Consider the following 57671-nt stretch of genomic DNA (forward strand, 5'->3'; position numbering starts at 1 on the left):
AAGAAATAATTTATAGACTATAAAAAAATTTAAAACCGTTCCGATGTTAATCGGGACGGTTTTTTTATGACAATTCTTTAACGATGTAGTATTTTTGTAAAATGCTTCAAGTAAACAATGTCACTTTCGGGTATTCTAAAACTAAGGTTTTAAAAGCTATTGACTTTAATGTAAAAGCTGGGGAAAACCTTGCTATCATTGGTGAAAGTGGCTCTGGTAAAAGCACGCTGTTAAAACTTATATATGGCGAGTACGATTTAAAACAAGGACAGATTTTTTGGAAAGATGAAGAAATTCTTGGACCAAAATATAATCTGGTTGTGGGTTACGATTTTATGAAATACGTGACCCAAGAATTCGATTTAATGCCAGTGATTACGGTTGAAGAAAACATAGGAAAACACTTATCGCGCTTTTACCCTGAAGAAAAACGAAAACGCACAGAGGAATTAATAAAAGTTGTAGAACTCGAAGCTTTTGCAAATACCAAAGTAAAATTCTTAAGTGGTGGACAAAAACAACGTGTCGCTATTGCTAGAGCATTAGCAAAAGAACCTGAAATCTTATTATTAGACGAACCGTTTAGTCATATTGATAATTTTCAAAAACAAGGCTTGCGACGTAATGTTTTTAATTACTTAAAAGCAAAAAATATAGCGTGCATTGTTGCGACTCACGACAGAAATGATGTGCTTGGCTTTGCTGATGAAATGATAGTGCTTAATGAGGCTGAAATCATAGCGAAAGACACTCCTCAAAATTTATATAAAAATCCTAAGCAACCTTTAATAGCTTCATTTTTTGGCGAATTTAATGTCATTGAACCTTATGGAATTGTGTATGCAAATCAAATTGAAATTGTAGCACAATCCGATTTAAAAGCTGTTGTTAAAACGTCTTACTTTAATGGAAGTTCTTGGTTGATTGAGGCCGATTATAAGTCTAAATCTATTTATATTGAACATGATTTTGAACTAAAAAAAGATGCCGAAATTTTATTGCAAATTTACAAATAAGTCTTCTCTTTCCGCATAGCTTAAACCATTTGGTAATTCAATAGAGGAAAATTCTAAATGCAATACACGTCGTCTTTTTTGAACCGTAGTTTCAGAAGATGCGTGTAGGAGTAGCGGTTTGAGTAATTGTACTCCTCCTGCGGCTATTTCACTTACAAAAGGAATAGAATTTTCACTAATTAATTTAATTTCTTCAGGTTGTAAATGTTTGTTGTGGGATCCTGGAATTACTTTTAAAGCACCATTTTTAATCGTAGTGTCATCTAAGTGAATTCGCATAGAGAATGTGTTTTTTGAAATTTCTTGTGTTGGTCTAACACTTATTACTCCTTTCTTATTTGTCCAAGCAGAAAACCCATCTGTTTCTATTTTTTCTAAAACATTTATCGGTACATCTTGATGCCAAGTTACGTACCAGTTATCCTTTGGTGATTTATCAAAATAAATAGCCTTGGTTAAAAAAGCATTTTTGTCAATCGATTTAATTAGCTTTTTGAAATTCTTGTTGAACAAAATCTCTTTGAGTTCTGGCATTTTAAGGAGTACCTCGCGCATCCCAAAGGTTTGCTCGTTATGGTTCTTAAAATAAGTATCAAATCGAGTTTTTAATTTTCTGATATCACGCTTTGTAAATACATGATTCAGAATACCAAAGCCTTTATGCTCTAGGCGTTTTGATATGGTTCTTAAGCTTTTCTCATTTATCTCTGTCTCATAAGTATCTACAGCATCGTATAGGCGTTCTTTTATGTTTCGTTTTAAGCGTTCGGGTGCAATAACTTTGATCCCTTCACCTAACCCTAGAATCTCCTTTTCTAATTCAAAATTTAATTGAACATCTAATGAAATGGTTACTCCAAAATGATCTCTGCTTACTTCTTTTTGAGAGTGATGAAAAGGTTTGGTTAATACATATGGTGCCTGCTTGTGATTAACATATAGTAATACATTTTCTGGCTCTAATGTTGGGCTTACAGAAACACCAATAGCATTTTTATAGAAAGTTTCAATATCAAAATTAGAATCTAAAATATAAGGATTATCACTTTTTCTTATAGTAATAATTCTATCTAAAGCCAGATTCATAATCCCTTCATTTTTTTGTCTTTTGCCAATTAAAAACCATCGGTTTCTAAATTCTTTCAGTAAATAGCCATGAAATACAAATGTGCTTTCTTTTCGTGCTTTAAATGATTGATAAGTAATTTCTATGGCTTCTTTTTTTAGTATAAATTGATACAACTGATCTAAGAATTCTATGCCTTTTAAATTGTCGTTCTTTTCAAAATCTATTAACGATTTTTCATGTGTTTTCTGGGTGTAAACATGGTCTTCTAGTTTCTGAACCATACTGCCTAATTCCGAAAAATGAGAAAACCCTTGAAACTGTTTTAAAAACGAAACAGCTTCAGATAGTTTACTTAAATCTTGATTAGAAATTGGGCTGTTAGTAATACTGTACTCAGCATCCTCATATTTATAAAACTTACGATCATAAACTACGATGGGTGCATTATAACCCAGCTTGTCGCTGCGCATCATTTGTAGATCCAATTGAACAGTTCTTTTGCTTACATCAACATCTTTGCCTTCGTATTCGTATAAAGCATCCGAAACCGCTTCAATTAAGTCATTAAGCGTCCATTGTCTAAACTGATTTTGAAGACATTTATCAATGGTTTTATAGCGAATTAATGCGTTTTTATTTACGGCCATTTTAGTTGAAATTTGATACATCATAAAAGTAAAAAATTACTACGCAATTATCGTGCGCAGAAAGAGGAATTCATAAGAATGAAGACAGATTGAAAAAAATATTTGCATTTCTCAAAAAAAATATAATACTTCGTATTATGGTGCTCAATTTTAAGCCATTTGAAAAATAAATTTTGTAAAGTCGAAAAAAAAGCTAAATATTTGCAACGCAATAAATTAATATTCTGGCCGCTGAGCGAAGTCGAAGTGAGCTAAATTGCAACCAAAATCAAATTAATAATTAGAAACTATGAGTTTATTTATAACATATCAAAACGATCCAAAAGGAATTCTGCCTTTTGTGATGCTTCGTGATTATCGTTAGATAAACTTTTCAAATTTATAAATGAGAAATCCGAAGCCAGTTAAATACTGTTTCGGATTTTTTGTTTTCCACTATTAGCGATTCTGCTAAACACATTTCCACAAACAGTAATTATAAAACGAACATTATGTCATTCTGAGCACAGCGAAGAATCTCATGTATAGTTCAAACGAAATTATTAATAATTAAAAAAGATCCTGAATCAAGTTCAGGACAACTAAAACCATGGATACGAATTTGTTAAACAATTACGTGCTTAAAGCCATAGATGCTTATCCATACGAACTAGAAGAAACTGTAGAAAATCTAAACTACGCCTTATCCTACGAAGCAGACAATGCTTATGCCTTGTATTTAATGGGACGTTTACAAGCCGAACAATTTGGTGATTACGAAAAAGCCAAGCACTATTATGCAGAGGCTTTGGCAAGCAAACTCGATTTTCACAAAGTGTATGCGCACTACATTTTAGTTTTAATATGGAATGAAGATTACGACGAAGCTCAAAAATTAATTGACTTTGCCTTTACCATAAAAGGATTAAATAAAGGAGAAGTTTATTTATTTCAAGGACAACTTTTCGAAATTCTTCAAAAATATAAGAAAGCATTAAAAACTCTAAAGCTCGCAAAAAAGCACGTTTACAATAACAGTCTTATAAGTTTCATCGATTCTGAAATTAAAAGGATTAAAAACAAAATGGAACCAAAAAAGACTAAAAAAACAAAGTGCAAGAAAAAGAAGAAGAAATAAGAATTCATCATTCCTAATAAAATAGAAATCAAAAAATATAAAAAACATGAATAAACAAATTATAATTATAGATCTCGAAGCAACCTGTTGGAACGGAAAAGTTCCAGCAGGTCAAGTCAATGAAATCATAGAAATCGGCATCTGTGTTTTAGATACATCTACAGGATTAATATCTAAAAACGAAGGTATATTAATTAAACCTACACGTTCAGAAGTCAGTCCTTTTTGTACGGAACTAACAACAATTACACAAGAATTGTTGGACTCAGAAGGTATCACTTTTAAAGACGCTTGTACAAAATTAAGAGAAGACTATGATGCACATCAATACACTTGGGCCAGTTATGGTGCTTACGATCTAAACATGATGAAAAAACAGTGTAAGATTGGAGGAGTAGATTACCCTTTGTCCCAAAACCATATCAATGTGAAAACACTGTTTTCAGAAGTTAAAGGTTTAAACCGAAAAGTTGGAATGAATGGTGCATTAGACATCTTAGAAATATCACTAGAAGGCACGCATCATAGAGGAATTGATGATGCTAATAACATTGCAAAAATTCTAAATTGGTGTTTAAATCAAAATAAATAATTCTGACAAAATTGAATTTAAAACAAAAAATAAATCACTACGCAAAAACATTGCGCAATAGTATAGAATATTTGCATTGTAATTAAAAAGAAGTCTTTTTGGAATCAGACTTTAAAAGTAGCGCTCTGCTAGAAAAAGGAGTCTAGCAGAGCTTAATAAAAGTTCTTTGAAATATTAAACCGGAAGCATTGAGCAATTGGTTGGCTCGCCAGACTGTAAATCTGGTCTATTATAGCTTGTAGGTTCGAGTCCTACTGCTTCCACATCAAGCAAGTCTTGTTAAGTGTTTCGGTATAGCACTATTGTATAAATCCTTACCAATTGGTATGAGGTTTTTATATTCAACTTGACTTGAAGGCTTCGGGTTATTTGCCAAAAGAATAACCACCATCTATGTACACAGGTTCGAATCCTGTCTTCTCTAACGGGAAGTAGCTAAGTTCGGTTAAGCAGTAGATCAATGTGTAGGTTCGAATCCTACCAAGACCAAAAGGTCTTGTGGCGAAACTGGCAGACGCGCAACATTTTAGATGTTGTATTTGAAATGGACTCATAATCCATATTCCCGAAGAAGGTCACTTTTAAAAATCGACCACCAAGTGCGTCACACTTTAAATGGCAAAAACAAAGTGAACTAAAACGAGTAATAGCAACTTGTTGTTAGCGCAGTCTAGAAAACACCTTGACATACAAATTGTATTGTAGGTCGCTTTAGGTATTCTTTTAAAGATTCATTTTTCAATTATAGTTTCGGCAATCGTCGTTTCAATATTGATAAATCATCTGCAGAACAATTCTAAAAACATTTAAAATCTATTGTATTTCCGTAGTTAGAAAGATGGTTTTCTTTCGCTTTGTTTTAATTGAATAGTCATTCCGGAAAATGGAATTCTATTATAAATGTATAACCGTTCTGAAGTAAAAAAAAGAAAACTAAAGGACAAAAAATTAGAAATCATGTATAGAGAAAGAATTCATGCAGGTACAGTAGGTTTGGTGTTTAAAAATGGTAATTACACGCGTGTTATTACGGAAGGAAAACATTGGATAAAATTTAGCGAGCAAGTCTTAAGATGCGATTTGTAACAAGCTTTCAGTGCCCCAAAAGCATTAGAAATCTTGCTTAAAGATGAGGTCTTAGCAGCAATGTTAACTCTAATTGATGTAAAGGATAACGAGATTGTTTTGGTTTACGAAAACAAAAACTTTAAGCGTATCTTAACTGCTGGTCGTTATACATTTTGGAATAGCTTAATTGACTACAAATTTGTCACTGCCGATTTAAGTAAAATCGAAATAACAGAAGACATCAGTAAAGCCTTGTATAGCAATATGCAATTGCGTCAATACATTAGAACTTTTGAAGTTGCCGCTTTTGAAAAAGCCATTATGATTGTTAATGATACGTTTGTTAAAATTTTAGAGCATGGGACTTACCATTTCTGGAAAAACGAGCAAACCATTAAAATCGCAAAAGCCGATATGCGTCAGTTGCAATTAGAGGTTGCTGGTCAAGAATTATTGACCAAAGACAAAGCGACCGTTCGTATTAACTTTTATGCACAATACCAAGTTACAGATATTGAAACTGCGTTAATGCATAACAAAGATTACGAAAAGCAATTGTACACAATTTTGCAATTGGTATTAAGAGCATTTGTGGGTGCTTACACTTTAGACGAATTGTTAGAGCAAAAGGAAACGATTGCCGAAGCGGTTTTGAAAAATGTAACAACACAAGGTCAAAAATTGGGTGTTATTGTATTGCATGCAGGTATTAGAGATGTCATTTTACCAGGTGATATGAAAGATATTATGAACCAAGTTTTGATTGCTCATAAAAAAGCGCAAGCTAACGTAGTAACCAGACGAGAAGAAACAGCTTCTACACGTAGTTTGTTAAATACCGCGAAATTAATGGAAGACAACAGCATGTTGTTCAAATTAAAAGAGATGGAATATATTGAGAAAATTGCTGATAAAATTGGCGAAATCACAGTTGCTGGTAACGGTAATGTGATTGAACAATTAAAGGATATTTTCTCTGTGAATAAGTAAATTCTATAATCCTGCAAGGTTTCAAAAACCTTGTAGGTATTATAAGTAGCCAAACCTACAAGGACAAAAAAAAGACCTTGCAGGATAAATAAAATTCTAGTACGCAAAACTATTGCGTAGCACACTATAATATTTGTAGTGTTATTAAGATGTCATTCTGAGCAAAGCGAAGAATTTCACAAAAGAAAGAAAACATGAAAACTAAAATAACAGGTCACGATTTAAAAGCCTTAGGTTTTACACAAGGGAAATGGATGAAAGAAGCCATCACTTATATTAATGGCAACAAATTAGAAGGAGAAGAAATGAAAACGTATTTAGAGCAATTTAAATCACCAGACCCTATAGGGTTACATACAACTGCCGTTGACTTTTCAATTAATATTAAAGCAGAAAACGAAGAAGAAAAATACAACGTTGATAAAGTTATTAATTCCATGCAAACCTTAATGAAAACACCAACATTGGTTGGTGGTGCCATTATGCCAGATGCATGTCCCGCTGGTCCAGACGGAACAATCCCAGTAGGTGGTGTTGCAGTAGCAAAAAATGCCATTCACCCAGGAATGCATAGTGCAGATATTTGTTGTTCTGTAATGCTTACAGATTTTGGTAAAGCAGACCCAAAAGACATTTTAGATGCTGCACATGCCAATACTCATTTTGGTCCTGGTGGACGCGATAGAGATTCACAATTCAGATTTCCAAAAGCACTATTAGAGGCTTTTGAGTCTAACTATTTTTTAAAGGATGGCAACATGTTGCAGATTGCACGATCGCACTTAGGAACTCAAGGAGATGGTAATCATTTTTTATTCGTTGGAACCTCTAAAAAAACAGGAAACACAATGATGGTAACCCATCATGGCTCTAGAGGGCCAGGTGCACGTTTGTACACTAAAGGTATGAAAATCGCCGAACGTTTTAGAAAAGAGTTGTCGCCAGATACTAAGAAACAAAATGCATGGATTCCTTTTGAAACTGAAGAAGGACAATCATATTGGGACGCTCTTCAAATTATAAGAGCTTGGACAAAAACCAATCACGAAGTATTGCATAATTCAGTAGCGGAAACTTTAGAACTAGAGATTGAAAACCGCTACTGGAACGAGCATAACTTTGTCTTTAAGCATGGTAATTTGTTTTACCATGCAAAAGGTGCAACACCTATGGATGCGAAGTTTATGCCAGATATTACAGGGCCAAGATTGATTCCTTTAAACATGAGCGAACCTGTTTTAATTGTTGAAGGCAATACCACAAAAACTAATTTAGGTTTTGCGCCACATGGTGCAGGTAGAAACGTGAGTAGAACACAACATAGAAAAAGTAAAACCGGTTCTACAATGCAAATCTTTAAAGAGGAAACGCTTGGATTAGATATCCGATTTTTCTCAAAGGAAATTGATATTACCGAGTTGCCTTCTGCTTATAAAAACGCGAAAGCGGTCAGACAGCAAATGGATGAATTTAATCTAGGTGAAGTCATTGACGAAGTGATGCCTTATGGTTGTATTATGGCTGGAGATTGGCAAAAGAATGCACCTTGGAAGGTAAGACGTGAGAAGAAAAAACAAAATAGAAAATAAACCGTAGAAAGGGATAAAAGTGGGCTGACTTTGGTGGGGCTTCTTTTTAAAATCTAGATAATTTATATTTATAACATGAAATCTAAAATACTCAAAAAACTATCAGAAATAGAGAAAGATAATAACATAGAAATCCTATTTGCTGTAGAATCTGGAAGTAGAGCTTGGGGTTTTGAGTCGCCAGATTCTGATTATGATATACGTTTTGTTTATAAACATAAGAAAGAATGGTATTTAAACCTTTGGGAACAAAAAGATACTATTGAATTTATGACAGAAGATGATTTAGATGGTTCGGGTTGGGAACTGAAAAAAGCATTAAAGCTCTTATCAAAATCTAACGCTTCTTTCTTAGGATGGTTATTTTCACCTATTGTATATCGTGCAAATGAAAATTTTCTAACCGAAATAAAAACTTTAGCTGAAAACAACTTTAATCCTGTTTCAGGGTTTTATCATTACCATAGTATGAGCAAGGGTTTTGAAGAAACTCTAGAGACAGATGAAATGACTCTTAAAAGCTTCTTCTATGCAATAAGAACTGCTTTGTGTGCTAATTGGATTTATAAAAAAGGAACTGTTCCTCCAGTATTATTTACTGAATTGTATCTAATTATTGATGAAAAATATCACGCTATTTTAAATAATTTAATTCATTTAAAAAGCAAAGATATTGAGATGAGTACAGAACCCGTTAGTGACACTTTAATTAAATTAGTTAGAGATATTGTTTCAGAAAATAACAGCATAAAAAATGAATTAGTAAATAAGAAATCTAATCCTGAAGAGTTTAATGCATTCTTCTTAAAAACAATAAAATGACAATTGAAAACTTAAAAAAATCAGGATCAATAATCTTTGAAAGTATCAGTGGCAGTAGAGCGTATGGCTTAGATTCTGCCACTTCTGATACTGATATAAGAGGTGTATTTATTTTACCTAAAGAACAATTCTATTCTTTGAATTATATAGGACAAGTAAATAACGAAACTAATGATATCGCTTATTACGAGTTAAATAAATTTTTGGAATTACTTTCAAAAAACAACCCAAATATTATGGAGTTGTTGAATGTTCCTGAAGAATGTATACTTTATAAACATCCAATATTTGATTTAATCAAAAAAGAGGATTTTTTATCAAAACTTTGTAAAAACACGTTTGCTAATTATGCATTTACGCAAATTAAAAAAGCTAGAGGGTTAAACAAGAAAATTGTAAATCCTGTTGAAAAGGAAAGAAAATCTGTCGAAGACTTTTGTTATGTTAGAGATGAAAAACAATCTGTTCTTTTTAAAGATTTTATAACTAGTAAGAAACTGAATTCTGACCATTGTGGACTTGTAAAACTTTCTCACATGAAGGATTGCTATAATTTATTCTATAATGAAGATTCAAATTATCATGGAATAGCTCGGACAAATACCAATGAAGTTTGCTTAAGCTCTGTTCCTAAATCAGAAAAACCAATTGCCATTTTATATTTTAATATTGATGGTTATTCAACGTATTGCAAAAAGTATAAAGAATATTGGGATTGGGTAGAGAAAAGAAACGAAGAGCGATATAAAAGTAATATTTCGCACAGTAAAAATTACGATGCAAAAAACATGATGCATACATTTCGTTTATTACATATGGCCAAAGAAATTGGTTTACATAATGAAATTAATGTTAGGCGCTCTGATAGAGATTATTTGTTATCAATAAAGAATGCTGAATTTGAATATGATCATTTAGTAAATAAAGCCGAAGAAATGAAAGCTGAACTTGATATGATTTACGTTAACTCTGACCTTATTGAAACACCAAACCTAAATGTGGTTAATGAACTGTTGTATAAAATTCGAAATGATTTTTATGATAATTAGTGTCTCTTTAAAAGTAAATATTTAAAAATAACTGTTACCTGATTAGTCGTGAAAATTATTAGTAAAAGCAATTAATTATCTGTAAATAAAAGGATTATGTAAAACAATAAGTTGCGATTTACGTAGTAACAGAAAATGAAAAAGGATGAACAGTTGTTCATCCTTTTTGCCCCAAATCTACCATAAACTTAACCTACTTATGTTATGGTGAGTCAAATATAAGTGGACAATATTGTAAGTAATGCATTTTTTGGATAAACGACCTATATATTAGTCTAAGCGTGGAAAGTGCAATATTTATAAGATAATAACTGTATAAATACACATTACATATAATTATAGGTCTTATAGTATTATTTCAATAAAGTGCATAAAAAAAGGTGAACGAAGTTCACCTTTTTTTGCCCCAAATCTACCATGAACTTAACCTACTTATGTTATGGTGATACCAATGTATATTTAATTTGTTAAAAAGAATCAATAATCCGACGAAATACATTTTAATCCGGTAAACCACTCATTTTCTCGGGTTAATGGCTCTTTTAAACGAATATTTAGTACGCACGTCTATTATTGCCTTCGTAAAAATTTATAAAAGCTCTATTTACAACTCTATTCCCTCCGGGTGTAGGGTAATCTCCTGTAAAGTACCAATCCCCTAAGTTTTTAGGGCATGCTTTGTGCAGGTTTTCAACTGGTTGGAAAATAATTTTAACTTCTGCTTTTATATCTTCACCTCCTAATAATTCTGAAATCTTATCAGAAATTTGTTCATCTGTAAAATTATCATAGATCTCTTTTACATAATTTACAATATTCTTATCCTTCATTTGGACTTGCGCTACACATTTCTTATAAATCTCTTCTACAATATGATATTGGTTATTATCTTTCAATAATTCTAAAGCAGCTTTAAAAGCAATAAGTGTTTCAAGGTTGGCCATATCTATACCATAACAATCAATATAGCGTATTTGAGGGGCAGAAGAAACCACAACTATTTTCTTTGGATTTAATCGGTCCATCATTTTAATGATACTCTTTTTAAGTGTTGTTCCTCTAACAATACTATCATCAATGATTACTAAGTTGTCTGTTGGCTTTATAACACCATAAGTAACATCATAGACGTGTGCCACCAAATCATCTCTACTACTATCTTCAGTAATAAAGGTTCTTAATTTCACATCTTTAATGGCTATTTTTTCAATTCTTGGGCGTTCCGATAGAATTTCCGTTACCTTTTCTGAAGATAATTTTCCACCTCCATTTAGAATAGATTCTGTTTTCTTTTTATTAAGATGATCTTCAACGGTTTCAATCATACCATAAAATGAAGTTTCTGCCGTATTAGGGATATATGAAAATACACTATTTTGGGTATCATTATTAATTGCTTCAAGTACTTTAGGCATTAATAAGCGACCAAGCATTTTACGTTCTTGGTAAATTTCAGCATCACTCCCACGAGAAAAATAAACACGTTCAAAAGAACAAGCTTTACGTTCTAAAGGTTCTAATATTTTCTTAATTTTTGTTTCTCCAGATTTTTTAGTGATGATGGCGTGTCCTGGTTCCAATTCCTTTACTGATTCAAAAGGGACATTAAACACGGTTTGAATTACAGGACGTTCTGATGCGACCACTACAATCTCATCATCTTTATAATAGTATGCCGGTCTAATTCCAGATGGATCTCTTAATACAAAAGAATCTCCATGACCCAATAAACCTGCCATAGCGTAACCACCATCCCAATTTTTGGCAGCATGCTTTAATATTTTACCTACTTTTAAGCGTTCTGCTATTAAAGGTGAACATTCACTTTTATTATAACCTTCTTTTTTAAGGTCTTTATAAATTTTTGAAACGGCATCATCTAAAAAATGACCAATTTTTTCCATTACAGTAATGGTGTCTGCTTTTTCTTTTGGATGCTGACCGATCTCAATAAGATTATCGAAAAGTTCATTAACATTAGTCATGTTAAAGTTACCAGCGACAATAAGGTTACGGTGCATCCAATTGTTTTGTCTTAAAAACGGATGAACACTTTCTACACTATTTTTACCAAATGTACCGTATCTAACATGGCCTAATAATACTTCACCTATGTACGGAATGTGCTTTTTCTGCAATTCAACATCATCTTGGTACTCTGGGTTTTTGGTGAGCTCATCGTTAATACGTTCATTAATCTGAGCAAAAATATCCTGTATCGGTTGTTGCGCAATAGATCGTACACGACTGATGTAACGTTCGCCTGGTTTTACGTCTAATTTAATACTTGCAAAACCAGCTCCGTCTTGTCCACGGTTGTGCTGTTTTTCCATCATTAAATACATTTTATTAACACCATAAAAAGCACTTCCATACTTTTCTTTATAGTATTCTAATGGTTTTAAAAGTCTAATAAGTGCAATTCCACACTCATGTTTTAACGCATCACTCATGATTAATTTTTTCCGCTATTTATTTTATATATTGAAATAAAAAACGCGCTCAATTTCTGAGCGCGTTAGTTTATGTTAATTCGATATCAAATTGAGTCAGACTCTTAAATTGGTCTAGACGTTTATAAATTTCTTTATCGGTTAGATTTTGCATGCGTTCCGTGCCAAATTTTTCGACACAGAAGGAGGCTAGAGTTGAGCCGTAGATGACTGCTGTTTTCATATTCTCAAAAGAGAAATCTCCCGTTTTAGCTAAATAACCAGCAAAACCACCAGCAAAGGTATCGCCAGCACCTGTTGGATCAAATACTTCTTCTAATGGTAGGGCAGGAGCATAGAATACATTGCCATTATGAAACAATAACGCTCCGTGTTCTCCTTTTTTAATTACTACATATTTTGGACCCATTTCATGAATCTTTCTTGCAGCAACTACTAAAGAGTATTCACCAGATAATTGTCTTGCTTCTTCGTCGTTAATAGTAATAACATCTACATTTTTAATTACAGACAGTAAATCATCTAAAGCAATGTCCATCCAGAAATTCATGGTGTCTAAAATGGCTAATTTTGGTTTTTTAGACATCTGGTCTAAAACACCTTGTTGTACAGCGGGATGTAAATTACCCAACATCACAACGTCTGCATCTTTATAGTTTTCTGGTACCACCGGATTAAAGTGTTCTAATACATTTAGCTCAGTAACTAACGTGTCGCGAGAGTTCATGTCATTATGGTATTTTCCACTCCAAAAGAAGGTTTTACCTTCTTTTACGATTTCTATACCTTCAATATCAACGTTTCTATTTTTTAAAAGATCTAAATATTCCTGAGGAAAATCACCACCAACAACAGAAACTGCTGCTGAATCTACGTTAAAATTTGAGGCTGATAAACCTATATAGGTTGCTGCACCTCCTAAGATTTTATCGGTTTTACCAAAAGGTGTCTCAATGGCGTCAAAGGCTACAGTGCCAACAATTACTAATTTACTCATAAAAGTAGTTTGATTTAAAGTGCAAATTTACGTAAAATATATTCCTTGTGAAACATCAATTAATGCAATGGAAAATAGATTTATTTCCTACCGAAATCCGCAGGAATTTCTCCCCAAGCCTTAGTTTCCCATTTTACTATAGTTGTAGAATATTCATTAGTCTTAAGCCATTCTACAGCACGATCGACCAAGTCGAAAACCGGTTTGTTTTTGGCGCTACGTTTTAGTTTAGAATTACACGTTTTTTTACGTACCCAACTCATAGCCGTTCTAGAATCCGTATACATTATGCGGTCGCTATTATGTTGTTTTAGAAATGCTAAGCCATGAACTAAAGCTAAGAATTCGCCAATATTATTAGTGCCTTGTTCAAAAGGGCCCTGAATGAATAATTGTTTTTTTGTCTTAGTATCGACTCCTCTATATTCCATAACACCGGGGTTTCCGCTTGATGCAGCATCTACTGATATGGAATTGTAATTAGGTTGTCCTATTTTTTTGAGCTCAGCTTCGGAAAGTCCACTCGAAAACGATTTGTTCTTTCCTATATAGTCAAAGTAATTCCCTTCTAATGCTTTTTCGGCTTCATCACGTGTAGGGAACGATTTGTATTGTGCACCTTGGTAATCTTTAATTTGGGCTTTACAGGCATTCCAAGTATTAAAGACTCCTTTTTTATGGCCTTGCCAAACGGTATAATATTTTTTTTTCTTTTTACTCATGTTCACTTCACGTAAAAACGGGAATCTCTTTGTGTCATTCTAATGAAATGAAGCATCTAGAAAAGATGCTTCGTCTAGCTCAGCATGACATCTATTTATTTAATATTTTCTCAACCACCTTTGGAAAATGCTCCATCTCCAACAAATGAATCTTTCCTGCGACATCTTCGGCACAATCTGTAGGTGAAACACTACATTTTGATTGAAAAATGATGGCTCCTTCGTCATAATTTTCATTTACATAATGAATAGTAATCCCAGTTTCAGTTTCTTTATTGTCAATAACAGCTTGGTGCACATTCATACCATACATCCCTTTTCCTCCATACTTAGGTAAAAGTGCGGGATGAATATTAATGACCTTATTATTGTATTCTTTTAATATGAATTCAGGAAACTTCCAAAGAAAACCTGCTAATACAATAAGGTCTGGTTGCGATGCTTTTAAAATATTTAAGACATCTTCAGACTTAGAAAAGGCAATTCTATTAAAAGATAAGGCGCTAACATTCAATTTTTTGCAGCGATCTAATACTTTGGCATGAGGATTGTTAGTTAGTACTTGAATAACAGACGCATTATCGCTGTTGTGAAAAAACTTAATTAAATTTTCAGCATTAGAGCCACTTCCGGACGCAAAAATTACAACACGTTTCATTTACAGGTATATTTCTTCAAATTATTCGAACAAAAAAAAGAATAATAATTAACAATTAAGGCAAATCCAAAATACTTTATCTTTATTTTTACTAAATTACAAACACATTTTAACGGTAAAGATGAATATTCAAATAAAGTTTTTTATTTTTGCCATCTAATTAAAACTTAAAATTAAAAAATTATGTCAGACATTGCATCACGAGTAAAAGCGATTATCGTAGATAAATTAGGTGTTGATGAAAACGAAGTTGTAACTGAAGCAAGCTTCACAAACGATTTAGGAGCGGATTCATTAGATACTGTAGAATTAATAATGGAATTCGAAAAAGAATTCGATATTCAAATACCAGACGATCAAGCTGAGAACATAGCAACAGTTGGTCAAGCGGTTTCTTATATAGAAGCAGCAAAATAATAACTCAATTTTTATGGAATTAAAGCGAGTCGTAGTAACGGGTTTAGGTGCACTTACGCCAATAGGAAATACCAAAGATGAATATTGGGAAGCTCTTATCAGTGGAAAAAGCGGGGCCGCTCCAGTAACACATTTTGATCCTGAAAAGTTCAAGACGAAGTTCGCTTGTGAAATAAAAAACTTTGAAGTTACTGACTTTATTGATAGAAAATTAGCAAAGCGAATGGATAAATTTTCGCAGTATGCAATGGTGGCTTCTGATGAAGCAATTGTAGACTCGAAACTAGATTTAGACGCGGTAAACAAATTGAGAGTTGGAGTCATTTGGGGAGCTGGTATTGGTGGTTTAGAAACATTTCAAGAGGAAGTGTTAAACTTTGCTGCTGGTGACGGAACACCTCGATTTAACCCTTTCTTCATTCCGAAAATGATTGCTGATATAGCACCAGGAAACATATCTATAAAATATGGTTTTATGGGTCCTAACTATACCACAGTATCTGCTTGCGCTTCTTCTGCAAATTCAATGATCGATGCCTTAAACACAATTCGTTTAGGGACTTGTGACGTGATTATTACAGGAGGAAGTGAAGCTGCAGTTACTATTGCTGGTATGGGTGGATTTAATGCTATGCACGCTATGAGTACTCGTAACGATGATCCACAAACAGCTTCTAGACCATTTGATGCTAACCGCGACGGTTTTGTATTAGGTGAAGGTGCTGGTGCGATTATCTTAGAAGAGTATGAGCATGCTAAAGCAAGAGGAGCTAAAATCTACGCAGAAGTTGTAGGTGGTGGTTTATCTTCAGACGCATATCATATGACAGCTCCACATCCAGATGGTATTGGTGTTGTTGCGGTAATGAAAAATTGTTTAGAAAATGCTGGTTTAAATCCTGAAGATGTAGATCATATTAATACGCACGGAACTTCAACACCTTTAGGTGATGTTGCCGAGTTAAAAGCTATATCTGAAGTATTTGGCAGTCATGCTAAAAACATTAATATTAATTCAACAAAATCGATGACAGGTCACTTGTTAGGTGCTGCTGGCGCTATTGAGTCTATTGCCTCAATATTAGCTATGGAGTATGGTATTGTACCACCAACAATCAACCATGAAACGGTTGACGAAAACATCGATCCTGAATTAAATTTAACGCTTAATAAAGCTCAGAAACGAGATATTAAAGTCGCAATGAGTAATACATTTGGATTTGGCGGACACAACGCTTGTGTATTATTTAAAAAACTAGATTAAATCCTGAATGAGCTTCATTCGTAACATATTAAATTCCCGTTCTCAAGAAGACGGGAATTTTTTTTTAAAAATTAAAGAGATTCTTGGGTTTAAACCTAAAACCAAATCGCTCTATATCACTGCATTTACGCATCGTTCTATGAATTTAAAGGACGATAAAGGTAACGCCATTAATTATGAGCGTTTAGAATTTGTTGGTGATGCCATATTGGGATCCGTAATTGCAGCTTACTTATTCGAAAAAGTGCCTCATGGTGATGAAGGGTATCTTACCAAGATGCGTTCTAAAGTGGTGAGCAGAGAACATCTTAATAAATTAGGAGAAGAATTAGGGCTGATAAATCTTGTAGAAAGTAGAATTCCGACGTCTAATTTCGGAAATAATATTCACGGTAATCTTTTTGAAGCGATAGTTGGTGCAATCTATTTGGATAAAGGCTATAGCTTTTGTGAAAAGTTCATTTATAAGCGTGTCATTAATCCACATGTAGATATTGAGTCTTTGGAAGGAAAAGTTATTAGTTATAAAAGCTTACTAATAGAATGGTGCCAAAAAGAGAAAAACACTTTTGACTACGAAGTGTATGAAGACACAGGTAAGGATGAGTTAAAGCACTTTTCTGTAAAACTTACCATAAATAATAAAGTGGTGTCTAAAGCAAGAGCAACATCTAAGAAAAAAGCAGAAGAGAAAGCATCGAAACGTGCGTTTTTTGCGCTTCAAAATCAAATCACGAAGCTTCCTTAAGACTTATTTTTCAATAGAATTAAATCAATTCAACTATAACGTTTTCGTAAATTTTAAGAGCTAATCTTAGCATAATCTTAATAAACTTAAGCGATTAATATACTATATTTACCGTTCAAAGTTATAATAGTATGGCTTTACACAAACTTCAAGTAGATGATTTCTATGATGACTCCTTTAAATTAATTGCGATTCATTGTAGGTTAGAAGATTATCGATTGGCTTATTTGCTCAACAAGCATTTAGAGCTTAAGTTAGAACGTAAGGATACAGATATAGACTTTAAATATTTAGAATCCTCATACAGTATTTTTGAATGGGATAATGAAACGGAATATGTGCTATGGAATTTAATTTCTAACGTATGTAAAAAAGAAGAGGATAGTTTGAGTAGTACAGGAACGTTATTTGGCGATACTGAAAAAGTACTTAAAACATTTCATTTAATTTCCGAGTATAAAAAAGTAGATTACTTCATTAAGATTTCTGACGAGATACAGAATGTAGATGAAGATCTGATTTTAAATAAGTTAAAAGCCATTCCGCAAATTATAACGAGTTATACGGTAGATCCGTTAAAAATAAAGTCGAAAGACCATTTAATATTTTGAATTGATGTCAATAAACAAGAAAACAAAAATAGTAGCCACCTTAGGTCCTGCAACGAGCACTAAAGAAGTATTAAAAGCAATGCTAGATGAAGGCTGTAATGTCTTTAGAATTAATTTCTCTCACGCTGATTATAAAGACGTTGAAGAACGTATAAAAATGATTAGAGAACTCAATGAAGAGTATGGATATAACGCTTCAATTTTAGGAGATCTTCAAGGCCCTAAATTACGAGTTGGAACCATGAAAGGTGAAGTGATTGTAAACGAAGGTGACGAAATTATTTTTGCAACTGGCGAACGTTTTGAAGGAACTAAAGAACGCGTTTATATGACGTATGATAAGTTTCCACAAGATGCAAAACCTGGTGAACGTATTTTATTGGATGATGGAAAATTAATTTTTGAAGTTGTTTCTACAGATCAAGTTTCTGAAGTAAAAGCAAGAGTTATACAAGGAGGACCTTTAAAATCTAAGAAAGGAGTTAACCTTCCAAATACTAATATCTCACAACCTGCTTTAACAGAAAAAGATATTGAAGATGCTATTTTCGCGATTGGACAAAAAGTAGATTGGATCGCTTTATCCTTTGTACGTCATGCAGAAGATTTAATGGAATTAGAACAGTTGATTTCTCAACATAGTGATCATAAAATTCCAATTATAGCTAAGATTGAAAAGCCTGAAGCTGTTGAGAATATCGATAAAATTGTTGCGTATTGTGATGGTTTAATGGTAGCTCGTGGTGATTTAGGTGTTGAAATTCCTGCTGAAGAAGTACCATTAATTCAAAAACAATTAGTGCTTAGAGCTAAACGTGCTAGAATTCCGGTAATTATTGCAACTCAGATGATGGAAACTATGATTACTAGTTTAACACCAACGCGTGCTGAGGTTAATGATGTAGCCAATTCTGTAATGGATGGTGCAGATGCTGTAATGTTATCTGGTGAAACATCAGTTGGACAGTATCCTGTGCAAGTTATTCGTCAAATGGCAAATATTATACGTAGTGTAGAAGATTCACCACTTATTGAAGTACCACAATCTCCTCCTCATATTCGTACGAAGCGTTATATAACTAAAGCAATTTGTTATCACGCGGCTAATATGGCAAATGAGATTAGTGCAAAAGCGATTTCTACATTAACAAATAGTGGTTATACAGCTTTTCAGATTTCTGCGTGGAGACCATCTGCTCATATTTTAGTGTTTACTTCAAACAGACGGATCTTAACACAACTTAGTTTACTTTGGGGTGTTACAGCATTTTACTATGATAAATTTGTAAGTACAGACGAAACGATTGAAGATGTAAATGCAATTGCTTGTAAAAAAGGATATTTAGAAGTTGGTGACATGCTAATTAGTTTAGCAGCAATGCCAATACAAGATAAAGGAATGGTAAATACGTTACGAGTTTCTGAAATTGAAAGTTGTAGTTTTTAGAGACTAGCCCTTAATAATTAAGATAAAAGAAATGCAGTATTGTTGTTAAACGATACTGCATTTTTTACGTTGATAATGTATGGTATAAGGTCAAATCCTATGGCATAGCATCTTGCATAAAATTAAAAGCTAAATTTTAATTGAACACTAACGGATTTTTTTTCTTGATCTGACGGTTTGGTTTTCTTTGGTTTTTCGGTATTTAAATTAGATAAAGAGATGCCTAATAGTCTAACGGAATTATTCAACTTGTTTTGATAAAGTAAATCTTTGGCGGTTTCTAATATAATAGATTTATCACTGACATAATAGGGTAAAGTTTTACTTCGTGTTTGTAGAGTAAAGTCACTATATTTTATTTTTAAAGTGATGGTTTTACCCGAGACTTTACTTTTAGCAAGTCGTTTAGCGACCTCTTCTGATATATGCTCTAATTTTTCTAACATAAAAATTTCCGAGGATAGGTTTTTGTTAAACGTACGCTCTGCGGCTAATGATTTTCTAATCCTGTTGGGTTTAACCTCACTGAAATGAATGCCTCGCACAACATCATAATAATAGCGTCCAGATTTACCAAAGTTTTTATCTAAATACTCTAAAGATTTTGCTTTTAAATCTTTACCAGTAAAAATACCTTTTTGATACATTTTTTCGGCAGTAACTTTACCTACACCATAGAATTTTCTGATGTCTAAATCTTCTAAAAATTGAAAGACATCTTCTGGGTTTACGGTTTTCTGTCCGTTGGGTTTATTGTAGTCGCTAGCGACTTTAGCAATAAATTTATTTATAGAGATACCTGCGGAAGCCGTTAAGCCTACTTCGTCGAAAATCCGCTGTCTAATCTCTTCTGCGATTAATGATGCGCTAGGAAACCCTAATTTGTTTTCTGTGACGTCTAAATACGCTTCGTCGAGAGACAGAGGCTCTACTAAATCAGTATACTCTAAAAAAATCTTACGAATGCGTTTCGAAATTTCAGTATAACGTTCAAAATCTGTTTTTACAAAAATCAATTCTGGACATAGCTTTATAGCTAACCTGCCAGACATAGCACTTTTTACTCCAAATTTTCGTGCTTCATAACTCGCAGCACTTACAACACCTCGTGTTCCACCACCCCCAACAGCAATGGGTTTACCTTTAAGTTCGGGATTATCCATTTGCGCTACAGAGGCATAAAATGCATCCATATCTATATGAATTATCTTTCTTATTGGTAAATCGTGAATCATACTGTAAATTTAGACATTAAATGCCTTTTAAATTGTAATTATTAAGACTTGTGATGATTGAAATAGAACGAAAATTTTTGGTGAATTCTGATGCTTTTAAAACAGAAGCGTATACTTCCTACACTATAAAACAAGGTTTTTTAAATAGTAATAAAGCCCGAACCGTGAGAGTGAGATTAAAAGATGACAAAGGGTACTTAACCGTTAAAGGAAAATCTACAGCGAACGGTTTATCGCGTTTTGAGTGGGAGAAAGAAATTTCTCAATCAGATGTAGAAGCTTTATTACCACTTTGTGAACCAGGAATTATTGATAAAACACGATACGAAGTTAAATCTAAGGATCATATTTTTGAAGTTGATGAGTTTTACGGTGATAATGAAGGTTTAGTTATTGCAGAGGTGGAATTAAGATCTGAATCAGAGAACTTTGAAAAGCCAAATTGGTTAGGTAAAGAAGTGACAGGTGATATCAAATATTACAATTCACAATTGAGTAAAAAACCTTATAAAAAATGGTAAAAAAAGCCTATTCGTTTTAAAGAATAGGCTTTATAATTTTTATGTAGACTAAGATTTATTCTGTAGCAGATGTTCCACTAACAATAATAAATTCTGATCGTCTGTTTTCTGCATGTTGTTCTTTAGTACAACCCGCTGAACAATCTACTTTAGGTTCAGTTTCACCTTTACCCATTCCAGAAATACGAGATTCGTCGATACCTTTAGAAATCACGTACTGAACTGTAGTTTTTGCTCTACGCTCAGAAAGTGCTTTATTATAAGCATCTGGACCTCTGTTATCGGTATGAGATGTCGCAGTAATAACCAAGTTTGGATATTTCGTCATAATTTGAACCAATTTATCTAATTCAAAAGCAGCTTGAGCTGTGATGTTCGACTGGTCAAATTCAAAGAAAATTGGCGCTAAATCAATGGTCTCAGCTGCAATTAACTTCTCAATAGGATCTAAAGAAATTTGAACATTGTTTTCTTCTTCGTTAGAACCTTTTACTTGTACTTTTTTGCTGTCAAAGCCATCCATAACAACTTCAAGTTCTGAATCTTCATCACATTCTACAATAAATTCAGCAACACCTTCGTCATTAGTTGTTTTTGAAACGACTTTATTTCCGTCTGCATCAAATAATGAAACTGATGCACCACTAATAGGTTCACGTGTTTTATCATCTATTACAGTTGCACTAATTAGTACATCACAAAGTGGTTGTAATTTCTTAAAGGTATATACATCGTCGCTACCTTTTCCACCAGCTCTGTTAGAAGATACAAATCCTTCATCATTCTCTTCATCAATAGAAAACGCAAAATCATCTGAATTACTGTTAATAGGTATACCTACATTACGCACAGGCGCTAACTTACCATCAATTACTTTAGTATAAAACACATCTAATCCACCAAGTCCTAAATGGCCATTTGAAGAAAAGTAAGGGGTGTTGTTGCTACTAATATATGGGAACATTTCCTGGCCTTCAGTATTTACTTTTTGACCTAAGTTTTCTGGGTCGCCAACAGTACCATCATCGTTTATTGCTGCTTTGTAAATATCAAAGTCACCAAAACCACCTGGCATATTTGAAGCGAAGTATATTGTTTTACCATCGGCACTTACTGCAGGGTTTTTAACTGAGTAGTTTTCGCTATTAATAGCTAATGCTTCTACAGTATCCCAGTCCTTGCCTAATTTGGTCGCTTTAAATAAATAAAGTTGACTAAATTTTGTACTGCTTAAAGAATCCTTTTGAAAATCTTTTTCGTAATAACTTTCTCTAGAGAAATACATCGTTTTACCATCTGGAGAAAACGATACTAAACCTTCGTGGAATCTTGTGTTTATTTTGTTATTAGCTAACTCAGCTTCTTGGTACGTGTCATCTGTGTTCTTAGTAATTGTATAAATATCTAAAAATGGTTGATCGTTCCATCCGTAAGTTTTACGGCTATCATTACGACCCGATGTGATGTATAATTTACCATCGTTGATAATACCACCAAAATCTGATTGCTCTGAGTTAAAATCTGCATTCTGAACATTAAACTTTTTACCTTGTTCTAAAATTTTAGGAAGGTAATCTGGATTTTTTCTAAACGCAGCAGCACGATGATCAGAAGGACGCAATGAAGCAAATTTGTCCATTTGCACATTAGATGCTTCGTACTTTCCATTAGCTTTTAACATTTGTGAGTACTTATATACCATTTCTGGCTTATCAGATGTTTCTAGTGCTTTAGCATACCAACGCTCAGCAGCTTCTGTATTAAAAATGTTATAGTAACTCTCTGCAAGTTGTGCGTAAACATAAGCATCAGCTTCACCATTATCTACGAGCTTATTGTAGCTTTCTATAGCTTTAACAAATTCGTATTGTGCGAATTGTTTATCTGCTTTTTTAGTGTCTTTATTCTGAGCAGTTAGGCAAAAGCTACTCATCAATGTAATTAATAATAATGTTTTATAGTTTTTCATAATTGATTTAGCTTAACTGATTAAAAGTATCTAGGTGAACGAGAAACACGTTTCGAAAAATTAAGATCAAACAATAGCATGATCTCGTGAGATGCTGGTGCATACGCTTTAATATCTGAAGATATAGCATCATACGCATAACCAATCCTTACAGATGGTGATAACGCAAAATTAACTAAACCAGAAAAAGAATCGTCTAATCTATATGACGCTCCAATTTCAAATTTCTTATAGAATCTTGCATTTACATTAACATCAAATGATGTTGGTGCATCAAATGCAGACTTCACCATAAATGATGGCTTCAACTCCGTATTTGGTGACAAATCGAACACGTAACCACCAGTTAAGAAATAGTGTTGTGTTTCAGATCCTATTTTATAACCATCAGCGTCTAAATGCACTGATGATAATAAATTTGGTACAGATAAGGATAGATAATATTTATTAGTGTAATAAAAGAAACCTGCTCCGACATTAGGTGTTGTAGTATTAATGTCTTGTGCAAAAAATGGATCTGTATTATCCACCACGTTTACACCAGAGTTTAACCCTATATCATGAAACGTAGCTCCCGCTTTTACACCAAATGCTAATCGATGTTCACCACCTAATTGTAATGTGTACGATAGGTCGATATAAGCATTGGTTTCCTTAACAGGACCAATTTGATCTGAAATAAGAGACAGACCTAACCCAAGGTTATTGCCAATAGGTGCATGACCGAAAAATGTTCCTGTTTCTGGTCCACCGTCAATCTTAGTCCATTGATTTCTGTATAATAGTCCAAAAGAAAGATTTTCTTTTGAGCCTGCATAGGCAGGATTAACTAAATTCATATTATACATGTACTGCGTGTACTGAGGGTCTTGTTGCCCATGCATCTGCAACTGAAATGCTAAAAGCAAAACCGCTATAATAGAGAGTTTTTTCATTATAATAAGTTGATTCTGTTAGTTAAGTTATTCTTTTAATTGATTTATCTGTTAATATATACCCAAGCACTTTTTGATTTTGCACCACCTTCGTACACAACAGTATAGAAATAAGTACCTACTGGTAACTCATCACCATCATTAGTTTGTCCAACCCATTCATCCGTATAATTATTTTTTGAATATACGAGGGTTCCGTTTCTGTTGAATATTTCGAGTTTAGTAACATCAAAACTACTTAAGTCAAAACTATCATTCTGGCCAGGTGATACTCCTGGAGAAATACCTTCAGGGAAAATACAAGACTCTGCCTCTTCAACAGTTGCTGTTATTGTATTAGAACATCCAGTACTATTAAAGGTTATTGTTGCTGAATATTCACCTGCAAGAAGTACAGAACTTAAGGTTGTTCCACTTCCACTTATTGGATTACCATCTAAAGACCAAGTGACTGAAACATCAGCATCAGTAAAGTTAGAAGGGGCTACACCAATTGTAATTGGAACTGTTGCAGCTGGACAAACTATATAATTATATTGAAGATCAAAATTAGCTAATGGCACGATGTTAACTTCTAATGCAAAAGAAGTGGTTTGGTAACAGCCCGTTACTGTATTCTCAGCTCTTACATAAACAGTTTCTCCAGAACTAGAATATGGACTAGTTAATGCTTCTGATCCAGCTTCTGCTAATTCTAAAGAGGTATGGTAAGAAATAACGATATCAGCTTCCGTTGTAACATCAGTATTTATTGAAACTAAATCAAATTCTGTTTCACCATCTACTGTACCATCTAAATCATCACAAACTACAAAATCATCTGGTTGATTTATAACTGGTCTAGGGTTAACTATTAACTCTACTTGAGATAACTCACGACATCCTATGAATCCGTTCGTTGCAGCATCAGCATCTTCTATTCTCATAATTAGGATTTCACCAGTTGAGTCAAAAGGAGAAGTTACAGGGTTTATAGCTTGGTTAGCATCATCTGTATTCAAATAATAACTTACCGTAAATCCTTCAAGACCAAGGGACGTAGTGAAAGCGTCTAAATCAAATGCCTCCGTTCCGTCGGCTTCTGGTCCATCACATTCAGTGATGGTTTGAGGAGCTAATGGCTCTGGATCTTCATAAAGGTATATAAATGCTATTTGAGAAAACGCTTCAGACCCACATTGGTTATCAGTAGCCTGTACTTGGTAATTGTTAGATTCTGTAACAACAAGAGTTGAAGAAGTTTCTCCTTCCATAACAAAACCATCTTTATACCAAACATATTCATCTGCAAATGGTGAACTCGTTTCTAACGTTATGGAATCGAAACCACAAACACTAGCTTCAACGATATTAGGATCATCAGTCTCTGCCAGAATAACTTCGTTACTAACAATTTCAGCAGAGATTTCTGCTTCAATAGTTCCATCTGTTGGACCACCTCCGTTGGTTTGCTCTATAGTAATTGTACCTGGTTGGTTTCCATAGTTAGAAACAAGCAATATATAGATTTCACCTTCTAAGGCGTTGTCTATTGTAAGTGTTTCTATAGATTCAGCTGACCAACTACAATCTGCAATGTTTCCATATGGGTAAAATTCTGGTGCGTATGGAATTCCTGGACAATCACCTGGTGTTGGACAACCCAAATCTATATTACCACAAGAATCTTCTATAGAACTAAAAGGTCCCCAAAGTGCATAATCGACGTCTAAACCATCTCCTTCATCATCAACTTGTGATATTGTAATTTCAACCAATCCAGGATTACCAATTTGAATAGTATTCCATGTTGGGTTTTGAGCAGAAGTTAAACATGCTATTGCACCAGCAGATGGAATACCAAATATACTTGGTGCTACTAAAGCTCCTCCTTGTGAACAGAAATTCTCTGCATTGTCACAGATAGTATTTGTAGGCGCAGGTCTAATACAAAGATCAAACGTAGACGTTTCTAATTGACTACCTCCGCTAAAGACTCTTAAATAATAGGTTGTACCAATAGTTAATTGAGGTGTTATGCTTGCATCGCTGTCTGAGCAATATAATTCAGTTAAAGATCCACAAGATCCTTCATATACAGCATGGTCTAAGTTGGTAGTACCTCCAACGATATTAATAATTGAAATAAGTTGAACTTCACTTAAAGCTGTAAACTCAAACCAAACATCATCATTTGGTGTGCCCGTACAAGAACTATCAGGAATACCTGAAGGTGTTGCAGCAAGGATAGTACCTGGAGTTACTAAATCGCAACTACCAAACTCATTGACTACTGCCATTATAGCTTGGGCACATTCATCATTAACTGGTGGGCATGCTAAAACTTCAAAAGTATCACTGCTGATAACACAATTATTATCTTGTTCATTAGTTACAAATATCTTAACTGCAGTTCCAAAATCGAAAGGACCAGCTTGGTAGGTTTCAGCATCAAATACTTGAATTGTGCCTCCGTCAAAATTATTTGAAATTATTAATGAATCAGCATCACCTAAACTTATAACATTTACAGCAATGTAAAATTGATCGTTATCACAGTCTGGTACTGTTGTATATTCTGCTTCTGCTAGTGTACAGTTTAATTCTTGAACGTTTACTGTAAAATCTAAAGTTACACCCCAAGTACCATTATAACATGGATTAACAGGTGTTTGTACAAAATCAGTTCCTACGATTCGCATTCTATGTTCTCCTATTGGAGCGGTTAAAGGCATCGTAAATGAAGCATCTAATATATGTGGATTACTACCACCTGCAGAAGCTCCTCCATAAACCATCTCAGTAGCATCGAAGATTAAGTCATCATTAAAATCTATCCAGATATTAGTATTGTAGGTTGCTGTATGTGCATATTCTATTTCTACATTGGTATTTATTCCTTGGAAAACATTCACGACAGGTGACGTATTATTTTCATAAGTGACATCTCCTGGACTTGGGAAATCTGTTAACCCAATTGTTGCGTTGTTAACTCCATTACCATCATTAGATGAAGGAATAGAAGCACAGTAACCCGTATAGAACTCGAAGGGCCCATTAAATGAACTTAAATCTCCAGGGCCACATACGGCTTGTACATAATACTCGTAGCTTGTATCTGATGTTAAATCAGATAAAATATATGGATTAGTAGTAATACCTTCTTCAATTGTACCAGTACCAAGTGCGAAACCAGCTTCACCGTATTGTATATTCCAAGTTGTTGAAGCTCCGTTTTCTGTCCAACCTAATTCCGTAGAAGTTAAGCTTAAATTTATAGCAGTTAAATCTGTTGGCTCAGGACACGTTGGAATGCCTCTCACTCTAAAGTTATCTACAAAAATATCATTATCGGCATTATCATCCACAGTTCCACTAGTAGCATAAAATGCAAATTGCACTATCTGACCACTGTATGCTGTTAAATCCATTACAGGATGATCACCAGTATCAGGTAATGTAGAAGTGTTATCATATGTTATTAACGATGACCATGTTGCTCCGTTATCGGTAGATATTAAGAATTCTACGACATCATCTGAACCTAATGTTCCAACACTAGCACTTCCCCATGGTGTAATTCCAAAATCAAACTCTACTTGAAACGGCCCACCTGTTAAATCAAATTGTGGTGTTAAAATCCAATCATTAAAAGGATCACCGAATGGTGCGAAAATGTTTATTTTGTATGCTCCTGTTGTGCCATTATTAAGAAATCCATCAACAGTCCAAGAACTGTCACCTAAATCTGTAGGGCCAGTAGTTAAATCTCCATTATCTGCCTCATTCCAACATTCAGGTGCATCAGCAAAAGTAACATCTGCAAAGTTTTGGATATAATCAGGAATAAATACAGAACATAATGTTGTGAAATTTAAAGGACCAGTGAAAACACTGATATCTCCACCACAATCCGATTGTACATAAAAATCATAAGAGGTAATTGCATCTAAACCTGTTACAATATAAGGACTAGAAACGTTAAAATCCGTAGGTGTACCTGTTGGTGTTTCCCCTGCTTCTACAATTTCTACATTCCAAATGGTCGACGTTCCTGCTTCTACCCACGATAATTCTGCACCATCAGAGGTTATGTTTGTTACTGCTAAATCATTTGGTTCAGGACAGTCAGGTACTGCTCTAACTTGAAAATTATCTACAAAAACATCTACATCTACTGTGTCATCAACAGTTCCGTCAGTTGCATATATTCCAAATTGAACTATTTGACCACTATATGCCGTTAAATTCACGACAGGGTGTGCACCACTTGCAGGTACTGTAGATGTACTATCATAAGTTACTAAAGTCGTCCATGAAGCTCCGTTATCGTCTGATATTAATAATTGTACTGAATCATCAGAACCTAATGTACCAGCATTGGCATTACCCCATTGTGTGATTCCAAAATCAAATTCTACTTGGAAAGGACCACCAGTTAAATCAAACTGTGGTGATAAAATCCAGTCATTTAAAAATGTACCGTATACATTTACTTTATACGAACCAGTTGTACCGTCATTAAGAAATCCATCTACAGTCCAAGAACCAGCTCCTAAATCTGTAGGCCCGGTAGTAGGGTTACCATCATTTGCCTCATCCCAACATTCAGGTGCTAAAGCAAAAGTAACATCTGTAAAGTCTTGAAAGTAATCTGGAATAGTGACATCACATAAAGTAGTAAAAGTAAAAGGGCCTGTCCATAAGCTTAGCTCACTACCACAATTAGCTTGTACATAGTAATCGTAACTTGTTAAACCATCTAAGCCAGTGGCGTTATATGGGTTTGCAACATTCGTTCCCGTAGGATTCCCTGTTGGAGCTGTTCCTGTTGGTACAACCTCAACGTTCCATTCTGATACAGCTCCAACTTGTGTCCAAGCAAGATCCGCATTATTAGCACCAACCCCATTTGTGGTTAATGCACTTGGTGGAATACAATTAGGTGCTGCAGTAATATTTATAATCATGTCAACTGTTACACCGTATGTACCTGAATAACATGGGTTAGGTGTTGCTTGACCAGAGTCAGCTGTTCCTATTCTCATGTTGTAAACTCCTAACGGTGCATCAGGCATTACAAAAGAAGCGTTAAGTGTTGTTGGATCGTCAAAAGTTGATACTCCGTCATAAAATAGTTCTGTTTCATTGTCAAAAACTAAATCATTATTAATATCAATCCAAACATTAGTATCATAGGTGTACCCTGTGCCAAATGTTATTTGTAAGTTAGCATTTACGGCAGCAGCCAAATCAACAGTTGTTCCTGTAAAATCTTCATAGGTAACATCAGGTCCTCCAGAAGTGAAGGTTTCGGTTCCTAATAGCACCTCAAGAATACCAGCTCCATCAAGTGATGACGGTATTGATTCACAATAACCTGTATAAAAAGTGAATGGACCTACCCATTCGCTTGCACCATCCGTTGTACCACAATCGGCTTGATAATAAACATAATAATTTGTATATTCAGTTAAGCCTGTAAATGACGTAGCTGCAGTACCTGTAACCATAACAGAGTTTTCTTCTTCACCATTTCCTGGTGTAAAATCTGCTCCACTGTTATATTCTAAATTCCATGTAGTTTCTGAATAACCTGCAGTCCATGTTAAATCTATTTCTGTGGTTGTTAACATAGAAGTCATCATGTCTGATGGAACAACACATGAAGGACTTTCAAATAACGTTACTACAATGTTAGACCAATTAGCTTGTGATGGATCGTAACTTTGATTTAAAATTAAATCCATAAAACCATCTGTTGTTGGATCATAAACTCCAGAAAAGTTTCCTGCAAAGGTTAGAGTTGTATCATCATCACTATAAGCAGAACCTGTAGTGGCTGGGTCTATTAAAACAGAACCCGCTGTAGTAACAACTGTAAGATCTGCTTCATTAGAATATGGTAATCCATCTAATTGTGACCAATCTACTGATATAGAAAACGAATCATAACTACCTGTTGAAGATGCTGGTGCACCAGCTGTATTAGCGATATCGTTTAAATTAATTGTAGTATACTCTCCTGATACTACTGCTGTTGGTCCCACTATTGGTGGAAAATCATATTGAGCGCTAGCTGTAAGGAAGAAACCTAGCATGATTAAAAATAGAGTAATTTTTTTCATTATTAATCGGTTTGTTAAAAATTATTTAATTTCTTTATAACTGTTTGATTATAAAGTTGTTTGTTGGTTTTTTTAGAAAAATTGTGTTGTGTTCTGCATAGCTGACGTTGGTTAGACGTTTTGACTATGCGAACTCGAATATATAAAAAATGACTATTAACATGTTGTTAACAATATTAAAATAGATTAACTACCGTATTAATCGACAAATGGGTGGGCTATTTTTTATGAAGGCTTCAATTCAATAAAAACAGGGAAATGATCGCTGTAACCTCCCTTATATTTTTTGCCTACGAAGGTCCTAAAAGGTTGACCTTTATATTTGCCTTCTAATTGCGTAAGAAATTTACTATTAAAAACTTTAGCGTCGCTAAATACTAAGTTCGAATTACTAGTGTCAAAAAAATTAGTAGTGAATAAAATTTGATCAAATAAGTTCCATTGGAAATTATGACTTAGGCTTCCGTTATCTCTAGACCAAACGGTTTTAAATGGATTAAAAAGACCACTTTCGTTTTCAAGTAATAACAAACTATTACAATTGGGATTATCATTAAAGTCTCCCATTACAATAATTTTAGCGTTTAAATTTTCCTTTTTTAGCTTTTTAATAACAGCATTTACAACATTGGCGGAAGCTATGCGCTTAAATTCAGTCTCTTTTACACCCTCTCTTCGAGATGACCAATGATTAACAATTATATTAATAAGTTCATTATTAAGTTCTCCTTGTACCAAAAGAATATCTCTAGTGTAATCTTGTTCTCCCTTTTCGTTTTGAAGATATACAGAAAAGGTTTCAGAATGGGTTATATTAAAAATATCAGGTTTATATAGTAATGCTACGTCTATGCCTCTTTCATCTAGGGAGTCAAAATGAATATATTTATAGTTTTCATCGATAAGATTTTTACTATTTATTAAATCTGAGAGAACATTTTGATTTTCAACTTCTGCTAAACCGATGATTACTGGCGCAATTTGATTATCTTCATTACCTATTTGGGGTATTACAGTTCCCAATTTCATTAATTTGTTTTGATAGCGCTTTAAAGTCCAGCGTTTTTGAGATGTAGGTAAAAAATCTTTATCATTTGTTAAAGGGTCTTTGTTTATATCGAATAAGTTTTCGATATTATAAAATGCAATTGTATAAGGGTCAATATTATTATTCATAGGATTAAATATAGGTTTTTAAAATATTATTAGGACTAAACCATTTGCTTAACTTTGTACTTTACTTAATTATGATAGAGAAAAAAGATATAGAATTAGAGAAAGCTGTACTCATTGGAGTTGTTACACAAGATCAAGATGAAGAAAAGTCTAAAGAATACTTAGACGAATTAGAGTTTTTAACTTTTACAGCAGGTGGAGAGGTTGTAAAACGCTTTACGCAGAAAATGGCCATGCCCAACCCTAAGACCTTTATTGGTACGGGTAAGATGGAAGATGTTAGGCAGTTTGTTGAAGCCAATGATATTGGTACTGTAATTTTTGATGATGAGTTAACTCCAGCTCAAGAACGAAATATTAGTAAGATTTTAGAATGTAAAATTCTTGATAGGACAAATCTTATCTTAGATATTTTTGCGCAACGTGCGCAAACTAGTTATGCAAGAACACAAGTAGAATTAGCGCAATGCGAATACTTACTGCCACGACTAAAAGGAATGTGGACACACCTCGAGCGTCAAAAGGGTGGTATTGGAATGCGTGGACCTGGTGAAACCGAAATTGAAACAGATAGACGTATTGTACGCGATAGAATTTCCTTATTAAAGGATAAGATTAAAACCATTGATAAGCAAATGTCCGTTCAACGTGGTAATCGAGGACAAATGGTACGTGTGGCTTTAGTCGGGTATACCAATGTTGGTAAATCTACTTTAATGAATGTTATTAGTAAAAGTGAAGTTTTTGCAGAAAACAAATTGTTTGCGACCTTAGATACTACGGTTAGAAAAGTAGTGATTGGTAATCTACCATTCTTAATGAGTGACACAGTTGGATTTATTAGAAAACTACCAACACAATTAGTAGAATCTTTTAAAAGTACTTTAGATGAAGTCCGTGAAGCTGATTTGTTGCTTCATGTGGTAGATATCTCACATACTAATTTTGAAGAACATATAGACTCTGTAAATCAGATTTTAGATGAGATTGATAGTAAAGATAAACCAACTATTATGGTCTTTAATAAGATAGATGCATATGAAGCGGAGCCTTTTGATGAGGAGGATTTAGTAGAAGTGCGTACTAAGGCTAATTATACTATCGAAGAATGGAAAAAAACTTGGATGTCTAGAGTGGGAGATAATGCTTTATTTATTTCGGCATTAAATAAAGAGAATATGGACGAATTTAGAAAACGCGTTTATAAAGAAGTTAGAGAAATCCATGTGACACGTTTTCCATACAATCATTTCCTATATCCAGACGTTGAAGATATAGAATAAAAAATTCTTTTGTATGAAAGCTTCTCCATCACGCTTTAAAACTTCAATTAAAAAGATTTTAAAAAACAAATGGATAAAATGGCTCGTTATTCTCCTAACAGCCATTTTATTGTTTCTGTTTGGTCTATATATTAGCATATATGTAGGTTTATTCGGAAAAGTTCCAACTATAGAGGATATCAGTTCTATTAAGCAAGAGCAAGCGACTCAGCTTTTAGACAAAGACGAAAAATTAATTGGCAAATACTATATCTATGACAGGCAACCTGTAACGTATGAGGATTTGCCAAAACATCTTATCGATGCATTAGTTGCTACTGAAGATTCTCGTTTTTATGAGCACGATGGTATAGACAACATTAGCTTAATGCGAGTGTTTGTAAAAAGTTTAATTCTTCAAGATAAATCAGCTGGGGGCGGAAGCACGATAACACTTCAACTCGCAAAGAACTTATATGGCAGAAAGAATTACGCATTATTCAGCATGCTTATTAATAAGTTTAAAGAATCAATTGTTGCCAAGCGTATAGAATCCGTTTATTCTAAAGAAGAAATTTTAACCTTATATCTCAACACGGTTCCATTTTCTGATAATACGTATGGTATCGAAAGTGCGTCGCTTAAATTTTTCAATAAATCGGTAAATGACATTTCAATTCTTGAAGCGGCAACTTTAGTAGGCACATTAAAAGCAAATACGTATTACAATCCTAGAGTTCATTTAGAGCGAAGTAAAGATCGAAGAAATGTCGTTTTGAGTCAAATGGTAAACTATGGTTATCTTTCTAAAGACTCATTAGCCTATTTTTCAGAACAAGATCAACAATTAGACTATCGCTCTTTTAATCATGATTTAGGTTTAGCTCCTTATTTTAGAGCTGAAGTAAAAAAACAATTAGAATCTATTTTAGACACTTTAAAAACACCTGAAGGAGAAAAATACGACCTCTATAAAGATGGCTTAATTGTTCATACCACCTTAGATTTTAAAATGCAGCAATTGGCGGAAGCGGCTATGAAAGAGCATATGAGTAAGCTTCAAGTTGATTTTGAAACATCGTATGGCAAAAATTCACCTTGGGAAACCAATTCTAAATTGATTGAAAGTGCCATTGCTAAACTTACTAAGGTACAAACTTATAAAGAACAAGGATTAACTAAAAATCAAATTGAAGATTCATTAAATATTAAACGACCTACAGACTTATTTAGTTGGAAAGGTGATACGATTAAAAACATATCCACGATAGATAGTTTGAAACATTATCTAAAATTTTTAAACACAGGAATGTTGTCTGTTGAGCCAACCACTGGAGCCGTAAGAGCTTATGTTGGAGGAATTGATTACAGATATTTTAAATACGATCATATTTCGCAAAGCGAACGCCAAGTCGGATCTACTTTTAAACCTTTTGTATATACGGCTGCCATTAATAACAGTTTAAGTCCATGTACGTACTTTTCATTAAACAAAGTGACGTATACAGATTATGACGACTGGACACCGACCAATTCCGGAAGTGATGAAGAAGATCCTTTTATTAATTACACCTTAGAAAACGCTTTAAGTAATTCGGTAAACACCATTTCTGTTAAGGTTTTAGAAGAAGTTGGTATTCCAAAAGTATTGGAGCAAGTTGAAAAGTTGGGGATTTCAAAAAAACTACCCAATGAACCCTCATTAGCATTAGGAGTTGCAGCAATAAGCGTGAAGGATTTAACAGGTGCCTATGCTAGTTATCTTAATAAAGGTAAAGCCGTAAAACCGTATTACATTACTAAAATAGAAGACAAATTTGGAAACGTCATTGCAACGTATCAACCTGAAATTTCTGAAAAAGAAGCCTATACTGAATACACGAGGCAGGTGCTTTTAGAAATGATGAAATCTACAGTTAATAAAGGTACAGCAACACGATTAAGAAGTACCTACGGATTAAAAAATGAAATTGCAGGTAAAACAGGAACCACACAAAATAACAAAGACGGGTGGTTTGTTGGCTTAACACCTAAGTTGGTAACGATCACTTGGGTTGGTAATGACAATCACAGCATTGGATTTAAATCTACAGGTATGGGGCAAGGGTCTAATTCCGCATTACCTATTTTTGCTAAATTCTATCAGAAATTGAATAAAGACAGCGACTTCAATACCATTACAAAGGCGCAGTTTGAAAAACCTTCGGAGCAAGTTTTAACAGATTTAGACTGTGAACCTACAAAACGCGACGGTTTTATTAAACGATTGTTTAAGAAAAAAGAGAAAAAGAAAAAGTTTAATTAAAGCTAATAGCATCAGTATAAAAAAAGCCTGTCTTAATTTAAGACAGGCTTTTTTTTATGTTGTTGAGCTTATTTAGTACTAGAACTTGTAGCTTAGACCAACTGTGTAATAAGATTGCAATTTATTATCAGCATCAGCTAAGTCTACAGCTTGGTAGTTAGCAGCTTCTTGTTTGTTGCTTCTTAAAGCAAAATCAAAACCAACACCAATCATTTTCCATAAGGTATAGCTAAATGAGTTTGTCCAAGTAAAGTTAGATAGGTCACTATCTTCATAACTTTGGAACGTAGAGAAGTTAGACTTAAAGTTAATAGCTCCGATTTGTCTTGTATAATCTGCTACAATTTTAGCACCTGCAGACGATTGAAAAGCAGCATCATTTTCAGCAAATACAAAGTTGTAGTTTAAAGGGCGAATAACCACAATTAAATTTTCAATAGGAGTCCATGTCGCACCAACACCGACATCTAAAAATCCTGGGTCATTAAAGTCATTTAAAAGTGTAGTTCTGTATTCTGCTAAACCAGAAATAGCCCAAGTCTTACTGATATTTCTACCGTAAAGTGAAGAAATATTAAAAACATCTGATGTAGGTTCAAAATCATCACTATCTGCGTCAGTATCTTTATCATCTAATTTTACCCAAGCAAGACTAATATTAAGCGAGTTTCTCCAAAAATATTTATCTTCAATTTTATTAGCGAAAGCATTAAAAGTGATTCCAATATTTCCTGTTGAATTGTTTGGTGCAGCTTGTGAGTACCAATCATTAAAATTAGATAAGCTACCACCAATAGTACCAAAAGCACCTTTTCTCCAACCTGGCAAGGCATCTATTTGTGCTTGTAAAGCATTCGCTTCTTCTTGAAACTTATTAGCTTCAGCTTGTTTCTCAGCTTTTTGAGCTTGTAATTCTTCTTTTGTTTGAGAAAAACCAAAAGTTACAGCTAACAATACGAGGGTTGATAAAAGTAATTTTTTATTCATAATGGATTAAAATTTAATAATTTAAAGTTGTTTTAATTTGCAAATATAAGAGTTTATTGATTTTAGTAAATACCGTATTACTTCATTGCATCTACTCTTAAGACCATAAAACTTTCAAAAAGTCACATTTTTTTTAATATTATTTTCTTTTAAATAAAGGAACGGAAGAACAAGCTTCACCAAACATAATAGTCCTTGCAATTGGTTTTAATTTTTGAGAAAGCAATACTAAGGCGTTTGAAGGTACAGGTTTATGAGAACACCCTTTTATAATCACTGGTAAGCCTTCATATTGAGCAACTTCTAAATTCGAAATAATCTGAGCATATAAAATGGATTCCAAATCGTCTAGTGAACCAATAACAGTCAATTTAGCATAGTCTTGAAGTTCTATTGAAATTAGCATATAAGCCCAATCGGGTACAATTGCATCAGTTGAACAATATAAGGCCACATAACAATCTTGGTATTGCGACCAATTGTGTTCTGAAACAAAAGCTCTAAAGTCTTTTTCTCGAAGTACTAAACCTTCCATCAACCAATCCTTTATATCAAAAAGAACACGTTCACCTTTTGGATAATAGTCTTCTAAATCTATAACCTTTAGTTTGCTGTTTGCAACTCTATTAATAATCTCTTCTGCCATAGTACAAAGATAATTGATTTACTGATAGCCTTCAGCTTGTAGTGTAAACAATTCAGAATACAAGTCTTCATTTTTCATGAGTTCTTCATGAGTACCGATTTCTAATGCTTTTCCATGTTCTAAAACTAAAATTCTATCTGCCTGGCGAACCGTGCTAAATCTATGGGAAATAATAATACTTGTTTTGCCCTCAGTTAAACCAATAAAACGACCAAAAACTTCGCTTTCTGCTCTAGCATCTAGTGCAGAAGTTGGTTCGTCTAAAATCATCACTTCAGCACTTTTCATATAGGCTCTGGCTAAGGCTACTTTTTGCCATTGACCACCAGATAATTCCTGTCCGTTAGAAAAACGTTTTCCTAATTGCTGGTTATAGCCATGTTTTAATTCGGACACCACTTCGTTGGCTAAACTTAATTCAGCGGCATTTTCAATTTTATCTTGGTTGTCTAGTTCATTAATATTTCCAATAGCTATGTTTTCTCTAACGGTGAATTCATATCTAAAGAAATCTTGAAAAATGACTCCGAAGTATTCTTGATATTCTGCAATATTAAAACGGTTAATATTAATACCGTCTAATAATATGTCACCAGAAGTAGGTTCGTAGAAACGTAATAATAACTTTATTAAGGTCGTTTTACCAGCTCCATTTTGCCCAACAAATGCTAGTTTTTCACCTGCCTTAAGATGAAATGTAATGCCTTTTAAAATTTCAGTTTCGGAATTTGGATAGGCAAAACAGACGTCTTTAAACTCAAAACCTTTAGTAATATATTTTGGTAGCGGAATGTCTTCTTTAACTTTTGAAACAATTGAAATATCTATAAAATCGAAATAATCTTTTAAATACAAAGCACTTTCAGAAATACGGGTGAACTTTGAAAAGAAATCTTGAAGGTTTCGCATTAAGCGGTTAAATGAACCGGATAGAAAGGTTAATTCACCTAGCGTAATCGCTCCAGAAAGCACGCGATAAATAATAAATACATAGGCACCATAATAACTTAAAGACCCTAAAACATTAAATAAAAAACCTAATGCAGATCGCTTAATAGAAAGGGTTTTGTTGAGTTGGTAATATTCTTCTGAAAGGTTTTTAAAACGATCTACCACAAAATCGGTTAAGCCAAAAAGCTTAATTTCTTTAGCTGTTTTATCGTTTGCTCCTATAAATCTTAAATAATCTAACTCGCGTCGCTCAGAAGTCCAGCTTCGGGCTAAAGAATACTGTTGTTGGCTAAATCGGACTTCGTTTATAAATGAAGGAATAATACTTAGTACCAACAGAATAATTAAATAAGGTTCAAAATAAATTAAACCAGCGACTAGTGTTGCAATAGATATGGCGCTTTGTGCTTGTCCAAGGACATTAGACATTAAGCCAACACGACCTGTAGTTTGCGTTCTGGCACGTTCTAGTTTATCGTAAAACTCAGAATCTTCTAATAAGCTAATATTAATCTGATTGGTTTTCTTTATTATGGTTATTGATGTTGCAATACTATATTCATCGCCAAGTAAGCCATCGGTTAAAGAAATGGCTCTACTTACTAAATCGGAAAGAATAATTAATGCAAACTCTGCTGCAACATACGTCCACAGCGTCGTGTAATCCGAAAGATCTAATGAAATTTGTAATATAATTTCATCAATAATGAGTTTCCCAATCCATAAAATGATAACAGGAAGCAAAGCTCCAATAAGTCTACAAAAAGCAGATAACAGGAAAAGACTTTTATTAACTTTCCAGATTTCTTTAAAAAATCTAGGAATATAAACTAAGGCATTAAAAGACGATTTTATACTCGTTTTTTTATCGTCTTTTAATGAGGTAGGTGTGCGTCTTGGCATGTATTGGTTTTAATTAAAGCATCCCAAGCTCTAACTTGGCTTCTTCGCTCATTAAATCTTGTGACCAAGGCGGATCGAAAGTAATCTCTACTTCAGCGTCTTTAACTTCATTAATTGACTTCACCTTTTCTTCTACCTCTAAAGGTAGTGTTTCCGCTACAGGACAATTTGGTGTTGTTAAGGTCATTAAGATTTTAACCTCGCAATCTTCGTTTATTAAAACATCGTAGATTAATCCTAGTTCATAGATATCTACAGGGATTTCTGGATCGTAAATAGTTTTTATAACTCTTAAGATTTTTTCTCCTAATACAGCTGTATCTATAGTTGGTTTGCTCATGTCTTTAAATTTGTGCGTTTATAATTTTATGTGTTCAACAAAAAAGATAAACTAGTTTAATTGTGTTTGGTATGCAATAGCATACATTTTTAGTTGTTTTATCATACTAACCAAGCCATTTGCTCTAGTTGGTGATAAGTGTTCTTTTAGGCCGATTTTATCAATAAAATCGGTGTTAGCTTCAAGAATGTCTTTTGGATGCTGATTAGAAAATACTCTAATCAATATCGCTATAATACCTTTCGTTATAATGGCATCGCTATCTGCAGTAAAGTTCACCTTATCGTCTTCCATATTGGCGTGAACCCAAACTTTACTTTGACAACCTTTTATAATATTATCTTCAGTCTTATATTTTTCGTCTATTAATGGCAGGTCCTTACCTAAGTCTATCATGTATTGGTAGCGTTCCTCCCAATCTTCAAACATTGCGAACTCATCAATAATTTCGTTTTGTACTTCTTCAATAGTCATAGTCTCATGCTTTTGTGCAAAATTACAAAATCGCTATTGTTTTATGGTGTTTTCTTTAATGGATAACACTTTATTAACTAAAGCTTCAATAGCTTTTGGGGGATTTCCATGGTCAAATGTCGGAGTCATGTATTCTAGATCACCTATTTGAAGTGATAATGTTGCGTGTGCTGCTCCATCATGCTGGTGGTTGTGAGATGGTGGGATTAGTTCTGAAAGCCCTTCTAAATCTGCGGCGTCTATTAACCTTTTAAGCTCCTCCCATTCAGTTGTATCAATGGTATAGTTTTTAATATTTTGAAGACTTTGATCTTCAGAAATAGACATTTTTTGTTTAGCGATTAAAATGAAATCAAACGAACCTCGTGTTGAAGCTTGATATTTAACAGCCGTTTTATAAGTGTCATTAGTTATAGATTTTTTTTTAATAGGCGCAATCCTCGTTCCTGAAATTAAAATCTTATCATTTTGTAAAAATGAAATTACGTTTGTATCAATTGAAAACGAATTAATAAGACTCAAAGATTTTAAAAACTGCTTTTCAATGGTCATGATGTCTTTGGGACACAACCTTTTTGAAGCAGCAATATCTCCAAATGTAATTGTATTGTTTTCTGTCGAATAACTCCCGAAAAAACTATTGCAACCAGCGGTTCCATTAACGTTATTAGAAGTCTCGTCAAAAGTAATTACGAGTTTGTTTGAAATAACATTAGTACCTTCTAGCTGCGTTATGTAATAGGTCCCTGAAAGTGTTTCTTGCATATTTTTACTGTTTTCAACAACATCTGTTGAGGATTTACAAGAGCTTATCGTTATTAAAAGCGTGAATAAACTAAGTAGAAATTTCATCATTTAAGGTTTTGAAATATGTAAATACACGTTTAATGCCAAAGTTTAAGAAAGCATCATTATTGCTTTCTTTAAAGCTACAATAAAAGCATCAATTTCTTCTTTTGTGTTGTAAAACATGAAAGACGCTCTGATGGTTCCCGGAATCTTGTAAAAATCCATAATAGGTTGTGCACAATGATGACCTGTTCGTACAGCAATGCCCATTTTGTCTAAAATTGTTCCGATATCATAAGGATGAATAGTCCCAACATTAAAAGATATAACAGAGGTTTTCTCTTTTGCTGTGCCGTAAATTTTTAAGCCTTCAATTTTTTGTAGTTCTGCTGTTCCGTAAGCTAAGAGCTCATTTTCGTATTCAGCGATATTTTCAAAGCCAATAGCATTCATGTAGTCTAAAGCAGCTCCAAAAGCAATGCCTCCACAGATGTTTGGTGTGCCAGCTTCAAATTTGTGAGGTAAACCTGCATACGTGGTTTTTTCAAACGACACTTCTGCAATCATTTCGCCTCCCCCTTGGTAAGGTGGTAATTTATTAAGCCATTCTTCCTTTCCGTATAACATACCAACTCCTGTAGGTCCGCAAATTTTGTGAGCAGAGCAGACATAGAAATCAACATCTAATGCTTGAACATCTGGTTTTAAGTGTGGGCAAGATTGTGCACCATCAACCAAAACAGCAGCACCAGCGGCATGTGCTTTTTCTATAATATATTCAATTGGGTTTATAGTACCTAAAGCATTCGAAATATGGTTTACAAAAACCAATTTGGTGTTTTCATTCAAAAGGGCATCATAATCCGAAAGTATTAATTCTCCATTTTCATTCATGGGAATGACTTTCAGAGTTGCTCCCGTACGTTCGCAAAACATTTGCCAAGGCACAATATTACTGTGATGCTCTAAAGCTGAAACAATAATTTCATCTCCTTTTTTTAAGAGTGAAGAAAATCCGTTAGCAACTAAATTGATACTATGCGTTGTACCAGCAGTATAAATGATTTCGTGACTCTGTTTGGCATTAAAATGTTTCTGAATCTTATTACGTGCTTGCTCGTAAGCATCCGTTGCTTCCTGGCTTAAACTATGCACACCTCTATGAATATTTGCATTGTAATTGCTGTAATAATCTACAATAACATCAATGACTTGCTGAGGTGTTTGCGAAGTTGCAGCATTATCGAAATATATGAGTGGTTTCCCATTAACCGTTCTATTGAGAATGGGGAAGTCTTTTCTTATTTTTTGTACGTCTAACATGGGCTTAATTCCTAGTTACAAAGATACAACGCATTGTTCTTAAAGAAAAACTTATAAGTATTCATTAAAATATTTAATACACATTTTATTAGGATACATTTATATAAAATGTATATTTGTAATATGTATAGTAAAGAATTAACAAAAGGAACATTGCAACCTATCATTTTAAAGCTCATAAACGAAAAGGGTAGAATGTATGGTTACGAGATTACACAAGAAGTGAAAACGATGACTTCAGGAAAAATAGATATTTCAGAAGGGGCATTATATCCCATTTTACATAAGCTTGAAGCGAAAAAAGTTTTAGAAACTGAAAAGGTTTTTATTGGTAAGCGTGTTCGAAAATATTATAAAGTCACTAAAGAAGGGAAGAAAATGGTAGAGACTGTTACTGAAGAAATCAATGATTTTATTGAGACTTTAAGTTTAATTTTTAATCCAAAACCGATATAATCATGGAATTATCAGAAAAGCATATCGCCTTTATTGAAAACAATTTAACCTTATATGGTGTTAAAAATAAAGATTTAAGAGAGGATTTACTAGACCATATCTGTACATATATAGAGCATCAAAATTCTGATGATTTTAATGCATTATATCAACGAGCGTTGCAGAAATTTGGTGGGTATTCTAGTTTTCAGAATTTACAATTAGAAACCAATTATCAAAAGTTCGCGAAGCAAATTATGACATTCAATAAGTTGAAATTCTCTGCAGGCTTTATGGTGATTTTATTGTTGGTGGTTAGTTTGGTTTTTCAAATGATGCAATGGCCTTATGCTAATGCTTGGTTACTTGGTGCTATTGTCATTGCAGTGTTAGTAATACTACCAGTTCATTTTTACGCGAGCTATAAAAAATCTATTCACAAATTTTCTTAAATCATTTTATCATGAAAAAATCATTTTACATCCTCGGATTTATTACTTTTTTTATTCTCGGAATTGGTGCTATGTTCGAGTTTTTGACTTGGCCATACAGAGGAATCATTGTTTTTATTGGCTTTCTATTTCTTAATTTCGGACTTATTCCAACCTATTTCTATCAAAAATATAAGCAATGTTCAATTTAAGAAGCACGTGCTTATTGATTGGTGTGTTTGTTTTTTTAAGTTCAAAAGCACAAACAAATGCAAATCAAAAAATTGATGAATTGTTAGCAGCATATGTTTCTAATGATACGCCAGGATTGAGCGTAAAGGTGATTAATCAAGGTCAGTCTATCTATTCTAAAGGTTTTGGGCTTTCTAGTTTAGATTATAGCATTAAGAATTCTGATTCTACCGTTTTTAGTTTAGCATCCATTGCAAAACAATTTACAGCTTCGGCTATTTGGGCTTTGGCAAATGATGGTAAAATCAGTTTAGAAGATGATATTAGAATGTATTTGCCAGAATTTCCAGAGTATGAAGAAACCATTAGAATAAAACATTTACTGAACCACACGAGTGGTATTCGTAATTATCACACTCTGATGTATTTGGCAGGTTTTGATTATGATACGTCTTATTATGACAATAACACAGTATTAGAATTAGCCATTAAACAGAAAAATTTGAACCATTTAGTTGGAGAAAAAGTGAGCTATTCTAATACGAATTATAATTTATTAGCCATAATTATTGAGCGTATTTCAGGGCAAAACCTGAATGAGTATTTGAAACTCAAAATTTTGAATCCTTTAAAAATGAATTCAACTTTTGTAAGAGTTGAACATGGAAAACCCATTAGTAATAAAGCGGTTGGTTATCAAAAACATCGAGATGGTTACAGATTTAATATTAATGACCAATTGAGTTATGGTGCAGGAAGCATGGGGTCTTCAGTAAATGATATGGCTATTTGGATGGAAATGCTGAATGAACAAAACATAGAATTTAAATCATTGGCGCAATTCTTAAAGGAATCTGAACTATTAACATCTGGCGGAAGCGCAAAATATGCAAGAGGGTTGATGGTCGATGAATATAAAGTTTATATAGCAATAAGTCATAGTGGTTTTGGTTTTGGCGGACGCTCACAGTTAATAACAATTCCCGAAAAACAAATAGGAATCATTGTCTTAACAAATTTACAATCTATTGATGCGCCTAGAATTGGCTATCAAATTTTAGATATTCTTTTATCTAATACTGAAAAGACAATAGAAGAAAACGATGATCGTGTCTCATTTCAAAAACAAGATTTTAATAAGTTTATTGGTGAATACAAAGAAATCAATAGTGATATGACTATGAAAATATTTGTAGAAAATGACACGCTAAAATCAGTTGGCTCTATGGGAAGAACTGCTGCAGCTCTTGTGCAATATGAACAAAATAAGTTTCATAGATCTCAAAGTCAAAGTGTGAAATACGATTTTACACCTTCAGTATCTCACGATATGATTATTTCATTTGGTGGAACACCATTTTATTTTGAACACGCTAACTTTATTGATGCTGAATCCGTTGAAGTCTCAGATTTTGGAGGTGATTTTTATTCTGAAGAATTGGATGTTAGGTATCATTTTTATACAGAAGAAAATACGCTTAAATTGACTTACAAAGAAAAAGAAGTCATTAATTTGAAACCTATTCAATTAAACGAATTTGGAAATAATGATAGAACACTTTATCATTTTATAAAAGATAAAAATGACACCATTACAGGTATGCTATTATCTTGTGATGGTACTGTAAAAGAAATCATTTTCAAAAAAGAAAAGGATCGCTAAATAGCAATCCTTTTTTAATTTTAATACTTGGTAAAACTTATAGGTCAAACCCAATATTTACACCCAATTTATTTGCGATAATTTTAGTAATTCTATTTTTAATTTCTGGAATTTTCACAGAATCTAAAACGTTATTACTAAAGGCAAACATTAATAACGCGCGTGCTTCTTTTTCAGGAATTCCTCTAGAACGTAAATAAAACATTGCACTTTCATCTAACTGACCAATAGTACAGCCATGAGAACATTTTACATCATCTGCAAAAATTTCGAGTTGAGGTTTAGTGTTAATGCTCGCTTTATCGCTAACTAAAATGTTATTATTTGCTTGAAATGCGTTGGTTTTCTGCGCTAATTTTTCAACGACAACTTTACCATTAAACACTCCTGTAGAACTATCATCAAAAATACCTTTGTAATCTTGGTGACTTTCGCAATTTGGTTCAATATGATGTACTAGTGTGTTGTGATCTACGTGTTGTTTATCACCAATAATGGTAATACCTTTCATGGTAGAATCTATACGTTCTCCGTTTTGATAAAACTCAAGGTTGTTTCTAATTAATTTTCCACCGAAAGAAAAGGTGTGCACTTTGGCTAAACTTTCCTGCTTTTGATTAATAAAAGTGTTATCTATTAATGACGCACTTTGTCTATCGTTCTGAATTTTATAATAATCAACAATCGCACGTTTGTTTGCAAAAATCTCTGTCACACTATTCGTTAAAACAGGGTTATCTGTTAAACTCTGATGACGCTCAATAATCTGAACATGCGAATTTTCATTTACAACAATCAAATTACGAGGTTGCAACATTACTGCAGCTTCGTTTCCTGTTGAAAAATGAATGATTTGAATCGGTTTTTCAACGACTTTATTCTTCGGAATATTGATGTATGCACCTTCCATAGAAAATGCTGTATTCAAAGAAGATAAACCATCTTTTTTCGCAATTTTATTGAAATAATTATCAATAATCACTTTGTATTTAGGTTTGGTTAAAGCTGCGGACATTAAACAAACATCTAAACCATCATGCGTTGTTTGTGATAAATGAGAGGCGTATTTTCCATCGATAAAGATGATTTTATACGCATCAATATCATGAATAAAATATTTCTTTACGTCTTTAAATTCTAAGTCATTTTCATGCTTAGGAAACACGCTATAATCCTGTTTTAAAATAGAATTCAACGATGTATATTTCCAGTCTTCTTGACGCTTAGAAGGAAATCCTTCAGCTTCAAAAGTCTTTATAGCTTCAGTACGAATATCGTGTACTGACGAGTGCACATCAACCGTGTCCTCAAATGCCATAAATGACGATACTAATTTTTCTTTTAAACTCATTTTTTTAGGTCTTCAGTACTAAGTCTTTCCGTATTCAGTTGGCTCAATAGCAAACTGTAACTATAGAATTAATACTTTGTTTAATGTTTTTGCTACAAATAGTCACATCTAGGTAAGTTACTGCTTACTGAAGACTGACCACTGCCTACTAATTATGCGTTAACCTCTTCTTTAATCCAATCGTAACCTTTAGCTTCTAACTCGTGTGCTAATTCTTTACCTCCTGATTTTACAATTTTTCCGTTGAGTAACACATGTACAAAATCTGGAACGATATAATCTAATAAACGTTGGTAATGCGTAATAACAATTACAGCGTTGTCTTTAGATTTTAATTTATTTACACCATTGGCTACAATACGCAATGCGTCAATATCTAAACCAGAATCCGTTTCATCTAAGATGGCTAATTTTGGTTCTAACATTGCCATTTGAAAGATTTCGTTACGTTTCTTTTCTCCTCCAGAAAATCCTTGATTTAATGAACGCGATAAAAATTTACGATCAATTTCTAAAAGTTCAGATTTTTCTCTGATCATTTTCAGCATATCTTTTGCTGGCATGTCACCTAAACCTTTTGCTTTACGCGTTTCGTTAATGGCCGTTTTTATAAAGTTAGTTACGCTAACTCCTGGGATTTCTACAGGATATTGAAACGATAAAAACACACCTTTATGTGCACGTTCTTCAGCGGCTAATTCTTCGATGTCTTCGCCTTCTAATAATATATTTCCTTCTGTAACTTCGTACTCTTCTTTACCTGCAATTACTGAAGCAAGTGTACTTTTTCCTGAACCATTTGGGCCCATTATAGCGTGAACTTCTCCTGCATTAACTTCGAGATTAATACCTTTTAAAATGGCTTTATCTTCTATACTTGCGTGTAAATTATTGATCTTTAACATAGTTTTAATTTGCTAATTTTATAACGTCTTCTTTATTTGGGTCTGGTGCTTCTACTTTTAAGATTTCTTTGATTTCTACTCTGTATTGCCAGCCTTCTTCGTCTTTGTTTTTTTCGAACTTTTTAACTCTTACGGTTACAGGAACCATATCTGTATCTTCTTTTTTAAATGCCTTTGTTTGCGCATCTAACTTGTGCATATTCTCGTCGATTACCACACCATAAATCTCTGAAGATGTTTGTAAAACTGCCGCATCTGCGAAATACACAAAATCCCCTTTTAAGGTTATAAGACCATCGTTTTGATCGTAAGATTTTGCACGATTTTCTTCGAGATTAACATCTTGTTTCTCTTCATTTTTACAGGAAACAAATAGTGCAAGGCACATTAGTATTGCGAATGTGTTTCTTATCATTAGTCTAAAAATTTAGGATATTTTGGTAATCGGTTAAAATCGTCTGCGCTATGCTGAATATAAACATCTGCATTCGTCTCTTTTGCGAGCGCTTCAAAAAGGTCCATACTTTTTAAAGTAGCATTTACATCGTAATTAAAACTTGGGACACCTTTAGTATCTCTGTTTTCTTGAAAATGATATAAGTCACCTGTAAGTAATACATTACCGGCATTCTCTAATTTTAAGAACAAAACTTGATGTCCAGGAGTATGACCTGGCATGGATTTAATGACGACTGTTCCGTCACCAAAAACATCATGCTCTCCGTTTAGTTTTTTAACATTGGTTAAAGCAGCAATGGCTGGATAGTTATCTCCTTTTTTCTGTTCTTCACTCGTAATAAAATCGTATTCTGAAGTTTGAACTAACCAAGTAGCATCGGCAAATTTTGAAGCCGAACCAGAATGGTCAAAATGTGTGTGCGATAAGGCAATAAAATCGAAATCCTTTGGTGTTAAATTCAATGCTTTAAGTTGAGCGGTTATAGAATCTTTACGAGAGACTGTAAATGCACCATTTGGTGTTGTAAATGGCTCTTGACCAACTAGGCCTTCGGCTAAACCAGCATCCCAAAGCATTCGGCCATTTGGGTGTTCAATAATATAAAAGGCATCAGCGAATGTTTTAGACTGTCCTTGGTAGGTTGTGTCTTGAGAAAAAATTTCTAGCATATTTACTTGCACTGTTCCTCCGTCTAGTGCATATAATTTTACACCTTCCTTTTGAGTTGCTTCAGCTTCTGCTTTGGCATCATTATAACCGTCTTTAACCCCTTCTTTGAAGTCTTTACAAGATACTAATGCTAAAGCTAATGTTAATATGAATAGTGTTTTTTTCATTTTATAGAAAATATAATTTTAAACGTTTGTTTGATATTCCTGGTTTCGTAGGAATTCATTATCCTACAGAACCTTCTAAACTAATCTCTAATAATTTTTGAGCTTCTACAGCAAATTCCATTGGTAATTTATTCAGGACTTCTTTACTAAAACCATTTACAATTAATGCAATTGCTTTTTCGGTATCAATACCTCTTTGGTTGCAGTAAAAAATTTGATCTTCTCCAATTTTACTTGTCGTAGCTTCGTGCTCAATCATGGCACTTTTATTTTTAGCTTCTATGTAAGGGAAAGTATGTGCACCACATTCATTTCCCATTAATAAACTATCACATTGAGAAAAGTTACGCGCATTATCCGCACGCGCACCAATCTGAACCAATCCACGATACGAGTTTTGTGATTTACCGGCTGAAATTCCTTTAGATATAATCGTTGACTTTGTGTTTTTACCTAAGTGAATCATTTTAGTCCCAGTATCTGCTTGCTGATAATTATTAGTCACCGCAATAGAATAAAATTCTCCTACTGAATTGTCACCTTTTAAGATACATGAAGGATATTTCCAAGTTACCGCAGAACCAGTTTCAACTTGTGTCCAAGAGATTTTTGCGTTTTTTTCACAAAGACCTCTCTTAGTAACAAAATTGTAAACACCACCTTTTCCTTCTGAATTTCCTGGGTACCAGTTTTGTACAGTAGAATATTTTATTTCGGCATCATCCATTGCAATTAGTTCTACAACGGCTGCGTGTAATTGGTTTTCATCTCTACTTGGTGCTGTACAGCCTTCTAAATAGGAGACGTAACTGCCTTCATCTGCAATAAGTAACGTTCTTTCAAATTGCCCTGTTCCTCCTTGGTTAATTCTAAAATACGTTGACAATTCCATAGGGCATTTAACGCCTTTTGGAATGTAACAGAACGATCCATCACTAAATACTGCCGAATTTAAAGCCGCATAAAAGTTGTCTTTTGTTGGGACAATGGTTCCAATATACTTTCTTACAAGTTCTGGATGCTCTTTTATAGCTTCAGAAATACTCATAAAAATGATACCTTTTTCAGATAATGTCTTTTTAAATGTTGTGGCTACAGAAACGGAATCAACAACGATATCCATGGCAACGTTATTCATTTTCTTTTGCTCATCTACTGAAATCCCTAACTTTTTATACATTGCTAAAAGATCAGGATCTACATCGTCTAAAGTCTTGTTTGGATCTACAGAAACGGGTGCAGAATAATAAGCAATTGCTTGAAAGTCTGGTTTTTTGTAACGCACGTTTGCCCATTCAGGCTCAGCCATTTCTTTCCAAATTTTAAAAGCGTCTAATCGCCATTCTGTCATCCATTCGGGCTCTTCTTTTTTCATTGAAATAGCGCGAACGATGTCTTCATTTAAACCAATAGGAAATGTTTCAGATTCTATATCTGTGAAAAAACCGTATTCGTATTCTTTGGTTTTTAATTCTTCTCTAAGATCGTCTTCTGTATATTTTGACATGTGTGTTTTAATTTTTTATAGTGAAAAAGATTCACCGCAACCGCAAGTTCGGTTGGCATTTGGGTTGTTGAAAACGAAACCTGTTCCGTTTAAGCCTCCAGAATATTCTAGTGTAGTGCCAATAAGGTAGAGAAAACTCTTTTTGTCAACAATGATTTTAATATCATTGACTTCAAATACCTTATCATCTTCAGCAGCTTGTTCTTTGTCAAATTTTAAATCATATGACAAACCGGAACAGCCTCCACTCTTAACACCAACTCTAACGTAGTCTGTGCTTGGGTCGTAACCATCATCAGTCATAAGTTCTATGACTTTCTTTTTTGCGTGATCAGATACTTTAATCATATCGTTTAACTAGATTTGTTCTAAATAGAATGCAAATATACGATATAACAAGGGTTTTACCATAGGTACTAACATTATATTAGCATATGGTTTAATAGGGTTTAGCTATTCAAGTTAAACCAAGAAGAATGTGTAATTACACCGCTACTTTTGCCTTAGGAATGCGCCTATTAAGACGATATAATTCTTGTAATGTATCTGCGATTTGAGAGTTAGAAACTGTAATAGTTTCAAAATTTCCATGACGATCAGTAACTACAACTGTATCGCAGTGCGAACAGGTCATTTCAATAGTATGATCAATATTGGTTTTGGATCGTTTATAGTTATGGCCAAAAACAGCACATGGTAGTACTTTAGTAGAGTTAGGTTTCATTTTTATTGACTTAGGGTAGAGCAATTTAATAAACCAAATCCAAATCATGTTAAAATACCTACTTTTTCGATGAAATGCATAAAATTGATGTATTTCGTCGGAAAATTAATTTTGAAATTCAGAATTATTAATAAAAGAAGGGTCTGATAGTGTGAGTAAAAACGCTTTAAGATCTGCTTTATCATCTTGCGATAATTGAACTCCGCCTTGAGAAATTTGTTTCATTAAAGGGTCGATAGTCGAAGAATTCTGAAGCCCTTCACTATAGTGATTTATTACTTCATCTAGTGTGCTAAATCTGCCATCGTGCATATAAGGTGCTGTGTAGGCTAAATTACGAAGTGAGGGTGATCTAAATTTGCCATTGTCGTTTGGATCTCCAGTTGTACTTCCTAAACCTAAATCTGTAAACGCACTGTCTAAACCATTATTGTGAAATAAATTATCTGTCCATAAAGGGTTATTAGGATTTCCATGACAATGAAAACAATCTCCTTTATCTTCTCTTAAAAACACGTCTAATCCATTTAGCTCTTGAGGTGTTAAGGTGGCTTCTCCTAAAGAATATCTATCGAATTTTGAATTTGCTGAAATTAACGTACGTTCAAATTGAGCAATCGCTTTCGTAGTTAATTCTTTTGTTATGGTCGACGTTTTAAAAGCTAATTTAAAAAGTTCTGGATATTCAGAATCTAATTGTAATCTCGAAATAACATTGTCCCAATTACTATGAAGCTCTATTGGATTTTCTACAGGTTCTTCGGCTTGTCTTTCTAAACTTAGAGCAGTGCCATCCCAATTAAATCGTTCGTTATAGTTCCAAGCTAAATTAAATAAGGGCATAGAATTTCGTGTGCCAAAAATGCCATCAATTCCTACGCTTGTTGGAGTTATGTCTGTAAAGGCGTTTTGTGGTGAATGACAACTTGCACAGGCTTGTGTATTGTTGGACGATAAAATAGTATCAAAAAATAATTTTTTGCCTAAAGCAACACCTTCAGCCGTTTGTGGGTTGTCGTTTGGAATTACTGGAGCAATTATATTGTCAGAAAATATTTGAGGAATTTCTAAAGGTTGAGGTACAGGTTCGTAAGTTATGTCTTCGTTTGAGCAGCTCAAAAAAGAGAATATAAATGAAACTATTAAGATTGACCTGATTCGCATAAGGATCTAAATTATTGTGTAACCTCTCCCAAACTAAAAACGCTCTGTCCATTTTCATATATCATTATTTGCGCTGCGGAATTTGGCATTAGCATTTGGTTGAATTCATTTAAATCCCAAAGGTTTGGGTTTGTAAACCATTCGGCAATATTCATTTTTACTTCTATTTCTGTGCGGTTTAAAACTGTAATAGTTCCTAAGTTCACTGTAAAAAAGGTATCCTGCGGAGATGTTGGGTCCGTTCCTGCATTATCAACAGCTCTTATAGCGTGGTAATTAAAACCTTGTTCTTCAGAATTAGTATTAATAAATTTTCCGTCAAATTGCATATAATGATAACCACCTCCCATCATATCAGGAACATTAAAAGATTCTGAATTTAGATCTACATAATTTTCTGAGTTATCTTCATTATTTAAGCCAAAAGTGAAAGATACACTGTATGTGTCTTCCGGAATTTCAGTTTGTACAGTATAACTTAAACCTTTATTGCTAGTAAGGTCAACTAAATTGTAGCTATCTAAAAGAAAACTTTCATTAGCACTGTTTGTAAATCTAATTCCAGAAATAATATACCGAAGACGTTCTATGCTTAAAAGTTCGCCATTTGCATTTGTAAACTGTAAGATATTTAAACTAGAGTTAGTCACAGGTTCATTATCCCAATGGTGTGTAAATTTAAATGTTATTTGTATTGTTGGGGTAAGGTTGTCGTCTAAATCTTCACTACAAGATGAAAACCCTAAACCTATTAGTAATACTAGTGCTGTAATTTTAATATTAAAAAAGTATACGTAGTGTTTAAAAATCGTCGAATTCATAATATTTTAATCAATTTTTATTAATAGTAAATCTGTAAATCCTTTATTTTCTATAATGTCTCCATCGTCGCTTGTGCTGTCTCCCACCCCAACAATAGAACCATCGTTTAGTTGAGCGACACTATATGCAAAATCTATATTTGAGCCTCCAATTGTGGTTTCCCAAAGTAAGTTTGCATTGCTGTCAATGTTTAGAATCCAAGCATCGTTTTGGCCTTTGTTTGTTGCGACATCGCTATCATTACTTCGCGAACTTCCTGCTAAAATAAAACCATTATCTTGAGACTTAATAATAGAACGTGCCACATCAAAACTTGAGCCTCCGATGGTTTTTTCCCAAAGTAAGTTGCCTTCTGGCGATATTTTAATTAGCCATAAATCTGCTGCCCCGTTATTATATGCTATATCAATATCATTACTTCTAGTATCACCGGCAATTAAATAATTACCATCATTAGTGGCTGCAATGGCTCTGGCTTCATCAATTTGAGTGCCTCCGTACGATTTCTCCCAAACCAAATTGCCAGTAGCTGCAATTTTTACCACCCAAAAATCATAAGTACCGATGTTGCTAGAAATATCGGTATCGTTACTATCAGAACTTCCAACGATTATAAATCCGTTATCTTCTGTTTGAATAACATCGTGAGGTGTATCCGTAAAATTTCCACCAAAATATTGGCTCCATTCCATTGCTCCTGAGGTGTCTAGTTTTAAAGCCCAATAATCTCCACCAGCATGATGCTGTGTGCTTCTCGAAGAATTTCCCTCACCTCCGGAAGCTGTCACATCTAAAATACCTGAAATTAAATATCCTTGGTCGTTAGTTTGAATAACTGAAATTCCAGAATCTGCTCCTTGAAATCCAAACGATTTTTGCCAAATTAAATTGCCATTGGTATCTAGTTTTACTAGCCAATAATCTTGCGAGCCATGATTGTTTGAAACATCACCATCATTGCTAAAACTAAAACCTAAAATAGCATAACCTCCATCTTGCGTTTGAATAATAGAACTTCCGCGTTCGTCTGCAGAACCACCAAACGTTTTTTGCCATTGCAATTCATTTTGAGCGTTAAATTTTAACACCCAAAAATCAAAACTTTCGTTGTTTTTATCTGTAATATCCCCATTCATACTTTGTGTAAAGCCTAGTATGGCGTAACCTCCATCTGAAGTGGCAACAACGGATTGTCCGCTGTCATTTTTTGTGCCTCCTAAGGTTTTAATCAAGCTTACATTTATGTCGGGAGTTGACCTAATATCGTCATCATCGCTTTTGCAACTTAACATGAAGAGTAATAAAGCACAGGTTATAACTGAAAAAGATTTGGTGTACATGTTATTCTTTTCGTCTTACGATAAACAAACCACCTTCAATATCACTGACTACAATATTTCCACTATCAAAAAAGGGATAGATATTCCAAGCTCCGTTAAACGCTGTGTTGTTGTTTTCTGGAAATGTATCAATATATCCTGTTTCAACCATAACTCCAGAATCTATATTAGAAATATCAACGGCTCTTAATCCTGCAGAATAATTAGCAATATATAAGGTGTTGCCAACCACATAAACGTTGTGGTCTATGGCGGCTGTTGGTCCTAAATATTCCATTTTAAAAGTGGGATTGTCTAAATCTGTAAAATCGAAAACTAATGTTCTAGAGTTGGATCCAAAATTAATTTCATCTAATTCATCACCTAAAATAAAATAAGTCAAATCTTCTGTAAACCAACCTTGGTGCGTATAACCGATATTGCTGTAATCAATGGTTGATATTTGTGTTGGAGCATTTTTATCAGTTACATCTACAATAACGATTTCATTTTCATTACTGCCTATTAATATTTCTTTTCCGGTATAATCTGAATCTGGACCATTGTAAGTAACGACTTGTGCGTCGTGTGAATAAGAATCACTTGCATAACCTCCGGCTGAAGTAGGATTTATTGGATTTTGAATATTTACAAAATGTGGGCCACCACCAAACGTATTGGATCCAACGATATAAGCAAAACCACTAACTTCATCGATGACTATATTATGTGCATTTCCAAACGCATTATAGTTAGCGTCTGTAGTAAATGTTTCTGGTGGGTTTTCGACATTTCTTAATCGTGTTAAGTCGAAAACTTGCATACCATGACCAGGCGCTTCACTTACAATAAACGCATGATTGTTGTAAACTTTTATATCGCGCCACAAACTATTTACGGTAGCAGTTGGTAGTCTTCCTAAAAAAATAGGATTTGCAGCATCTGAGATGTCCACAAAAGCAGAGCTCGTTGTGGTGCCAATTAAGGCGTATTCTTTGCCTGTTTCTGGGTCTGTCCAACCCCAAGAATCATTGCCTTCAGCACCTGTACCACCTAATTCTTCAACAGAAATATGACTCATTAGATCAAAATCACCACATGGATAATTGCCAGCCATTCCATTAATACAAGGAAATTGTGCATCAGACGATGGGTTTTCGTTAGTTTCTTCATTAGAACAATTGGAAAACATTATCATAGCCGAAGCTATTAAAACCCAAGTATTAAATTTCATAATTTTTTTTAGCAATTTAAGGAAATTTTAGTGCTGAAATAAATGTGGTTAATAATTATCGTTGATAATACACTCCTATGTCATAAAAGCATAATATTTTTGCATTATGATTGAAGATAAAAACCCACAGCGTACTCCTTTGAGTGAATTAGGAGAATTTAAATTGATTGAACACTTAACGGATCATTTTAAAATAACTCAAAAATCAACTGTAAAAGGTATTGGTGATGATGCTGCAGTTCTTAATTTTGGTAAAAAACAAGTGGTTGTTTCTACAGATTTATTGGTAGAAGGCGTCCATTTTGATTTGAGTTATGCACCTCTAAAACATTTGGGTTATAAGGCTATAGTGGTTAACCTTTCAGATATCTATGCGATGAATGCTATGGCGACACAAGTAACGGTTTCTATAGCGGTGTCTAATCGTTTTCCATTAGAGGCATTGGAAGAATTGTATGCTGGTATTACTATGGCAGCTAAATTTTACAATGTAGATGTGGTTGGTGGTGATACGACGTCTTCAACTTCGGGCTTAATTATTTCTGTCACAGCAATTGGTGAAGTTGAAAAAGGGAACGAAGTATTAAGATCAGGAGCAAAACCAAACGACTTATTGGTTATAACGGGGGATCTTGGAGGAGCTTTTATGGGACTGCAAGTGCTAGAACGCGAAAAGGAAGTGTTTAAAGTGAATCCTAATAATCAGCCCGATTTATCAATGTATACATACATCATTGAACGTCAGTTAAAACCTGAAGCTAGAAAAGATATAGTGGAATTATTGAAGGAGTTAGATGTAAAACCAACGAGTATGATAGATGTTAGTGACGGAATTTCTTCTGAAGTGATCCATTTATGTAAACAAAGTAAAGTTGGTGTAGATCTTTATGAAACTAAGATACCATTAGATCCTCAGGTGATTTCTACTTGTGAGGAATTTAATATAGATAGTACTACAATTGCGTTGAATGGAGGTGAGGATTACGAGTTGTTAATGACAATCTCTCAGGAAGATTTCCCAAAAATAAAAGGCAATCCAAATTTAACAGTTATTGGTTATATGACAGAAGAAGACAGAGGTATGCACTTAGTAACAAGAGCTGATGAAAAAATTCAGATTATCGCTAAAGGTTGGAACGCGCTTACAGATCAATCATAAAAAGCTTTTGTCCTTTTTCTAAACGCTTGTTGTGTACACGATTGAGTACACGATTAATTTCTTTGAATTTTGGTGTTAATGGAATAAATTTTCCATCTCCATCAATGGTCATTTCTGTTTTACAATTTTTACACTTATATTCTTTAACATGATAAGTAACATTTTTGGACACTTTATAATCGTGACCAAATAATGAGCAATAAATGTTTTTCATTAACTAGTTTTCTTAGAGATATTATCACTTCTATAGGGGTTTTAAATATAAGAAAATTAGTTGCTAAAAAGTTGTTAACAATTAACAAATCGATGAACTGAGTGTTTTTTGCTTCAAACGCATCGATTTGTTGTTGTAAATGCGTTCTAAAGCTGAATTAATCTCCTGATATTTAGCGGTTAATTCTGTGAGCTTTCCGTTGCTGTTTGTTGTCAATTGTTTTTTACAACATTTACAAGTGTACTCCTTTACGTGGTTGGTGACTTTTTTGGTAATTTGATAATTATGGCCAAATAAATCACAGTAGAATTTGTTAGGTGTCATAATGGGCTTGTTTACAATTTATTTTTAATCTCTACGGTAAACTTAGAAAATAAAATAAAATAAAACGTTTAAAGGGATTATTTTTCGACAAAATGTAAAATATTGTAAGATAATTCTGATTTATTTTCAATATAACTCATATGTCCTTCCGAAAACTCTACCAAATCAATATCTGTAGTTCTAATTTTTTCGATAATTTGATCCGTATCAATTAAACTATCCTTTCTGCCAGCAATAATTATTTTTTTGCATTTTAAGTTTTTCAAAATATTAAAACGATCTGGTCTAAGTTTCATGCCTTCTTGCGCAGCAATGTAGCCTTGAAGCGGTGTCTTTAATGCTAATTGAAGTGATTTGTCGTAAGCAGCTTCATGTTTAACTTTGCTTTCAGGAGCAAATAAATTAGCAAAAGACATTTTTACTAAAACCTCAAAATTTTGCTGTGCCATTTCAGAAGCACGTGTTCTAATTAACTTTCTAGCGTTATCATCAGCTTCGTAGGTAGAGTTCATTAAGCATAGACCTTTAAACAATTCCGGTTTCTGTTCCGCTAAGGCTAAGGCCACGTAACCTCCCATGGAATGACCAACGACATGCGCATTTTCAATATTTAAATGTTCTAAAACTGCCAAGACCGCTTCTGCCATAGCTTCCATGGTGTGCACATAGCCAATACAGTCTGTTTCGCCATGCCCCAATAAATCAATACAAATAACATTATTAGTTGTAGAAAACTCAGTGACTAAATCTTGCCACATCGCAACACTTTCGAGAAAACCGTGAAGTAATACAATAGGATTTCCTTCTCCTTCCGTCGTATAATGAATGCTGCTATTTTTGTAATTTAAAATCATGTTTGCAAATATAAATTTTGAAGGTATTACTGTCTACTAATCATTATAACATTTTAGTATCTTTGAAATCTTTCAAATTAAATTAAAAATCTAATGGGTTTAAAACGCTTTTTTTCAATAGTTCTATTGAGTTCTGCTTTCTTATTAAATGCTCAAATTAAGGAGCAACAACTCGATAAACTTATAAAGGAAACTTTAACAACCTTTGATGTCCCTGGTATTTCTGTTGGTGTTTATAAAGATGGAAAAATAGTCTATGCTAAAGGTCATGGTATGCGTTCGCTAACCAATAAAAAAGACATGAACGATGAAACGTTAGTTGGTGTCGCATCTAATAGTAAAGGATTTACGTGTTTTGCATTGGCGATGATGGTTGATGCTGGGAAGTTAAATTGGGATGATAAGGTACGTAAACATATTCCAGAATTTCAATTACATGATGCTTGGGTCACTGAAGAATTTACGGTTAGAGATTTGGTAACACACCGCAGTGGAATGGGATTAGGTGCTGGAGATTTAATGTTTTTTCCTGAAGGCAGTGATTTTACAGTGAACGACATTATTAATAATGTAAAATATTTAGAACCTGAAAGTTCATTTAGAAGCAAATTTGCATATAACAACAATATGTTCATCATAGCAGGTGAAGTTTTAAAACGGGTGAGTGGTTTGTCTTGGGAAGACTTTATCGAAACCAAGATTATGAAACCAGTTGGAATGACAAGTAGTAAAGCATCTTATAATCGTGTTTCAGATAAATCGAATATCATTGATGCGCATACTATGGCAGAAGGAAAGGTAATTCAGATTCCACATGATTGGAGTGAAACAGCTAATCCGGCAGGAGGAATTGTAAGTAATGTTCAAGATATGTTAAC

General features: G+C 33.8%; 54 protein-coding genes, 1 tRNA gene and 1 pseudogene (2 of these 56 running past the window's edge). 25 read left to right on the forward strand and 31 right to left on the reverse strand.

The features are described from left to right. Positions 1–9, forward strand: partial view of an FG-GAP-like repeat-containing protein gene (locus tag BLT80_RS03140; RefSeq protein WP_092466124.1) — the 3' portion only. The gene continues 2466 nt to the left of window position 1, outside the view; only the last 9 of its 2475 coding nucleotides appear in the window; its start codon lies beyond the left edge, outside the window; its stop codon occupies positions 7–9. A gap of 92 nt (positions 10–101) precedes the next feature. Beyond that, positions 102–1016, forward strand: coding sequence for an ABC transporter ATP-binding protein (locus tag BLT80_RS03145; protein WP_092466125.1), 915 nt, complete (start codon positions 102–104; stop codon positions 1014–1016). Here the strand turns inward: BLT80_RS03145 and BLT80_RS20425 are convergent. Continuing rightward, positions 996–2756, reverse strand: coding sequence for a phytanoyl-CoA dioxygenase family protein (locus BLT80_RS20425; RefSeq protein WP_317041758.1), 1761 nt, complete (start codon positions 2754–2756; stop codon positions 996–998). The genes BLT80_RS03145 and BLT80_RS20425 overlap by 21 nt on opposite strands. 565 nt (positions 2757–3321) lie before the next feature. Between BLT80_RS20425 and BLT80_RS03155 the strand changes: the two genes are divergently transcribed. From BLT80_RS03155 to BLT80_RS03185, 8 genes are all read left to right on the forward strand, one after another. Continuing rightward, a complete protein-coding gene (locus BLT80_RS03155; RefSeq protein ID WP_092466126.1) occupies positions 3322–3849 on the forward strand; it encodes a tetratricopeptide repeat protein in 528 nt (175 codons plus the stop codon). Between the two features lie 46 nt (positions 3850–3895). Then, positions 3896–4441: a 3'-5' exonuclease gene (locus BLT80_RS03160; RefSeq protein WP_092466127.1), complete on the forward strand. Its 546-nt coding sequence runs from the start codon at positions 3896–3898 to the stop codon at positions 4439–4441. 181 nt (positions 4442–4622) lie between these two features. Next, positions 4623–4704, forward strand: a tRNA-Tyr gene (locus tag BLT80_RS03165). A 694-nt stretch (positions 4705–5398) separates the two neighbouring features. Then, positions 5399–5527 carry a hypothetical protein gene (locus BLT80_RS20365; protein ID WP_262508018.1) on the forward strand — a complete coding sequence of 43 codons (129 nt, stop codon included), beginning with the start codon at positions 5399–5401 and terminating at the stop codon, positions 5525–5527. Positions 5528–5560: 33 nt separating this feature from the next. Beyond that, complete coding sequence (locus BLT80_RS03170) at positions 5561–6499, forward strand: slipin family protein (RefSeq protein ID WP_245710077.1); 939 nt, start codon at positions 5561–5563, stop codon at positions 6497–6499. A 194-nt stretch (positions 6500–6693) separates the two neighbouring features. Continuing rightward, a complete protein-coding gene (locus tag BLT80_RS03175; protein WP_092466128.1) occupies positions 6694–8088 on the forward strand; it encodes an RtcB family protein in 1395 nt (464 codons plus the stop codon). Positions 8089–8163: 75 nt separating this feature from the next. Then, positions 8164–8910 carry a nucleotidyltransferase domain-containing protein gene (locus BLT80_RS03180; protein WP_092466129.1) on the forward strand — a complete coding sequence of 249 codons (747 nt, stop codon included), beginning with the start codon at positions 8164–8166 and terminating at the stop codon, positions 8908–8910. Next, positions 8907–9959 (forward strand): nucleotidyltransferase domain-containing protein, encoded by a 1053-nt coding sequence (locus BLT80_RS03185; RefSeq protein ID WP_092466130.1) that lies wholly within the window; start codon positions 8907–8909, stop codon positions 9957–9959. Before BLT80_RS03180 ends, BLT80_RS03185 begins: the two co-directional genes overlap by 4 nt. A gap of 554 nt (positions 9960–10513) precedes the next feature. On the opposite strand, the gene BLT80_RS03190 is transcribed toward BLT80_RS03185, so the two are convergent. From BLT80_RS03190 to purN, 4 genes are all read right to left on the reverse strand, one after another. Then, positions 10514–12412: an amidophosphoribosyltransferase gene (locus BLT80_RS03190; protein ID WP_092466131.1), complete on the reverse strand. Its 1899-nt coding sequence runs from the start codon at positions 12410–12412 to the stop codon at positions 10514–10516. Positions 12413–12482: 70 nt separating this feature from the next. Next, positions 12483–13409, reverse strand: coding sequence for a PfkB family carbohydrate kinase (locus BLT80_RS03195; RefSeq protein WP_092466132.1), 927 nt, complete (start codon positions 13407–13409; stop codon positions 12483–12485). 80 nt (positions 13410–13489) lie between these two features. Further along, positions 13490–14131 (reverse strand): ribonuclease H1 domain-containing protein, encoded by a 642-nt coding sequence (locus BLT80_RS03200; RefSeq protein WP_092466133.1) that lies wholly within the window; start codon positions 14129–14131, stop codon positions 13490–13492. Between the two features lie 91 nt (positions 14132–14222). After that, positions 14223–14789, reverse strand: coding sequence for a phosphoribosylglycinamide formyltransferase (gene purN / locus BLT80_RS03205; RefSeq protein WP_092466134.1), 567 nt, complete (start codon positions 14787–14789; stop codon positions 14223–14225). A 183-nt stretch (positions 14790–14972) separates the two neighbouring features. Here purN and BLT80_RS03210 point away from each other — a divergent pair, with 183 nt between their 5' ends. The 5 genes from BLT80_RS03210 to pyk all read left to right on the forward strand — a co-directional run bounded on the left by BLT80_RS03210 (position 14973) and on the right by pyk (position 19276). Next, positions 14973–15206, forward strand: coding sequence for an acyl carrier protein (locus tag BLT80_RS03210; protein ID WP_013869581.1), 234 nt, complete (start codon positions 14973–14975; stop codon positions 15204–15206). 13 nt (positions 15207–15219) lie between these two features. Beyond that, positions 15220–16470 (forward strand): beta-ketoacyl-ACP synthase II, encoded by a 1251-nt coding sequence (fabF, locus tag BLT80_RS03215; RefSeq protein WP_092466135.1) that lies wholly within the window; start codon positions 15220–15222, stop codon positions 16468–16470. A 7-nt stretch (positions 16471–16477) separates the two neighbouring features. Further along, positions 16478–17218: a ribonuclease III gene (gene rnc, locus BLT80_RS03220; RefSeq protein ID WP_092466136.1), complete on the forward strand. Its 741-nt coding sequence runs from the start codon at positions 16478–16480 to the stop codon at positions 17216–17218. A 131-nt stretch (positions 17219–17349) separates the two neighbouring features. Then, positions 17350–17829 carry an IPExxxVDY family protein gene (locus BLT80_RS03225; RefSeq protein WP_092466137.1) on the forward strand — a complete coding sequence of 160 codons (480 nt, stop codon included), beginning with the start codon at positions 17350–17352 and terminating at the stop codon, positions 17827–17829. Between the two features lie 4 nt (positions 17830–17833). Further along, complete coding sequence (gene pyk, locus BLT80_RS03230) at positions 17834–19276, forward strand: pyruvate kinase (protein WP_092466138.1); 1443 nt, start codon at positions 17834–17836, stop codon at positions 19274–19276. Positions 19277–19398: 122 nt separating this feature from the next. Here pyk and dinB read toward each other — a convergent pair whose 3' ends face one another. Continuing rightward, on the reverse strand, positions 19399–20511 hold the full coding sequence (dinB, locus tag BLT80_RS03235; protein WP_092466139.1) for a DNA polymerase IV: 1113 nt from the start codon (positions 20509–20511) through the stop codon (positions 19399–19401). A 53-nt stretch (positions 20512–20564) separates the two neighbouring features. Between dinB and BLT80_RS03240 the strand changes: the two genes are divergently transcribed. Next, complete coding sequence (locus BLT80_RS03240; RefSeq protein ID WP_092466140.1) at positions 20565–21032, forward strand: CYTH domain-containing protein; 468 nt, start codon at positions 20565–20567, stop codon at positions 21030–21032. A gap of 55 nt (positions 21033–21087) precedes the next feature. Here BLT80_RS03240 and BLT80_RS03245 read toward each other — a convergent pair whose 3' ends face one another. The 4 genes from BLT80_RS03245 to BLT80_RS03260 form a co-directional block, all read right to left on the reverse strand. Continuing rightward, positions 21088–23001, reverse strand: a complete 1914-nt coding sequence (locus tag BLT80_RS03245; protein WP_092466141.1) for an OmpA family protein — start codon at positions 22999–23001, stop codon at positions 21088–21090. 20 nt (positions 23002–23021) lie between these two features. Next, complete coding sequence (locus BLT80_RS03250) at positions 23022–23936, reverse strand: PorP/SprF family type IX secretion system membrane protein (protein ID WP_092466142.1); 915 nt, start codon at positions 23934–23936, stop codon at positions 23022–23024. 44 nt (positions 23937–23980) lie between these two features. Beyond that, the gene (locus BLT80_RS03255; RefSeq protein WP_092466143.1) at positions 23981–30043 is read right to left on the reverse strand and encodes a GEVED domain-containing protein; all 6063 of its coding nucleotides are present in this window, start codon (positions 30041–30043) and stop codon (positions 23981–23983) included. 225 nt (positions 30044–30268) lie between these two features. Then, the gene (locus BLT80_RS03260) at positions 30269–31219 is read right to left on the reverse strand and encodes an endonuclease/exonuclease/phosphatase family protein (protein WP_092466144.1); all 951 of its coding nucleotides are present in this window, start codon (positions 31217–31219) and stop codon (positions 30269–30271) included. A 71-nt stretch (positions 31220–31290) separates the two neighbouring features. Between BLT80_RS03260 and hflX the strand changes: the two genes are divergently transcribed. Both hflX and BLT80_RS03270 read left to right on the forward strand, forming a co-directional pair. Further along, on the forward strand, positions 31291–32502 hold the full coding sequence (gene hflX, locus BLT80_RS03265; protein ID WP_092466145.1) for a GTPase HflX: 1212 nt from the start codon (positions 31291–31293) through the stop codon (positions 32500–32502). Positions 32503–32515: 13 nt separating this feature from the next. Then, positions 32516–34786 carry a transglycosylase domain-containing protein gene (locus BLT80_RS03270; protein WP_092466146.1) on the forward strand — a complete coding sequence of 757 codons (2271 nt, stop codon included), beginning with the start codon at positions 32516–32518 and terminating at the stop codon, positions 34784–34786. Positions 34787–34864: 78 nt separating this feature from the next. On the opposite strand, the gene BLT80_RS03275 is transcribed toward BLT80_RS03270, so the two are convergent. The 7 genes from BLT80_RS03275 to BLT80_RS03305 form a co-directional block, all read right to left on the reverse strand. After that, positions 34865–35773, reverse strand: a complete 909-nt coding sequence (locus tag BLT80_RS03275; RefSeq protein ID WP_092466147.1) for a DUF3078 domain-containing protein — start codon at positions 35771–35773, stop codon at positions 34865–34867. Between the two features lie 139 nt (positions 35774–35912). After that, a complete protein-coding gene (locus BLT80_RS03280) occupies positions 35913–36419 on the reverse strand; it encodes a DUF2480 family protein (protein WP_092466148.1) in 507 nt (168 codons plus the stop codon). Positions 36420–36437: 18 nt separating this feature from the next. After that, positions 36438–38273 (reverse strand): ABC transporter ATP-binding protein, encoded by a 1836-nt coding sequence (locus BLT80_RS03285; RefSeq protein ID WP_092466149.1) that lies wholly within the window; start codon positions 38271–38273, stop codon positions 36438–36440. A 13-nt stretch (positions 38274–38286) separates the two neighbouring features. Continuing rightward, positions 38287–38613 carry an iron-sulfur cluster assembly protein gene (locus BLT80_RS03290; protein ID WP_092466150.1) on the reverse strand — a complete coding sequence of 109 codons (327 nt, stop codon included), beginning with the start codon at positions 38611–38613 and terminating at the stop codon, positions 38287–38289. A 51-nt stretch (positions 38614–38664) separates the two neighbouring features. Next, positions 38665–39087, reverse strand: a complete 423-nt coding sequence (locus tag BLT80_RS03295; RefSeq protein WP_092466151.1) for a SufE family protein — start codon at positions 39085–39087, stop codon at positions 38665–38667. 33 nt (positions 39088–39120) lie between these two features. Further along, positions 39121–39939, reverse strand: coding sequence for an META domain-containing protein (locus BLT80_RS03300; RefSeq protein ID WP_175455540.1), 819 nt, complete (start codon positions 39937–39939; stop codon positions 39121–39123). A gap of 45 nt (positions 39940–39984) precedes the next feature. Next, positions 39985–41199 carry an aminotransferase class V-fold PLP-dependent enzyme gene (locus tag BLT80_RS03305; protein WP_092466153.1) on the reverse strand — a complete coding sequence of 405 codons (1215 nt, stop codon included), beginning with the start codon at positions 41197–41199 and terminating at the stop codon, positions 39985–39987. 123 nt (positions 41200–41322) lie between these two features. Between BLT80_RS03305 and BLT80_RS03310 the strand changes: the two genes are divergently transcribed. Genes BLT80_RS03310 through BLT80_RS03325 form a run of 4 tightly spaced genes read left to right on the forward strand, consistent with a single transcriptional unit; the run spans position 41323 to position 43920 of the window. Continuing rightward, positions 41323–41655, forward strand: coding sequence for a PadR family transcriptional regulator (locus BLT80_RS03310; RefSeq protein WP_092466154.1), 333 nt, complete (start codon positions 41323–41325; stop codon positions 41653–41655). Between the two features lie 2 nt (positions 41656–41657). Further along, on the forward strand, positions 41658–42086 hold the full coding sequence (locus BLT80_RS03315) for a hypothetical protein (protein WP_092466155.1): 429 nt from the start codon (positions 41658–41660) through the stop codon (positions 42084–42086). Between the two features lie 11 nt (positions 42087–42097). After that, the gene (locus BLT80_RS03320; RefSeq protein ID WP_092466156.1) at positions 42098–42277 is read left to right on the forward strand and encodes a hypothetical protein; all 180 of its coding nucleotides are present in this window, start codon (positions 42098–42100) and stop codon (positions 42275–42277) included. Further along, positions 42265–43920, forward strand: coding sequence for a serine hydrolase domain-containing protein (locus BLT80_RS03325; RefSeq protein WP_092466157.1), 1656 nt, complete (start codon positions 42265–42267; stop codon positions 43918–43920). Before BLT80_RS03320 ends, BLT80_RS03325 begins: the two co-directional genes overlap by 13 nt. A 37-nt stretch (positions 43921–43957) precedes the next feature. Here the strand turns inward: BLT80_RS03325 and sufD are convergent, their stop codons facing one another. The 8 genes from sufD to BLT80_RS03365 form a co-directional block, all read right to left on the reverse strand. Continuing rightward, positions 43958–45271: a Fe-S cluster assembly protein SufD gene (gene sufD, locus BLT80_RS03330; RefSeq protein WP_092466158.1), complete on the reverse strand. Its 1314-nt coding sequence runs from the start codon at positions 45269–45271 to the stop codon at positions 43958–43960. Positions 45272–45423: 152 nt separating this feature from the next. Further along, positions 45424–46176 (reverse strand): Fe-S cluster assembly ATPase SufC, encoded by a 753-nt coding sequence (gene sufC, locus BLT80_RS03335; RefSeq protein WP_092466159.1) that lies wholly within the window; start codon positions 46174–46176, stop codon positions 45424–45426. Between the two features lie 4 nt (positions 46177–46180). Beyond that, the gene (locus BLT80_RS03340) at positions 46181–46591 is read right to left on the reverse strand and encodes a hypothetical protein (RefSeq protein WP_245710078.1); all 411 of its coding nucleotides are present in this window, start codon (positions 46589–46591) and stop codon (positions 46181–46183) included. Then, positions 46591–47472, reverse strand: coding sequence for an N-acyl homoserine lactonase family protein (locus tag BLT80_RS03345; RefSeq protein ID WP_092466161.1), 882 nt, complete (start codon positions 47470–47472; stop codon positions 46591–46593). Before BLT80_RS03345 ends, BLT80_RS03340 begins: the two co-directional genes overlap by 1 nt. A 58-nt stretch (positions 47473–47530) precedes the next feature. Continuing rightward, entirely contained in the window at positions 47531–48979 is a 1449-nt protein-coding gene (sufB, locus tag BLT80_RS03350) for a Fe-S cluster assembly protein SufB (RefSeq protein WP_092466162.1), read from the reverse strand. A 15-nt stretch (positions 48980–48994) separates the two neighbouring features. Then, a complete protein-coding gene (locus BLT80_RS03355; RefSeq protein WP_020897561.1) occupies positions 48995–49327 on the reverse strand; it encodes a HesB/IscA family protein in 333 nt (110 codons plus the stop codon). A gap of 136 nt (positions 49328–49463) precedes the next feature. Next, on the reverse strand, positions 49464–49703 hold the full coding sequence (locus BLT80_RS03360) for a hypothetical protein (RefSeq protein ID WP_139181006.1): 240 nt from the start codon (positions 49701–49703) through the stop codon (positions 49464–49466). Between the two features lie 105 nt (positions 49704–49808). After that, a complete protein-coding gene (locus BLT80_RS03365; RefSeq protein WP_394331382.1) occupies positions 49809–50822 on the reverse strand; it encodes a cytochrome-c peroxidase in 1014 nt (337 codons plus the stop codon). 59 nt (positions 50823–50881) lie between these two features. On the opposite strand from BLT80_RS03365, the gene BLT80_RS20460 reads away from it, so the two are divergent. After that, the gene (locus BLT80_RS20460) at positions 50882–50959 is read left to right on the forward strand and encodes a DUF5371 family protein (RefSeq protein WP_175455556.1); all 78 of its coding nucleotides are present in this window, start codon (positions 50882–50884) and stop codon (positions 50957–50959) included. Positions 50960–50998: 39 nt separating this feature from the next. On the opposite strand, the pseudogene BLT80_RS20250 reads toward BLT80_RS20460, so the two are convergent. The 3 genes and pseudogenes from BLT80_RS20250 to BLT80_RS03380 form a co-directional block, all read right to left on the reverse strand. Continuing rightward, positions 50999–51688, reverse strand: a pseudogene (locus BLT80_RS20250) (MbnP family protein); the annotation flags it as partial. A 6-nt stretch (positions 51689–51694) separates the two neighbouring features. Next, positions 51695–52981, reverse strand: a complete 1287-nt coding sequence (locus BLT80_RS03375) for a hypothetical protein (protein WP_245710079.1) — start codon at positions 52979–52981, stop codon at positions 51695–51697. 49 nt (positions 52982–53030) lie between these two features. Next, positions 53031–54242 carry a choice-of-anchor B family protein gene (locus BLT80_RS03380; RefSeq protein WP_092466167.1) on the reverse strand — a complete coding sequence of 404 codons (1212 nt, stop codon included), beginning with the start codon at positions 54240–54242 and terminating at the stop codon, positions 53031–53033. Positions 54243–54348: 106 nt separating this feature from the next. Here BLT80_RS03380 and thiL point away from each other — a divergent pair, with 106 nt between their 5' ends. Continuing rightward, on the forward strand, positions 54349–55401 hold the full coding sequence (gene thiL / locus BLT80_RS03385; protein ID WP_092466168.1) for a thiamine-phosphate kinase: 1053 nt from the start codon (positions 54349–54351) through the stop codon (positions 55399–55401). Here the strand turns inward: thiL and BLT80_RS03390 are convergent. The 3 genes from BLT80_RS03390 to BLT80_RS03400 form a co-directional block, all read right to left on the reverse strand. Next, a complete protein-coding gene (locus tag BLT80_RS03390) occupies positions 55385–55615 on the reverse strand; it encodes a hypothetical protein (protein WP_092466169.1) in 231 nt (76 codons plus the stop codon). The two genes, thiL and BLT80_RS03390, sit on opposite strands and share 17 nt — an antisense overlap. A gap of 81 nt (positions 55616–55696) precedes the next feature. Next, on the reverse strand, positions 55697–55939 hold the full coding sequence (locus BLT80_RS03395; RefSeq protein ID WP_092466170.1) for a hypothetical protein: 243 nt from the start codon (positions 55937–55939) through the stop codon (positions 55697–55699). Positions 55940–56016: 77 nt separating this feature from the next. Beyond that, a complete protein-coding gene (locus BLT80_RS03400; RefSeq protein WP_092466171.1) occupies positions 56017–56793 on the reverse strand; it encodes an alpha/beta fold hydrolase in 777 nt (258 codons plus the stop codon). Positions 56794–56886: 93 nt separating this feature from the next. Here BLT80_RS03400 and BLT80_RS03405 point away from each other — a divergent pair, with 93 nt between their 5' ends. Next, positions 56887–57671: the 5' portion of a serine hydrolase gene (locus BLT80_RS03405; protein WP_092466172.1), read on the forward strand. Its footprint extends 769 nt past the window's final position; only the first 785 of its 1554 coding nucleotides appear in the window; its start codon is at positions 56887–56889; its stop codon lies off the right edge, out of view.

Source organism: Winogradskyella thalassocola, assembly GCF_900099995.1.
GTDB lineage: Bacteria > Bacteroidota > Bacteroidia > Flavobacteriales > Flavobacteriaceae > Winogradskyella > Winogradskyella thalassocola.

Bases quoted from the DNA above. Each gene is read 5' to 3' on its own strand.
- BLT80_RS03315 (WP_092466155.1), top strand. From the start codon at position 41,658: ATGGAATTATCAGAAAAGCATATCGCCTTTATTGAAAACAATTTAACC.
- rnc (WP_092466136.1), top strand. From the start codon at position 16,478: ATGAGCTTCATTCGTAACATATTAAATTCCCGTTCTCAAGAAGACGGG.
- BLT80_RS03225 (WP_092466137.1), top strand. From the start codon at position 17,350: ATGGCTTTACACAAACTTCAAGTAGATGATTTCTATGATGACTCCTTT.
- sufB (WP_092466162.1), bottom strand. From the start codon at position 48,979: ATGTCAAAATATACAGAAGACGATCTTAGAGAAGAATTAAAAACCAAA.
- BLT80_RS03185 (WP_092466130.1), top strand. From the start codon at position 8,907: ATGACAATTGAAAACTTAAAAAAATCAGGATCAATAATCTTTGAAAGT.
- BLT80_RS03295 (WP_092466151.1), bottom strand. From the start codon at position 39,087: ATGACTATTGAAGAAGTACAAAACGAAATTATTGATGAGTTCGCAATG.
- BLT80_RS03355 (WP_020897561.1), bottom strand. From the start codon at position 49,327: ATGATTAAAGTATCTGATCACGCAAAAAAGAAAGTCATAGAACTTATG.
- BLT80_RS03155 (WP_092466126.1), top strand. From the start codon at position 3,322: ATGGATACGAATTTGTTAAACAATTACGTGCTTAAAGCCATAGATGCT.
- BLT80_RS03280 (WP_092466148.1), bottom strand. From the start codon at position 36,419: ATGGCAGAAGAGATTATTAATAGAGTTGCAAACAGCAAACTAAAGGTT.
- BLT80_RS03240 (WP_092466140.1), top strand. From the start codon at position 20,565: ATGATTGAAATAGAACGAAAATTTTTGGTGAATTCTGATGCTTTTAAA.
- BLT80_RS03375 (WP_245710079.1), bottom strand. From the start codon at position 52,981: ATGTTAAGTTGCAAAAGCGATGATGACGATATTAGGTCAACTCCCGAC.
- BLT80_RS03160 (WP_092466127.1), top strand. From the start codon at position 3,896: ATGAATAAACAAATTATAATTATAGATCTCGAAGCAACCTGTTGGAAC.
- BLT80_RS03145 (WP_092466125.1), top strand. From the start codon at position 102: ATGCTTCAAGTAAACAATGTCACTTTCGGGTATTCTAAAACTAAGGTT.
- BLT80_RS03245 (WP_092466141.1), bottom strand. From the start codon at position 23,001: ATGAAAAACTATAAAACATTATTATTAATTACATTGATGAGTAGCTTT.
- BLT80_RS03380 (WP_092466167.1), bottom strand. From the start codon at position 54,242: ATGAAATTTAATACTTGGGTTTTAATAGCTTCGGCTATGATAATGTTT.
- BLT80_RS03395 (WP_092466170.1), bottom strand. From the start codon at position 55,939: ATGACACCTAACAAATTCTACTGTGATTTATTTGGCCATAATTATCAA.
- BLT80_RS03345 (WP_092466161.1), bottom strand. From the start codon at position 47,472: ATGAAAAAAACACTATTCATATTAACATTAGCTTTAGCATTAGTATCT.
- pyk (WP_092466138.1), top strand. From the start codon at position 17,834: ATGTCAATAAACAAGAAAACAAAAATAGTAGCCACCTTAGGTCCTGCA.
- BLT80_RS03310 (WP_092466154.1), top strand. From the start codon at position 41,323: ATGTATAGTAAAGAATTAACAAAAGGAACATTGCAACCTATCATTTTA.
- BLT80_RS03320 (WP_092466156.1), top strand. From the start codon at position 42,098: ATGAAAAAATCATTTTACATCCTCGGATTTATTACTTTTTTTATTCTC.
- BLT80_RS20365 (WP_262508018.1), top strand. From the start codon at position 5,399: ATGTATAGAGAAAGAATTCATGCAGGTACAGTAGGTTTGGTGTTTAAA.
- BLT80_RS03195 (WP_092466132.1), bottom strand. From the start codon at position 13,409: ATGAGTAAATTAGTAATTGTTGGCACTGTAGCCTTTGACGCCATTGAG.
- BLT80_RS03210 (WP_013869581.1), top strand. From the start codon at position 14,973: ATGTCAGACATTGCATCACGAGTAAAAGCGATTATCGTAGATAAATTA.
- BLT80_RS20425 (WP_317041758.1), bottom strand. From the start codon at position 2,756: ATGATGTATCAAATTTCAACTAAAATGGCCGTAAATAAAAACGCATTA.
- BLT80_RS03285 (WP_092466149.1), bottom strand. From the start codon at position 38,273: ATGCCAAGACGCACACCTACCTCATTAAAAGACGATAAAAAAACGAGT.
- BLT80_RS03340 (WP_245710078.1), bottom strand. From the start codon at position 46,591: ATGATAAGAAACACATTCGCAATACTAATGTGCCTTGCACTATTTGTT.
- BLT80_RS03255 (WP_092466143.1), bottom strand. From the start codon at position 30,043: ATGAAAAAAATTACTCTATTTTTAATCATGCTAGGTTTCTTCCTTACA.
- purN (WP_092466134.1), bottom strand. From the start codon at position 14,789: ATGAAACGTGTTGTAATTTTTGCGTCCGGAAGTGGCTCTAATGCTGAA.
- dinB (WP_092466139.1), bottom strand. From the start codon at position 20,511: ATGATTCACGATTTACCAATAAGAAAGATAATTCATATAGATATGGAT.
- fabF (WP_092466135.1), top strand. From the start codon at position 15,220: ATGGAATTAAAGCGAGTCGTAGTAACGGGTTTAGGTGCACTTACGCCA.
- BLT80_RS03400 (WP_092466171.1), bottom strand. From the start codon at position 56,793: ATGATTTTAAATTACAAAAATAGCAGCATTCATTATACGACGGAAGGA.
- BLT80_RS03300 (WP_175455540.1), bottom strand. From the start codon at position 39,939: ATGAAATTTCTACTTAGTTTATTCACGCTTTTAATAACGATAAGCTCT.
- BLT80_RS03390 (WP_092466169.1), bottom strand. From the start codon at position 55,615: ATGAAAAACATTTATTGCTCATTATTTGGTCACGATTATAAAGTGTCC.
- BLT80_RS03175 (WP_092466128.1), top strand. From the start codon at position 6,694: ATGAAAACTAAAATAACAGGTCACGATTTAAAAGCCTTAGGTTTTACA.
- BLT80_RS03305 (WP_092466153.1), bottom strand. From the start codon at position 41,199: ATGTTAGACGTACAAAAAATAAGAAAAGACTTCCCCATTCTCAATAGA.
- sufC (WP_092466159.1), bottom strand. From the start codon at position 46,176: ATGTTAAAGATCAATAATTTACACGCAAGTATAGAAGATAAAGCCATT.
- BLT80_RS03290 (WP_092466150.1), bottom strand. From the start codon at position 38,613: ATGAGCAAACCAACTATAGATACAGCTGTATTAGGAGAAAAAATCTTA.
- BLT80_RS03190 (WP_092466131.1), bottom strand. From the start codon at position 12,412: ATGAGTGATGCGTTAAAACATGAGTGTGGAATTGCACTTATTAGACTT.
- BLT80_RS03270 (WP_092466146.1), top strand. From the start codon at position 32,516: ATGAAAGCTTCTCCATCACGCTTTAAAACTTCAATTAAAAAGATTTTA.
- thiL (WP_092466168.1), top strand. From the start codon at position 54,349: ATGATTGAAGATAAAAACCCACAGCGTACTCCTTTGAGTGAATTAGGA.
- BLT80_RS03250 (WP_092466142.1), bottom strand. From the start codon at position 23,936: ATGAAAAAACTCTCTATTATAGCGGTTTTGCTTTTAGCATTTCAGTTG.
- BLT80_RS03275 (WP_092466147.1), bottom strand. From the start codon at position 35,773: ATGAATAAAAAATTACTTTTATCAACCCTCGTATTGTTAGCTGTAACT.
- sufD (WP_092466158.1), bottom strand. From the start codon at position 45,271: ATGAGTTTAAAAGAAAAATTAGTATCGTCATTTATGGCATTTGAGGAC.
- BLT80_RS03200 (WP_092466133.1), bottom strand. From the start codon at position 14,131: ATGAGTAAAAAGAAAAAAAAATATTATACCGTTTGGCAAGGCCATAAA.
- hflX (WP_092466145.1), top strand. From the start codon at position 31,291: ATGATAGAGAAAAAAGATATAGAATTAGAGAAAGCTGTACTCATTGGA.
- BLT80_RS03180 (WP_092466129.1), top strand. From the start codon at position 8,164: ATGAAATCTAAAATACTCAAAAAACTATCAGAAATAGAGAAAGATAAT.
- BLT80_RS03325 (WP_092466157.1), top strand. From the start codon at position 42,265: ATGTTCAATTTAAGAAGCACGTGCTTATTGATTGGTGTGTTTGTTTTT.
- BLT80_RS03260 (WP_092466144.1), bottom strand. From the start codon at position 31,219: ATGAATAATAATATTGACCCTTATACAATTGCATTTTATAATATCGAA.
- BLT80_RS03360 (WP_139181006.1), bottom strand. From the start codon at position 49,703: ATGAAACCTAACTCTACTAAAGTACTACCATGTGCTGTTTTTGGCCAT.